The organism is Myroides pelagicus (assembly GCF_009711055.1).
In the GTDB taxonomy this organism is placed as follows: Bacteria; Bacteroidota; Bacteroidia; order Flavobacteriales; family Flavobacteriaceae; genus Flavobacterium; species Flavobacterium pelagicum.
Genome location: NZ_WMJY01000018.1, coordinates 1 through 57671, shown reverse-complemented (window position 1 = coordinate 57671; position 57671 = coordinate 1). Strand labels below are relative to the sequence as shown.

Here is a 57671-nt window from a genome sequence, read left to right as displayed (position 1 = left end):
AAGTAATACACTTTGCGCTACTGTTTCTGCATTTGCTCCAGGGTAGGAAGTAGATACTGTCACACTAGGTGGGGCAATTTCAGGAAAACGAGTGATAGGTAATAGTGTAAGTCCTACTAAACCAAGTAATACGAACATAATCGATATTACAGTAGCTAGTATAGGACGCTGTATAATAGCTTTTAACATAGTATCTTAATTTGTAAGGTGATTTTTAATCTCAAATATTATAGGGAGGGTTAATTAATAGGCTTTACATACATTCCTTCTGTAAGCTTGTCAAAACCAGTCTTTATTACGCGATCCCCAATCGCAAGTCCGTTAGGTACAATAAAGTTACCTCCGGAAACTCCGTCAACAGTGATTGATTGTAGTTTTACCTTGTCTTCACTATCTAAGATGTAAACGAATGTTTTGTCTTGAATAGAAGTTGTAACTTCTTGTGGTATCATAATGACACTAGGTTTCGTTTCTTTTACTTTTACGGTACCCGTATTACCTGATCGCATTACGTCTTTAGAATTGGGAAAAGAAGCACGAACAGATATAGAACCAGTAGTACGGTTAACTTGACCATTAATCATATCTACTTTTCCTTTTTCAGCGTATTCATGACCATCAGCAAGGATTAAGGTTACTTCAGGTAGCATTGTTCCATTGCTTTTGGCAGTAGTAGAGTCCGTGATTGTTTTGTTGTCTTTACTGAAATATAAGAAGTCGGATTCACTCATTCCGAAGTAGACATATACTTCACTAACATCTGAAAGGACTGTAAGAGGCTCTTTATCACTTTTAGAAACCAAGTTACCAATGCGTTTTGGCATTCTACCAATATATCCACTCACAGGTGCTTTAATAATAGTGTAGTTTAGGTTGATTTGAGCACTTGCCACTGCAGCACTTGCTTTAGCTAGTGATGCACGGGCTATTTCGTAGTTCGCCTTAGCTGTTTCTAATTGTACTTCCGCGATTACCTCATTGTCAATTAGTGGTTTTAGACGGTCAATTTCTAATTTGGCGTTTTTCAATTTAGCTTTTTCTACATTCTCTGTAGCGATCATATTGTTTAGTATTTCTTGGTAAGGCAATGCATCAACTTGAAATAGAGGTTGTCCTTCATGAACAAAAGAACCTTCATCTACGAATATCTTTTCAAGAATACCTTCAACTTGTGGTCGTATTTCTACATTTATTTTTCCTTCGATATTACCGATATAATCTTTTACTGTGATAGCAGTAGCTGTATCAACAGTAATAATAGGAAGTGCTAAGGCATTTTCCTTAGGGTCTAATTTCTTAGTAGAACCCATATTGCAGCTGTTAATTCCAATTAATGTTCCGATCATTATTAAAGCTGAAATGGCTATTAAAACTGTTTTTTTACTTGTTATCATCTTTGTTAAATTCATTTAATTGTTAAAAAGGTGAGGTTTAATCTGTGTTATACTATTCAATACTAGTGCCAAACTCTAATGGACGCAAAAAAATACTTGGTTTGGTTTTAGTAAGTTATTGATTTATAGTTTGTTGTTTTGGGTTGTTCACTTTTTTTGATCTCCTGAAGTATTAATACTCTTTAAAGGGCTAAGTGTAGCTTCTTGTGGATACGTTCCACACTATGGAAGTCTGATGTAGTTAGGAAGTGTGGTGTTTTTTTGAAGAATATTCCAGGTTTAAGAAAATATTATTATAAATAGCCAGAGTATGTTAACAAAAGTTTTTGGTAGTGCCGTATTTGGCATTGAGGCTACGACAGTAACTGTAGAAGTCCATATTGATAAAGGTATTAGCTATCACTTAGTAGGTTTGCCAGATAGTGCTATTGAGGAAAGTAGCTATCGAATAGTAGCTGCTTTGACAAATATAGGTTATAAATTGCCCGTCAAGCGAATTACTGTCAATCTAGCGCCTGCTAATATGAGAAAGAAAGGAAGAATCTGCTTTATGATTTGACCTTAGCACTTGGAAAATTGATTGTATCTGAACAGATAGTATCTACAATAGAAGTTGATAAGTGTATGATTATGAGGATGGTATCGCTAGATAGAACAATGTAAAGTATTATTGGGGGCATTACAACGCTCAAATGACTTCTCCTTTAATTAGAAAATTTTGTTCATTAGATGAACAGTCCTTAGGACTTTTAAAACAAGCTATGCAACGATTAAATCTATCTGCACGGGCTTATGATCGAATCTTAAAAGTTGCACGTACAATTGCTGATTTAGATAGTCAAGAAGCAATATTAGCGCATCATATCGGAGAAGCTATTCAATATAGAAGTCTAGATCGCGAAGGCTGGTTGGGATAATGAAATAACAAAAGGCTGAGACAATGAATGTCTCAGCCTTTTGTTATAGTTTATAACGACTATTTCTCTTCTGTTGGGAAGTATCCTATAACTTGTCTGTACAAAGTGAAATAGATTGAAAACAAGTAAGGTAAGAACAATAGTATTCCAATTATAAATAAGAATAAACTACTCATTAATAGGAAGTAATTTAAAACTATAGTAAGTATGATTGGAATAGGTTGTTTATTTACTACCATAATACTATTCTTTATAGCAGCTAGTGGCTTACTATCACCAAAAATGATTAGGGGGATAGTAAATATTGTCAGTGTGTGAATCAACCAGTTTAAGGCAAGTGCAACCATACCTAATTCCATTAACTGCAACGGAACTGAAATAATTGTAAATAGGCTTGAAATAATAATTACTGCTATAAATACATAAAGACCTTTAATACTGACAAAATATTTAAAAGCACTTAAAAAACGAGGGTATCTACCCATGGCCGCATCTGCATTCATCTTAAAAAAACCTGCAATTACTATACTACTCAATGCGGTCGCTATTACTGAAGCAAGTAAGTAGTAGTATAAGTATGGCGGTGTAGCCAATAGACCGACCCATTCGTTCATCAATGCTGTTAGTTGCTCTTGCATGACAACAGGATCTTCTTTATCTAGTTCAAAGTTGTTGGTAATTACAGTAGAAGCAATCAGCATCACAGCAAAGAAGATAAATAAACTAGACGATATTACGGGTAATACAGTACGTTTGTAATAGCTAAAAGCTTCACCCATAACATTGAAAGGAGCTATTAGATAACCGTTTTCTTTTATGTGTTTTAATTTGTCGTTTAAGTTATTCATTGAAAGTTTAGGCTACTGCCAATTTTATGTATGATTAATGTCGTTCAGACTATCTAATATAGTCGAAAGTATTTCCTTGTTTGATGTCTCCGGTATTATAACCTTTCATAAACCACTCTTTGCGTTGCTGAGAAGTTCCATGGGTAAAAGAATCAGGGTTTACTTGACCACTTACTCTCTTTTGGATTGCATCATCTCCAACAGCTTGAGCAGCACTCATGGCGATTTCTATATCTTTTGGTTCTAAGTGTTTTTGGTTGTATCTTGTCCAGAGACCTGCATAGAAGTCAGCTTGTAGCTCTAATCCAACAGAAAGCTTATTAGCTTCTTTTTTACTTATTCCTTGTTGAGCTTGATGTACTTTGGCATTTGTACCTAACAGGGTTTGTACGTGATGTCCAACTTCATGTGCTATGACATAGGCAATAGCGAAGTTTCCTCTTTCGGCACCAAACCGGTTGTGTAATTCTTCGAAAAATCGCAAGTCCATATAAACTGTTTCATCAGCAGGACAGTAGAAAGGACCTACGTCAGCTGTTGCAGATCCACATTTAGTGTTTACGTTGTCGTCAAATAACTCCATTTTTGGTTCGCGATATTGTAAGCCATTTTCACTAAATACTTTATGCCAAACATCTTCTGTGTCAGCAAACATTACGGCTACCATTTTACCCATAGCAATTTCTTCTTGCGAGAGTTGTCTGGTTTCTACTTGTTCTGTTTGTTGTCCTGTATTTAACTGCTCTATCACTGGAGCAATCTGCTTTCCTGTATCACCTCCAAAGATGTATAATAACATCGCAATGATACCAACTAGTCCTCCTCCTAGTGCTGTTTTTCCTGCTGCCGATTTGCCTCGGCTGTCTGTAACGTTTTTACTTTCTCTGCGGCCTTGCCATTTCATACCTTTATCGTTTATTTTTGAGCAAAAATAGTAAAAATACTAGTCTTACTAGAATAAATAAAGTTAAGTAATAGAATGAAAAATCTCCTTAACTTAGTTTTTGTCTAGAGTTAAGGAGATTGAGTTAAATATTAAAATAGTTATTCATTAGAATGTATAGGCTAGACTAAGCTTGAACGATAGTGGCACAGTAGCTCTCCATCCATAGTGTGTATAGCCCCACGCACCTGGGAAATACCCTACATAGTTGTAGCGATCTGTTATATTGTTTACAATAAGGTTAAAGGCATAGCCATTTTTCTTATACGAGATACCTCCATCTAAAGTAAAATAGTCATCTGGTAGGTATTTTTTTGCTTGTACAGGTGCTTGTGAACGATCTTTTTGGTATTGATACCCCAATGAGAATCCTAGTCCTTCCATTTTACCTGTTGGTATTCTATAGGTTAACCAAGCATTCGTACTGTGTTTTGCAGTACCAGGCAACAGCATTCCTTTCTTAGCAGGATTATTATCTTCTGTAATTTTCGCATCTGTATAAGCGTAGTTCATGGTAAGGTTTAACCCTTCGGTTAATTGCCCATTTAGATCAAATTCTACTCCTTTTGAACGTGCTTTTCCACTTTGTACCATAATATCGCTATTCATATCAGGATTAAGTGGAGTCAAGATATTTGTTTTATCAATTTGATAAAGAGCTAATGAAGTATAAAGTTTTTTGTTAAACCATGTTTTTTTGATTCCGAACTCTATATTTGTTCCTTTAGACGGATCAGCTGATTCGTTGTTTTCAAGGCGGCCTAATTGCTCTTGGAAACTTTGATCATATAAAGCATAGGCTGTCAATGAAGGTGAAAAGTTATAATTCACACTAAAACGCGGTGTATATGCTTGGTTTTTCTCAGCATCCCCATTGATCGCACGGGAAGTTTTTTCTGTTGAGGTATAACGAACACCTAATCCTAAGCGAAGTTTATCTTCTAACAAGATAATTTCATCCTGAACATATAAAGAAGTATAACTGTATTCGTTGATATTTCCAGCTGAGCGTTCGCGTAAAGAGCGAGAGCGATCGTATACTGGAATATCTGATTTTTTTAGGTTCCCATATACTGGATTATATATATTGAATAAATCTCCGACTTGTGCTACGGCTCCTGTCTCATCTCTCACTACAGACCAGTCTGCGATATGTTCTTTTTGCCCCATATCTAGTCCAAAAAGGATATTGCTTTTAACTCCTTTTGCTAGGTCAAATGTACCATTCATATATACTTGGCCTAGTTTAGATGTATTTAAGGCGTCGTTGATTGAAAGGTTTCTTTTTACATTACCAGCATCGTCAATAGAGTTATATATTGGGTATAAACTTTCGCCTTCCATCGTTGCAGTTACATAACCTAATTTAGTAGTCAGGTTCCAGTTTTCGTTTATGCGGTGATCTAAGTTAATGAATACATTGTGTTCTTTTATTGTTGTCGGGTCAATAATTGGATCACTAAAGGTAAACTTTCTAGGTAGGTCTTTGAATCCTTTTTTTGAATAAGCGTATTTTGCAAAACCTCCTTCGAACTCATTTGAATTAAAGATGTATTCAAAAGTTACATTTGTATTTTCGTTGATATTGTATTTTAGGGAAGGAGCAAAGGATAAGTAATTGTTTTTGTTGTATAACAGATAGGAGTCTGACTTTGTAGCCATACTATTTAAGCGGAAAAGAAGTTTGTCATCTTTAGATAACTTTGTGTCGATATCTACTTCTGCACGATAGAGGTTAAAACTACCTAATGTTACTTTTACTGTTTTTTTATTTGTTCCTTTTGGTTTCTTAGTTACAATATTATAGAACCCACCAGGTTGTGTATTACCCATCATGAAGCCTGCAGGACCTTTGACGAACTCTACTCTTTCGATGAATGTGTTGTCTTCTCTTAATGGACCAAATGCTCCAGAGATATCCATACCATTTCTTAAGTTACTTGCGGAGTATCCACGTACATAAATACCTGCACTAGCTTGTTCTTGATGAAGGACAGAGCGGACACCACTAACATTTTGTGCAATAGCATCACTAATGGTCATACTAATTTGATCGTCCATAAGACCTCTATCAATAACTTGTATACTTTGTGGAACCTTTAGTAAATTGGCTGCTGTACGAAGGGAAGAAGAAGAGCGTATATTCTTATTGGTATTGATTACGACTGCATCTAAAGTCTCGTTACTATCATCATAAATCATGAAGTCTTTAAGGACCTGTTCATTTGGGGTAATAATGATACTATCTTTGACAATTGCATTTTTGTATTGAATGGTAATCAGATATTTTCCTGCTTTTACATTATCAATATGATATTTTCCTTGTTCATCAGCAATTGATAGATACTGATTATTATTCAATTGTACACTTGCCCCAACAAGTCTTTCGTTGATATGACTAACAATAGTTCCTTTTACTCCACTTTTATCTTGAGCAAAACTAATCATTGATGTGAGTAGTAGCCCTCCAAATAGTGTTTTTTGCCAAACTTTAAATAAATATCGTGTTTTCATTATTTAATTAATTTAGATTGAATAAATTTGAATTCGCAGACAAAAGTATAAGCTACGTTACCTATAAGCTTAGCCAAATGGGATAAAAAAATAGCACTTTAGAATTCTATGAATAAAAAATGGAAGTAAGTAATCACATTAGTGACTTTTTTGAAATTGAAAGTAAGACTGATTCATCACAGAAGATAAATAAGAAAGAAATGACAACTGATGAAGGAGACTTTACGACACACTATATATATGATAGTGTGGATATGCTAATACGACAGTATTGTTTGAAGTATTCAAGTGATTATACATTGCATTATAATTTTGAAGAAACAGATTATATAGAGTTGAGTTTTTTCTTTGGAAAACATATAGTCAAAGATGTTTTGAACGGTAAACCGAATAAGTACTTACCTTTTCACAGTTATCTGCGATATATCGAATCGGGGTCTAAAGCTACAGTAAGCTTTGAAAAGGAGTGTGTCTATGAACATCTAGATATTTATCTTCCGTTAACTTTCTTTGATGAATGGAGTCAGCAAGATGAACGTATATCTGAATTTACTAAAGCGATACAACGCAATGAGACCTATACTATGTTTAAGAACGTAAAAATCTCACAAGAGGTGTTAGTGTTGCTCAATGCAATTAAGACTTGTTGTTATCAGGGAATCATTAAGGAGATTTATGTCAAAAGTAAAGTCTTAGAGATTTTATCTATTTTATTTGATCAACACACCAAAGGAAAAGAGGCTTGTGCAAAGGTTATGTACTCTGTCAAGTTGATAGAAGAAGATAAGCAGGTGTTGCAACAAGTGAAGGAGTATATCGATACTCATTATAAAGAGTTTCCAACTACAGAGGAGCTAGCTAAGCAGTTCTTTATCAATGAACATAAACTCAAGAGAGGATTTAAATATCTATATAATTACGGTTTGTTTGAGTATGGGCAACAAAAGCGAATGGCAGTAGCGATAGAGATGCTTGAAGAGGGGAGTCACTCTATCACTGAGATTGCATATGATTTAGGATACTCTACAGCTGTAGCTTTTTCAAAGGCATTTAAAAAGCACTTTGGTTACCCACCAAAGAAGTTTCAAGTGAACTAAAAAAAAGCAAAAAGGCATCACTATACAGTAATGCCTTTTGTATGATTAAAAGAAAGTTGTTACGCCATTGTTGTAAAGACGTTTTGTACGTCGTCGTCTTCCTCGATTTTTTCTAAAAGTTTATCAACGTCTGCTTGTTCTGCTTCTGAAAGTTCTTTCGTTACTTGTGGAATTCTATCAAAACCAGAAGACAAGATTTCAATTCCTCTACCCTCAAGTTCTTTTTGAATAGCTCCAAAGCTTTCGAAAGGAGCATAAATCATTACACCTTCTCCATCTTCATCTTCAAATATTTCATCAATACCGAAGTCGATTAGTTCCAATTCAAACTCTTCTAAGTCTCTGCTCTTGTCTGCTGGAATTCTAAAGTTACAAGTATGATCGAACATAAACTCAACAGATCCTTGTGTACCTAAAGTACCATTGCATTTGTTGAAGTAGCTTCTGATATTAGCCACTGTTCTATTGTTGTTGTCTGTTGCTGTTTCTATAAGGAAAGCAATACCGTGTGGGCCATACCCTTCGAAGATTACCTCTTTATAATTTTCAGTATCTTTATCCGTAGCACGTTTAATCGCACGTTCTACATTGTCTTTAGGCATATTTGCCGCCTTAGCATTTTGTATTACAGCGCGTAGACGTGAATTCGACTCGGGATTAGGTCCACCTTCTTTTACAGCCATTACAATGTCCTTACCGATTCTTGTAAACGTTTTTGCCATAGCAGACCAACGTTTTAGCTTACGTCCTTTTCTAAATTCAAACGCTCTTCCCATAATAATTGTTACTTAATTTTATATTTGCAAAAATATAGTATTATTCAAATATATCATAAAAAAAATGGGAGCTTATTTTTAAACTCCCATTTGTATTGTCTTATTTTTTGTAAAAAGGTGTTTTTATCACTTTTGCCTCAACATCGTTCTTTCTAATTCTGATATATATTTGGCTTCCTTCTGCTGCAAGAGCTACAGGAACAAATCCCATACCTATTCCTTTTCCTAATGAAGGTGATTGTGTACCTGAAGTTACTTTACCAATTACATTTCCTTCTGCATCAACGATTTCATAGTCGTGTCTTGGAATACCTTTACCGATAAGTTCAAAACCTACTAATCTATTTTTGATACCTGCTTCTTTCTCTGCTTTTAAGTTATCTGAGTTGATGAAGTCTTTAGTGAATTTAGTTACCCATCCTAAACCAGCTTCTAATGGAGAAGTTTCATCGTTTAGCTCGTTTCCATATAGGCAGTATCCCATCTCAAGACGTAAAGTATCACGAGCAGCTAATCCGATTGGTTTGATACCCCAGTTAGCTCCTGCTTCAAACACTTTATTCCATACTGTTTCTACATCTTCATTTTTTACGTAAACCTCAAATCCTCCTGAACCTGTATATCCAGTAGCAGAGATAACTACATCCTCAACACCAGCAAACGTATCGATAACAAAGTTGTAGAATTTAATATCTGCTAAGTTTACAGCTGTCAAGCTTTGCATAGCTTCAATAGCTTTAGGTCCTTGAATAGCTAAGATAGAGTACCCATCAGAAAGGTTTTCTAAAGTAGCATTCATATCGTTATGAGAACTAATCCAGTTCCAGTCTTTTTCTATATTAGAAGCATTAACGACCATCAAGTATTCGTTTTCATTTACTTTATAAGTGATGATATCATCGATAACTCCGCCTGTTGCGTTCGGAAAATAGCAGTATTGTGCTTTTCCATCTACTAAAGTAGAAGCATCGTTAGAAGTAACTTTTTGAATTAAACTTAAAGCATTAGGTCCTGATATTTTGAAGATCCCCATGTGAGATACATCAAATACACCTACACCATTTCTTACTGTTTCGTGTTCAGCATTTACACCTTCATATTGCACAGGCATTGAAAAACCTGCAAAAGGAACCATCTTAGCCCCTAAACCTTCATGTATGTGATTTAAAGTTACTTGTTTCATTGTGTTGTTATCTAATTAATATAATTTATAATGAGTGCTAATGTAAGTTATTTTTAGTTGATTTGAAAACCTTGTATCTTAAAGTTGTTCACTGTTAAAAAAAGAATTGCCCATTGGTGAAAATGGGCAATTTAATATTAAAAAAATGCAATTATCCATTGGATAAGTTGTGTAATTAGTTTAGTGATGATGGTAATCATAGTGTTTGGTGTTAGAGGTTGATTACAAATTAATTAATTTATTTAATGTTTGTTGTTTCTCTCTTTTAATAATCGGTAACACTACAAAGTAAGTAGTATATACCCATAGTCCTAAGATGAGTAATAATCCAGCACAAAGCCAATCAGATTGTTTGGCTACTCGACTCATAAAGCCAAGAAAAGCCTGAAATAAAATGATTGGAGTAGAAATAATCGAGAGCTGAACACGGTTGATGAGCCACTTTTTGTGCGTAGCTTTATTCTCTTTTTTAATGCGCAAAGCTAGTGATATCATAAAAGCAAATGATCCTATGATAACTGTCCATAGTGTAATCACATAAAGGCTTTCAAGATCGATATAAATAGATGCGTATCGTATGACTAATAGTAGAATGTAGAATATAGCAGCAGTTAGCATTATCTTTGGCCAATGAAAGAAATGGTATATTTCTTTTCCAACTAATTTAAAATAGTGGTTTTGTAGGTTTTGCTCTTTGATACTTACTAAATCTGAAAAGCCAAAAATACCAAACTTTTTAAAAGCGCGTTCAAGTGCAGTATCAAAGCTTAGAGTTTCGTCTTCGATCCATTGATTTTCAATATCATTAGCTAAGTGATCTACTAATTCTATTTCTACATCGTAATATTCGACATAGTGCTTCTTTACAAAAGCATGAAGGGCTTGTATTTGATCAGTAGATAGTGTTTTCATAGCAATAGTTTTAGAGGGGCTTATAAGACTTTGTTTTTCTAATTTCAGCGATGTAGTAAATTTGATAAAGCATCATTATAACAGGTAGAGGCAACAGTTTATAGGTGAAATTTCCTATGAACATTGTATAAAAAAATAAACTGATAGCAGCACAGCCGATAGTGTCTTTTTTTAATTGATTAACTCTATATCCTTTACTTCCAAAGTAACTAGTCAAAAGAAAGGCTCCTAATAAAATATTAGCTAAGCAAATAGAACCTCCAATTATGTTAGCTAAACTATACTTCTCTATAAGGTCTTTAAATAAATAAGGAAAACCTAAACCAATTGTCATAGCTAAAAGCACACTCATTATATCTCGCTTAAACCATTGTCTTGCTAAGTACGTTGGTATATCATTATATCTAATCCATGAATGTGGACGTAAGTGTTTATTCCATTTATCAAAAGTAACTTGAAAGGCAGTTCGGTATTCATATCCACTAGTCATCAATTCCTCTATCTCACAAGCTATGTGATCTATTACCTCATCACGTGTGTCTTGATATTTGATGTTGTACTGAGTAATTAAAAAATCTTCTATTTGTTTTACTTGATTGGTTGATAGTGTTTTCATAGCTTATCGTGTAGGTTGGTTTTGTTCTTATGTCAATTTTAGATTGACAATATTTTGCATGTTTCTAATGAAGCTTTCTAATTCTTCCATTTTGGTGGTAGTCTCCTTTATACCTGATTCAGTTAGTTTGTAGTACTTGCGCACGCGTCCATCTACGCGTTCTAGCTCTACGTCCAAAAAACCGTCAGCTTCTAGCTTGTGGAGGGCGGGATATAGGGCTCCTTCTGTTAGACTCATCTCACCCTCGGTAACTTCTTTTACTTTCTGAGTGATTTCATATCCGTACATTCTACCGTTTTGATCTAGAAGTTTCATGATGATGGCATTGAGACTTCCTTTATACAATTGTTGTTGCTTTTTCATACTTAAGATTCTTAGGTATTACAAATGTAAAAAAAAATGATATATAGAACACTTAGGTATGTAAAAATGTTTGAAAATTGTATAAAATTGATTAGTACATACTTTATTTAGTTGTTTATAGGGGGAAGTAGTTTTTTTTTGTTTATACTACGTGTGTTCCTGTAGTTGTTAAGGTTTCTATAGAGGCGATTGAATTGAGGTGCATTAGCAATGGTGGTACCATGTATTGATGCGGAAGGGTAAAGTCCAGTAAATTAAAAGAGCATAGAAAATAATAGTCAGTGAAATACTAAAATAACTTGATGCCGATTAATAGATAAAATCTTGTGAGAAGTAACGCATTGAGTAGAATCAGAAAGGTTTGAAAAATATTTGTATATTTGCTGTATATCAGTGTTTTAATTTATTTTAAAAAACTTATAAATTATACAAATCAAAGCAAAAATACAGTTCTGTATTGAAGTTAAAAAATATCATTCTTATCAGGGTTTAAATTTCGCATTTTATCCTAATATTTTATTTCGAAAGCTGTTAAAATTATCGTTTACCCCAGTGTTTACTAGACCTTGTTCGATACTTCTTCGAGTCGTGTTCGGTAAAACTCTCTATTTTTGGCACTTCTTCCGAAGAAGATTTGAACAAAGCTTGTCTAATCACTGTTGAAGTATTGTTTTTATAGGGATTATCTCTAGTTCGGTAGTTGTCGAACTGACTTTTTGGACTGATTTATAGGTGCGTTTTGCGATTTGTAAAAAATACCCATTTAAGCCTGAATTAAAGAAAGATAGCTATACAAATCAAATAATTACAAATGCCTTTTTAGGTTTGTAAAGTTACAATGGATTGATTAATATGCGATAGACTGGTACTCAGCTTTAAACTTACAGTGATTTATTTTAGCAAGCAATAGGGTGTATGTACTATTTAGTTGCTGTTCTATTTTTGCTATTGAATAGCTAATGTGTTGTGAAGATGTGGCTACGTATATTCCGTTGTTTTGGGTTAAGGTAACATAGGTTACAGTGTAGATTAGTGGGATGTTTTACTTTTGAGGTTATCAAACAACAAGAACTATGTTTACATTTTTAAAAAAGATATTTGGATCCAAAGAAGGGAACGATTTAGCTACTTATTTAAAGTCAGGAGCTGTATTAGTTGATGTGCGTACAATCGGCGAGTATAAGTCAGGTACAGCAAAAGGGGCTATTAATATTCCAGTAGATCAGTTGAGTAATAAGCTGAGTAAGTTGAATAAAGAGAGTAAGATAATTGTGTTTTGTCGAAGTGGAATGCGCAGTGGACAGGCAAAGCGCGTATTGAATCAAAATGGCTATCAGCAGGTAGTAAATGGAGGTAGTGTAGGCAATGTAATTAAGCATCAGAAGTAAGTAGTATGAAAGCATTTTGGGAAGAGCGATATGCTGAAGAAGACTATGCATACGGCAAAGTGCCTAATGCGTTTTTTAAGGAGGTACTCGATCGGGTTGCAGAATCTCCAGGGAGAATATTAATGGTAGCAGAAGGTGAAGGACGCAATGCTGTATATGCGGCTCAGTGTGGGTGGAAGGTAGAAGCATTTGATCAAAGTGAAGAAGCTAAAAGGAAGGCGATGCAATTAGCAAAAGCAAACCAAGTAACGCTTAACTATGCTGTTAGTACAATGGATGGTTTGCAATTGGAAAAGGAAATATTTGATGCGATTGCTTTGATTTATGCTCATTTTCCAAAGGAAAAAAGACAAGCGTATCATCGACAATTGAGTGCATTAATCAAAAATGGGGGACGAGTTATTTTGGAGGCTTTTGAGCAGGAGCACATTCACAAGCAAAAAGATAATCCAGAGGTCGGAGGACCTACTAATATTGATTTACTATATACTGTAGAACAGCTAAAAGTAGATTTTTTAGACTTTGATTTTATACAATTAGATGTACAAGAAGTTAATTTAGCAGAGGGGCAATACCATAGAGGAGTAGCTCGTGTCATCCGCCTTCACGGTATTAAGAAAGGTGAGTGAATGTTGGGTTGCTGTACTCTTTTGTAAATAAGTGGTTATTTCTTGTTTTTTCGTAGACTTTCTTCATCTTTGTAGGTATAATAATAGACACGTATGAAAAAGTTACCGTATTTAGTTATCTTATTTGGGGCTTTAGCCTTGGTAGGATGCAAACAAGAAAAGAAAGAAGAGACTACTCCATCTGTTGAGGTACAAGAGATAAAAGAGGATGCAACAGAAAAAGCTATTGGAGAGTATATTACTTCAAGTTTGCTTTCTGCAGAAGAGTTACCTCTTTTGACGGAGGCAGACCGTCAATTTCAGTTTTATGCTATTGATTTAAATAATGACGGGGCAAAGGAATTTTTTGTTCGTTTATCTGGCCCTTACTTTTGTGGGACAGGCGGATGTACTGTTTTATTACTCAATGCAGAGTATCAGCTGATCACGAAGTTTACTGTAATGCAAGGAGCTATTTTTGCAGAACCAACTTTAGAGAATACTTGGAGAGTATTAACTGTAAAGTCTGAGGGAGAATGGAAGTCTCTAGTCTATGCTAATGGTACATATCCAACGAATCCATCGGTACTCGAAAAAGCGCCTTATGATGCGCCTAGTGGACATGCAGTAGTTATCTTTGATGAGGATGAGAATCTAGAATCGCATAAATTTTAATCTAAATATAGAGAAGACTTGATATAAGTCTTAGCAAATACTAAAAGTCCGCAAGGAGCCCGATGCTCTTTGCGGACTTTTTTGCTGTATCTTTTATCTAGTCATTGTTAGCTAAGGTTGACTATATGCAATCCTGTACAAGTCAGGTAGATGATTATGACTTTCGCTATGCTACTGTTTATCGTCAATGATATTAAGTTGATATTGCATAAAAGGTTGTTTTTGTGTGTTAAACTCATTAGTAGCTTGATTAAAGGAGTAATTCTTCGGGTATTTTTTTAAAAAGTCGGCTTTTATAGTGTTTAATTCTTGCGAAAGGAGCACTTCTTTGAACCCCTCAGCCGATTGGCTACCGTTTAGATCTAGCCATTGGTCAAACAGCTTGACTTGTCCCTCTAGTTTTTGTTGGTATTCTGCATCAGTAATATCCTTTAATTTGGTTAATGTTATTTTTCGTTTTGGCAGTTCTGCATAAGGTGTTTTCTCAAGTAAGAACTCTATTTTCTCATCACTGTATTGTTTTATGAAATCTTTGAATTCTTGTTCTCTATAAAGTTTAAATAGCGTCTCTTGGAATTTACCAGCTTGGTAATTTGGGTCATTTAGCAAAGAGCGATTTTGTCTAGTTACGATTGGATTAGATAAAGTAATTCCTTCTGGCATGGGCTCTTCTATGTTGTAATCCCAATTGTAATCACTTTTAGAAAGGAACAATTGATTTGTAGCTTTGAATGGCACAAATAAAGTAGTGATCGTATCGTTTATTTTTAGACGAAGGGAGTCGCTTTGTGTTTTGAGTGCCCATTCTACGAATTTATCAGTAGCTCTTTCGTCATTTTGATTGATAAACTGATGAGCCATAAATACATAAGTACTTTGTGTAGGATTAATGATAGCTTGTCCTTTATTGGTTCGTCCACCATTGTGAAAAGTGAGTTCTTGTCCATTGTACTTTAGTTGGTGTTTACCATACTCTAAGTCAATGTCTATTTTGGTCATAGCGGGTATATCATACACGGTATCATCGATATAGATTGTGATGGGTGCGTCGGTAGGGTTGTCTATCCAATAGTGATTCGAACTAGTGTTACACGAAGCAAAAAGTGTACTGACAAATAGTAAACTGAAGATAATTAATTTTTTCATTTTTAGAATTTTAATAAAGGTACATTAAATAGTAGTAGATTTTACGAATAGTGGATAATCTACTAATTTGTTTGTAGTAGAGCGATATGGTAAAAAAGTGTAGGATAGTTGAATGTTGATTCAGTTATTGTTTTGTGTGAAAAAATAGAATATGTACTTTTGAGCGAATAAATAAATAGACTATTATGAAGTTAACAGCTGAACACTTTGTTCCTTCTGAATATGACGAACAGACACTAGAGAGAATTATTGAGATTAATGAATTTCCGGTAATCTTAAGTATATTCAATGCAGATGACAATTTAGAAGAAATATTGGTTGATGTCAATCAAACGATGGAACACTTAACGGAGTTAAACAAGAAAGGAATTCAGTTGATAACTGATAAATTGTTTAAGACTTATTCGAAAAAACACAGTATTTCCCAAGAGGAGTTTGCTGCAGACTTTAATTTAGTGTCGCTATATTTTACAGGAGATGGAGAAGCGGAGTTTACTTATGAAGGAAATGAGGAGATTTTTGGAGAGCAGATCGTGTGTATTTCTTTAGTAAATGGAAGATTCGAAAAAGATATAGCAGTAGAAGGATAATTGTTTATGTTTTTATAATTGAAGGGTTAGTAGGCGACTACTAACCTTTTTTGTTTTGATGGTGGCTATGGACTACTTGCTTTGAGGGTTAATTAATACATGGCGTATTTTTTTATCTTTGAAAGGAAGAGTAGATTTGTGGATAATCTCTTTTAGTACTAGAATATATGCAAATTCAAGATTTAATAAAGAAACAGCGTAAACAAGATATTACAAAGGCTAATAAGTTTCCTGTTCGCGAATTGGAGAAGGAATCAGCAGGGCGTTATATCGCTTTTGTTGATGATGAGACTTATAGTTTTGACGTAAGTGTAGTATTGCATGGAGATAAAATAGAAGCGATGACATGTGATTGTACTTCTTCTGAAGAAGTTTGTCTACATAAAATAGCGGTCGTTTTAGCCATAAATAACGAGATTGACGGAAGTAAAATAAAGGCAAAATCGACGAAGAATAAGAAACGCAAACTAAGTGAGAGTGAGGCTTTATTGCTACAGTTAGAACCAGAAGTTTTGATTAACTGGATGAAGGGAGTTTTCAAGAAGAATAAATCATTAGAAAAACAGTTCTTATTGACTTACGGCAAGCAAGAGATTACCTATACAGCTGAGCAAGTAAAGGAGACTACAGAGGAAGTGATAGCCTCTGTAGCGGGCAAGAGAAAGACATTAGAGGCAGTCAAGATTAAGCAAATACTAGATTTACTCACGATTGCTCTGGAGCCTGTAGAGAAGTTTATGATAGCTAACATCAATAAGCCGATTGCTTATAAGATTTTTGCTGCTTTTTTAGATACATTGTATGCCTTTGATCAGCGCGTGTCACATTATAGTAAGAAACTAGGAGTATATGTAGATGCCTATATTGAACGTTTTGCTTTGTCAATTAATAATATTAAAGATGACAAGGAATGGAGACATAATGTTGAGATTCATTTACATCGTTTATTTGAGCTACCTTATTTAACGAATAAGGAGTATGAGTATATGTTGGTTCAATATATCTATTTGACGGCAAACACAGATCGTATGAATCAATTTGTTGATTTGTTGAAGAATATTTTATTAGAGAAATCAACCAAGCGGTATCTGTTTAGAAATGACTTTACTCAATTTTTGTTGAGTATTTCAGCAAAGCATAATATCTATCAAGATGTGCGTGTGTTTTTTGAAAAGTAAAAAAGAGTTGTTTTTACAATTTTTAGGCTTTAGACCTTATCGTATTCGTTAAAGTTGTTAACTTAGAAAACTTTAAAAAACCAAAACTATGTTTAGTAGAGATACATACATTCAACGAAGAGCGACTTTAGTTAAAAATATAGAGACTAAGGGGCTATTGTTATTTTTAGGAAATATTGAAAACCCTGTAAATTTTGAGGATAATACTTACCGCTTTAGACAGGATAGTACTTTTCTGTATTATTTTGGTATCCAACAGCCTTATTTAGCAGCAGTAATTGATTTAGATGAGAATAAAACAATCATTTTTGGCGATGAAATGTCTATTGATGCTATTGTATGGATGGGGCGACAAGAAACGCTAAAAGAGAAATGTGATAAAGCAGGTGTAGTAGAAGTTCGATCAAAAGACGAATTAGGCAACTATGTAAAAGGCGTGCTCAATGCAAAAAGACAGATACACTATTTGCCTCCTTATCAGTCAAGTAATAAAATACAGCTAAGTAAGCTAGTACAATTACCTATTGACCAATTAAAGCCTTCTGTGGCTATGATTGAGGCTATTGTCAAACAACGAGAGATAAAAGAAGCACAGGAAATAGTAGAGATAGAAAAGGCATTAGAGGTAACGAATCAGATGCATTTGATGGCTATGCGAATGGCAAAGCCTGGCGTCAAAGAGTATGAGGTCGTTAGTGCTATTCAGCATATCGCAGGAAGTAATAACTGTGAGTTAGCGTACCCTTCCATTGTAACTATTAATGGGGGTATATTACACAATCACTACAAGATGAATACCTTGACTTCAGGGCGTTTGTTGTTAAATGATTCGGGTTGTGAAACTCCAATGGGGTATGCCTCTGATTTGACACGTACTTTTCCAGTAGATAAAACATTTACTCCAGAACAACGCGATTTGTACAACGTGGTTTTGAACTCCTTTGAAGGAGCAAAATCAGCTTTAAAAGAAGGAGTAAGATATAAAGACGTACACTTAATAGCCTGTGAACTATTAGCACAAGGACTTATAGATTTAGGATTTATGAAGGGAAATGCTCAAGATGCAGTGGCTAATCATGCACATACGATGTTCTTTCAATGTGGTCTAGGGCATATGATGGGATTAGATGTGCATGATATGGAAGATCTAGGAGAACAATATGTGGGGTATACTGTAGCAGATCCAAAGAATAAGACACAGTTTGGCATGAAGTCACTTCGCTTAGGTAAAGAATTGAAAGCAGGGCATGTAATCACGGTAGAACCAGGTATTTACTTTATCCCTGAGTTAATAGAAATGTGGGGAGCAGAGAAAAAATACGAAGAGTTTATTAATTATGAAAAGGTGAGACAGTTTGCTCATTTTGGAGGGATTCGCATTGAGGACGATATTCAAATTACTTCATCAGGTTATAAAGTATTAGGGCCTGACCTAATTAAGACAGTAGAAGAAATTGAAGATTATAAAAAGCAATTTTAGTTTGGACATATAGTATAAAGGGGTATGAATTCTTATTCATGTCCCTTATTTTTTTAGGACTGGTCATTAGTAGTTTTTCGTTTATATGGGGAATATTAGTCATAGCTTCATGTAAATAAAGATATATTTGCGTAAATAGAAGATAATGAAAAAAGAAATATTAAATACAATACGCACTTTAGGTGGAGATGTAAGTCGTGTAAATGGCAATAGTTTATTAGACGATATTCAGTCGATATCCTTTAATACTGTTCTTTATCCTAGATCAGAAGATACTCCTTGGGGAGCAGCAGGGGAAGAAGAGCCAATCTATGGTATCGAAGAATATATTGAAGCTAATCAAACTTTGTTAAACACAGATAGGGCAATTTTTTATCAAAAACTGATTGCTCACTATTATGAATTAACCGAAGAAGGAAGAGGACAAATGTTTTGGTCAGGACAGCTTTTTACACCTTACTTGGAAGGATCGGCAGATTACCAAGAGTGGAATGTAGATTTTAGTGATGGTACATCGGTTGATCTCAGTGTGATAGAAGAGGTAGTAGGTGTAAAACAGCCCACAATGGTACAAGTATTTTATAGTTATGGTTTTCCAGACCATTATTATATTTGTTTAGAAGACCCTAGTCCAGACAACCCAACCGTATTCGGAACTGATCACGAAGAGTTTTTTATGGAAATTAGCAATGAGGGAAGTTTAGAGGAGTTTATGCAGCAGTTTATTTCTCCAGAGGAATTAATTAGTGTTTTGGATAAAGTATTGAATAATAGTTAGATGAAAGTAGGTTTGAAAGATTTTAGAGGTTCTGACTATGATGAGGATATTTTAGAAATGGATTATTGTTTTGGTCAACAAGAGATTAATATTTGTATGTATTGTTCTGTTGAAGAAACAGAGGAAGTACTAAGAGAAGTGAATCAATTGTTGGTTCAGTTAGAACAGTACGACAGTCAAGCTAAAAAGCATATTGCAGAAGAGTTATATCTTGTGTATAGTCGAGGAATTGAGAGATTGTCCGAACAGCAGTTTTTGAGTGATTTAAATTTGTTGTCACTTTGTTTTACTGGTCATCAAAATGTTGAATTTAGTTATGAAGGAGGAGCGTATTTCGGTAGTCATATTCTCTCTATTGAACTGATTGAAGGAAAGTTTGATAGACATGTAGCAATGAATGGATAACAATATTTGTTGCCAAGTTACTGCTATAAGTGTTTTAAGAAAGAATAAGCTTTGCGTTTATCTAAATAATCAATTGTGTTTTCATGTGTGTAGGCTTCTCTTTCAAAGCTGATGCTTTTATAAGCTAATCGAGTATTTCTTGTCATCACCCAATGCCAAAGAAACTCACCTATATACCAAAAATAGAAAGGAAGGATTAAGAGCTCCAATTGTTGTCTAAGGTGAATACATTCGTGTTGTATTAGTGTAGTATTGTTTCTACTCTCTTTATTTTTTAGAATTATAAATGGGTATATAGTAATTCCGTCAAAATCATTAAAGAAGAAATATCGACAACTGATTATGCGGTAAGAAGAAATCATACTTTTTTTTTGTAAAGATATAAGTAACTAGAATAAGTAGTGAACTAAGTTATAGAATTTAGGGTCTATTGTGTATATTTTTAGCTCATGATAGTAATAAGCAGGGGAGAAAAAACGTTTGTATTAAAATCACTGAGATTCACCTTATATAAAATGTAATGCATTACTACCAAATTCACGAAAGGTTAAAACAACTCTTTCAACAAGACTCTGATGTTGTAAAAGACGACGTATTAGGAGTAGAGATTCACAAGTATCCTTTTTTTTCGAAACAAGCAGATGGTATTTTAATTGGATCAGAGCGGCTGTTTTGTTCAGCTCATCAAGAAGAGTTAGAGGAGTCCTTTGTGAAGTACACGGAAGATACTGATACGCTATTAGATGTTCCAGACTATAGTGTAAAAGAAAATTTAAATTATACGATAGCGGTTGTAAAACCAATGGATAAGCCTGTATGTGATGAGGTTATAGTAATGTATCACGGGTTGAATGAGAAGAAATGGGACAAGTATTTGCCGTGGGCTTATGCTTTGACTAAGCGGACAGGAAAGGCTGTTGTTTTGTTTCCTATTAGCTTTCATATGGATCGTACACCATGGCAGTGGTCTGATCGTAAATTGATGTTTGAAATAGCACAAAAGCGTGCAGCAGATTGGAAACAAAATTCGGATAGTAGCTATGTTAATGCAGCTATTAGTACACGTATGGAAGCACATCCACAACGAATGTTTTGGTCGGGTTTACAGACTTATTACGATTTTATAGATTGGGAAAGAGCTTTGCGCGCTGGAGCATTTGATGTGCTTTCGCCTAGAGCGACCATTGATTTGTTTGGTTATTCCATAGGATCATTTCTTTCTATTATATTAATGATGGCAAACCCTCTTGGAATATTATCACAAGCCAAGTTAGTTTGTTTTTGTGGAGGAATGACTATAGATCGTATGTTTCCAGTGTCTAAATATATTATGGATGGTAGGGCAACTATAATGATGCAAAAGATATTTGCTCAGTTATTGACTACGAATTTTGCTGCAGAATCTCGTCTTAACCACTATCAAGATCGTGTATTGCATCCTGGTGAAAGTTGGTTTAAAACAATGCTTCGCTACAACCACTTTCAAGGTGAGCGAGAGAGTCGTTTAAGAGAATTAGAGAAGCAAATATTGTCTATAAATCTAAAAACAGATGAGGTTGCACCACCAGTAGAAGCATTAAATATGCTGAAAGGACCTTATAGAGATATTGCGATAGATGTAAACATTTTTGACTTTCCTTTTAAGTATTCTCATATGGTTCCTTTTCCATTGACTAGTAAAAACGCAGAGGAAGTAGATGTGCAATTTAACTTAATAATGGATAAAATGGCTCAATTTTATCAAAAAAAGTAAAGGTTCTTAGCCCTTGTGTTTATTAGGTTTTTGTTAATTACATTAAAAAAAAATTGAAATAAATGGTTGTTTTTTGTTTTTTGTAATGAAAAAATACCTACATTTGAAATGTCAAAAAATAGGAAAACATGTATTCAAGTCAATTACATCATCATCATCATTCTACTTGTACTCTTACGAGCTGGTAATGATATGGTGTATTTGAATCAAAAATATCTAATTATCCCGTTTGAGTAAATCAGACGGGATTTTTTGTTTTAAGCCTATTGCTATTTGATACTTCCTATCGATTTACTCAGACTTTAATCTAAAATAATATGAGTAAATTAAAAATTGCAATTCAGAAAAGTGGGCGTTTAAGTGAAAAATCCCTAGAATTATTAAAAGAATGTGGCATTAAATTTCCTAATGGTGGAGGTAAATTAATAGCTGAAAGTAAGAATTTTCCAATCGAGGTATTGTTTTTACGCGATGACGATGTTACAAAGTATGTAGAACAACAAGTTGCGGATATCGGTATTATTGGTGAGAACGTGTATTTAGAAGCAAACTTACCAGTTAACGTTTTAGAGTATTTGGGCTTCGGTAGTTGCCGTTTGAGCTTGGCTGTTTCTAAAGGTGAAGATTACCGAGGAATTGAATATTTTGAAGGAAAAAAAATAGCTACTTCCTATCCTTTTATTTTAGAACAATACTTAAAAGAGAAGAACGTAAATGCCTCTATAGAATTTATTTCTGGAAGTGTTGAAATTGCTCCTAGTATTGGCCTAGCAAACGGTGTTTGTGATATTGTAAGCAGTGGCTCTACACTGATGTCTAATGGATTAAAAGAGGTAGAAAAAGTCTTAGATAGCCAAGCTATATTGATTAGTAGTCAAAGCTTAAACCAAGAGAAGCAAGCTCTACTAGATAAGCTATTGTTTCGTATTAAATCTGTGCTAAATGCAAAAGAACGCAAATATATTCTCTTAAATGCTCCTAACGATAAACTAGAACAAATCATAGCTATTCTTCCTGGAATGAAAAGTCCGACCATATTGCCACTAGCAGATCAAGGGTGGAGTAGTTTGCACTCTGTAATTCAAGAGGATCAGTTTTGGGATATTATAGATGAATTAAAAGGACTAGGAGCAGAAGGTATTTTAGTTGCTCCAATTGAAAAAATGATTTATTAAAAACAAAGGACTTATGAAAACAATATATCAACCACCTTTTCAAGAATGGGAGCAGTTAATTAAACGTCCAACTATTAAAACAGAAAGTTTGAATGAAAGTATCTCTATGATACTTAATCAAGTTAAGCTAAGAGGAGATGAGGCCATTCGAAGTTTTACTTCTCTTTTTGATGAAGTGCAATTAACTGACCTACAGGTCAATCAAGAAGAGTTGAAAGCATCATCTAAATTAGTTAGTCAAGAGATAAAACAAGCTATTGAAGTTGCCGCGAGTAATATAAAGAAATTTCACCAGTCTCAAGTTCATACGGAGGAAGTAATTGAAACCACTGATGGTGTAAACTGTTGGCGAAAAAGCGTAGGTATTGAAAGGGTAGGCTTGTATATTCCAGGAGGGACAGCACCATTATTTTCAACTTTATTGATGTTAGCCATTCCGGCCCAAATAGCCGGATGTAAGCAAATTGTGTTGTGTACTCCGTGTAATAAACAAGGAAAAGTAAATGAAGTAGTACTGTATGCAGCACAATATTTAGGAATAGATACTATTTTTAAAATAGGAGGAGCTCAAGCTATTGCAGCAATGGCTTATGGTACAGAGAGTGTACCTCAGGTATATAAAATATTTGGACCAGGAAATCAATATGTAACGAAAGCGAAGGAGCTTGTGCAAACACAAGGAGTAGCCATTGATATGCCTGCAGGACCAAGCGAAGTATTAATTATAGCAGATGAACAGTCTGATGCTGAATTTATTGCTGCGGATTTATTGTCACAAGCTGAGCACGGTATTGATAGTCAAGTAGTATTTGTGACTACAAGTACAAAAAAAATTGAAGAAGTTAATGAGGCTATAAATAAGCAACTGGAAGAATTGCCTAGAAAAGAACTTGCAAAGCAAACTTTAAATAATAGCCTGATGGTTGAATTTGCTACTTTGAAAGAGTGTATTGCTTTTAGTAATGCTTATGCTCCAGAACACTTAATCTTGAATATTGATCATGCAGAACAATATGTTGATTTAGTGGTGAACGCTGGCTCAGTGTTTTTAGGAGCATATTCTTGTGAGAGTGCAGGTGATTATGCTAGTGGTACTAACCACACATTGCCTACTAATGGATATGCGAAGAACTATAGTGGGGTATCGGTGGATAGTTTTGTTAAGAAAATTACTTTCCAACAATTGACTAAGCAAGGATTGCAGAATATCGGAAAAGCAATTGAAGTAATGGCTGAAGCAGAACAATTAATTGCGCATAAAAATGCAGTAAGTATTCGACTAAAAAAGCTAAGTAATGAGTAGAGTTAATTTAAATGTTAGTAAATTAGTAAGAGCTAATATCGCTAAGTTGTCGCCTTATACGAGTGCTAGAGATGAATATAAAGGAGATAAGGGGGTGTTTTTAGATGCAAATGAGAACCCTTTTGGTACGGTTAATCGTTATCCAGATCCTTATCAAAATCGATTGAAAGAAGTAATCAGTGAGATAAAAGGAGGTAGTGTAAAGGAATTGTTCTTAGGAAATGGGAGTGATGAAGCAATTGATTTAGCCTTTCGAATTTTTTGTGAACCCAATATGAATAAAGCTATTGTGTTTACTCCAACATACGGTATGTATGAAGTTTATGCTAATGTAAATGCTGTAGAATTAATAACGATTCCTTTGAATAGTGAATTTCAGATTGATACGAAAATTGTAGAACCTTATTTAAAAGATGAAGCTGTAAAGCTTATGTTTATTTGTTCGCCAAATAATCCTACAGGAAACTTAATTAATAGAGAAACCATTACACGAATACTTGAGCAATTTAAAGGGATAGTTATATTAGATGAAGCTTATATTGATTTTAGCAAAGAAGCATCTTGGCTTGCAGCATTAGCTCAATATCCTAATTTAATCATTTTGCAAACTTTGTCTAAAGGCTGGGGAATGGCAGGTCTACGTATTGGTTTAGCGTGGATGAGTGAAGAATTACTTTACTTTTTTAATAAAGTTAAGTCACCTTATAATCTGAGTAGTATTAATCAAGAGCAAGCAATTGAAATATTAAGGGATAGTGATGGATTTGATCAAAGAATTGCATTGCTTCTAAGTGAAAAAGAAAGAGTGAGAAATGCACTGATGAATTTGTCAATTACACAAGTGGTTTATCCTTCAGATGCTAACTATCTCTTAGTTAAGTTTAACAATGCTAATCAGTTGTATGAGGAATTGATTAATCGACAAATTATAGTCCGAAACCGAAGTAAAGTAGTTGATAATACACTGCGTATATCTATAGGTTTACCAGAAGAAAATAACCAATTATTAACAGCACTAAAAGCGATAACCAGTGAAAAAGAAAGTATTATTTATTGATAGAGATGGAACTATCATAAAAGAGCCTGAAGATTTTCAGATCGATAGTTTTGAAAAATTAGTGTTCCTTCCAAAGGTGATTTCTAGCTTGTCTAAGATTGCACGTGAATTAGATTATACACTAGTCTTAGTTAGTAACCAAGATGGTTTAGGTACCAACTCCTTTCCTGAAGAGACATTTTGGCCTGTACAGAACTTCATCTTGAGTACGTTAGCAGATGAAGGGGTTGTATTTACAGATATTTATGTAGATGATTCTTTTGAATATGAGAATAAACCAACACGTAAACCGGGCTTAGGAATGTTAGGAAAGTATGTCTACGGAGAATACGATTTGGTTAATTCATTTGTATTGGGTGACCGTCAGACAGATATACAACTAGCAGATAATTTAGGTAGTCAAGCTATTTATATCAATGAGGACAATGATGATCGAGCTGCGTTATCTACAATGGACTGGGAAGAGATTTATCAGTTTTTAAAACAACAACCTCGAATTGGTAAGGAGTATAGAAAGACAAATGAAACAACTATTGATATAGAAGTCAATTTAGATAATGCTAAAGTTTGTAAGATTAATACTGGTTTGGGCTTTTTTGATCACATGCTAGAACAAATCAACAGACACGGTAATATTGGGTTAAAGATAGAAGTGAAAGGTGATTTACAAGTAGATGAACACCACACGATAGAGGATACAGCTATTGCATTGGGAACCGCTTTTAAAAAAGCATTAGGAACAAAGAAAGGCATTGAACGTTATGGATTCTTGTTGCCAATGGATGAATGTATCGCTCAGGTAGCAATTGACTTCGGAGGTAGGTCTTGGTTAGTTTGGGATGCGGAGTTCAAAAGAGAAAGGGTTGGAGATATGCCTACCGAAATGTTTTATCATTTCTTTAAATCTTTTTGCGATGCAGCGAGTTGTAACTTAAACATTAAAGTAGAGGGGGATAATGAACACCACAAAATAGAGTCTATTTTCAAGGCATTTGCCAAGGCTATTAAAATGGCAGTGAATCAAACAACGAATTATAACATACCTAGTACAAAAGGAATCCTATGATAGCAATACTAAAATACAATGCAGGCAATGTACAATCTGTTGAGAATGCTATTCAACGATTGGGCTATAAGACTATTGTTACAGATGATGTAGCTATTCTAAAATCAGCAGATAAAGTGATCTTTCCTGGAGTGGGAGAAGCATCATCAGCTATGGAATACTTGGTTGAGCGGGGCTTAGATCAAGTGATAAAAGAGTTAAAAAAACCAGTATTAGGAATTTGCTTAGGAATGCAATTGATGTGTGCCTTTAGTGAAGAAGGAAATACCAAAGGTATTGGTGTTTTCTCAAATGTAGTGAGGAAGTTTCCTCCCTTAGAGATCGTTCCACATATGGGGTGGAATGACTTTAAGTTGTTAGAAGGGGATAGCATTTTTGAGGGGATAGCAGAAGCAGATAATTTCTATTATGTGCATAGTTATTACGCGACTTTGAATACTTGTACTATTGCTGTGAATGATTATATCCTGCCTTTTTCTGCAGCCTTACAAAAAGACAACTTTTACGCTGTACAGTTTCACCCAGAGAAATCAGGTAAAATAGGTGAGTTATTATTAAAAAATTTTTTAGAATTATGAGGATTATACCAGCAATTGATATAATAAATGGGAAGTGTGTACGCTTGTCTAAAGGGGATTATAGTACTTCAAAGGTATATAATACTAATCCTGTAGAAGTAGCTAAACAGTTTGAAGATGCAGGAATAAAATATTTACATGTAGTAGACCTAGATGGGGCTAAGTCTAAGAAAATAGTGAATGCCAAGACCTTAGAGCAAATAGCTACTCAGACTACTTTGCAAATAGATTTTGGAGGAGGAATAAAGAATACAGTTGATATTGCTACTGCATTTAATAGTGGAGCTAGACAAGTAACAGTGGGAAGTATTGCAGCGACAGAGCCTGATCTTTTTCTTGAGTGGTTAAGTTTATATGGTAATGATAAAGTGATCTTAGGAGCAGATTGTAAACAACGCAAGATTATGACTCAAGGCTGGTTAGACTCTACTGATACTGAGGTATTAGCATTTATCCAATCTTATGAGCAAAAAGGAGTGGAATATTCGATAGTAACAGATATAGAGAAAGATGGAATGCTTAACGGTCCTGCTATAGGACTGTATGAAGAGATAATATCTAATAGTAAAGTGAAACTTATTGCAAGTGGAGGGCTTACTACTGTAGAGGAGTTATATGCATTAAAAAAGATTGGCTGTGAGGGAGTGATTATCGGCAAGGCTATATACGAAGAAAAAATAACACTCAAAGAATTAAGCGAATTATGTTAAAGAATAGAATCATAGCTTGTATGGATATACAAGATGGAGAAGTCGTTAAGGGAGTCAACTTCGTTGATATTCAGCGAGCAGGTGATCCAATATCCTTAGCGCAGCGTTATGCTAATGAAGGAATAGATGAGTTAGTCTTTTTAGATATTACTGCGACAGTTGAAAATCGAAAGACTTTGATTAGTTTGGTTACAGAAATAGCAAGTCAAATTAATATACCATTTACAGTTGGCGGAGGAATTAGTACTCAAGAGCAAGCTGTAGATCTGGTACGAGCAGGAGCGGATAAAGTAAGTGTTAATTCTGCCGCGATTAAACGACCTGAACTTATTCGTGAAATAGCTGAGCTGTTAGGTAGTCAATGTGCTGTAGTAGCTATCGATACAAAGTATGAAGATGATGAGTGGTGGGTGTATAGTGCTGGAGGGAGAATCAAGACCTCGTTAAAGACGATTGACTGGGTAAAACAAGTTGAGCAATTGGGTGCTGGAGAGATACTGCTGACCTCTATGAATAATGATGGTACTAAAGATGGTTTTGCACTTGATATCACAGCAGAAGTGACTGATATTGTGAATATTCCTGTTATAGCTTCTGGGGGTGCTGGAAATATTAATCATTTTGTGGAAGTATTTTCTCAAACTAAAGCGACAGGTGCATTAGCTGCTAGTATTTTTCACTATGGAGAAGTAAATGTTTCACAGCTGAAACAGGATTTGATTAATAATAATATATGCGTAAGATGAAATTAGAAATAGACTTTCAAAAAGGAAATGGATTAGTACCTGTTATTGTGCAAGATAAAGACTCTTTGCAGGTGTTGATGCAGGGGTATATGAATGAAGAGGCTTATGAACAAACGGTAGCAGAAAGAAAGGTTACTTTCTTTAGTCGTACTAAGAATAGATTGTGGACTAAAGGGGAGACTTCGGGCAATTATTTATTAGTAAAGGAGATTAAGACGGATTGTGATAAGGATTGTCTTTTAATCACAGTACAGGCGATAGGAGCTACCTGTCATACTGGAAGTACTTCTTGTTTTGGTAAAATAAACGATAAAGGCTTTGTATATACCTTAGAACAAATTATCAGTGAACGCATAGATAACAATGTTGAGTCCTCATATACAAACCAACTTTATAAACGAGGTATTAATAAGGTGGCTCAAAAAGTTGGAGAAGAGGCTGTTGAAGTGGTGATTGAAGCAAAAGATGATAATGATGAATTGTTTAAAAATGAAGCTGCGGATTTGTTATATCACTACTTAATTCTTCTAAAGGCGAAAGGCTTTGTATTGAGCGATATAGAGTCTGTCTTAAAAGAGCGTCATGAAGAATAAAATATATAGTTTGTTTTAGGTATAGTATAAAAACAACAAAGCCTCCCATTAGGAGGCTTTGTTGTATATAGCTATTTGATTATTTAGCGTTGTTTTCTTCAATCCATTGACGTGCATTAACGAATGCTTCCATCCAAGGAGAAACTTCGTCTTTTCTTCCTTCTGGATAGTTAGCCCAGTGCCATTGAAACAATGAACGCTCAATGTGAGGCATCATCACTAAGTGTCGTCCTGTAGTATCACACATCATTGCTGTGTTAAAGTCAGAACCATTAGGGTTAGCTGGGTAAGCTTCATAAGCATATTTAGCTACGATATTGTATTTATCTTCTGTTTCAGGTAAGTTGAATTTACCTTCTCCATGAGAAATCCATACACCTAAAGTGCTTCCTGCTAATGTAGAAAGCATAATAGAGTTGTTTTCTTGGATTGTAACTGAAGTAAAGTTGCTCTCGTGTTTTTGAGAATCGTTGTGCAACATCTTACCGTGTACTTCGTGTTCTGGGTTGATTAACTCTAATTCCATAAATAACTGACATCCGTTACAGATACCTACAGATAGAGTGTCTTTACGAGCAAAGAAGTTTTTCAGCGCAGTATTTGCTTTTTCATTGTACATAAATGCACCAGCCCATCCTTTAGCAGATCCTAATACATCTGAGTTAGAGAATCCTCCTACAGCTCCAATAAATTGGATGTCTTCTAGCGTTTCTCTTCCTGAGATAAGGTCGGTCATGTGAACGTCTTTTACATCAAAACCAGCTAAGAACATTGCGTTAGCAACCTCTCTCTCTGAGTTACTACCTTTCTCTCGGATAATAGCAGCTTTAGGTCTTGGTTTAGAAGCGTCAACCACAGGTTTTTTACCGTCAAACTGAGCTGGAAAACTGAAGTTTAAAGGTTGCACTTTATAGTTGTTATAACGATCTGTTGCTTTGTTATTCTTTGTTTGTTTTTGGTCTAATAAGTAAGACGTCTTAGCCCAAGTATCTCTGATAGCAGGAACGCTAAATTCGAAGTGATCTGCTCCGTTAATGAATGACACTTTTTCATCTGTTGTTGCAGTACCAATCTTCACAGCTTCCACTCCTTTAGCAGCCAATGCTTGTTCTAAAGTTGCGTCGTCTTTAGCTTGAACGATAAGTGCAATGTTCTCGTTGAACAATGCTTTTACTGTATCTTTTTCGTTAAGAGGAGTTAAGTCGTATTTAGCACCTAAGTTCACATCTGCAAACGTCATTTCTAAAAGAGAAGTAACTAAACCACCACTTCCGATATCGTGTCCAGCAGCGATTTGTTCGTTAGCTACTAATTCTTGTACTGCATTGAATGCGTTTTTAAAATAAGTAGCATCAGTGATTGTTGGTACTTCTTGACCAATTTTGTTTAATATCTGTGCAAAAGAAGAACCTCCTAATTTGAAGTTGTCTTTAGACAAATTGATATAGTAAATAGAACCAGCGTTTTTCTTTAAAGTAGGTTCTACTATTTTAGTAATATCTGTACAGTTAGCTGCAGCAGAAATAATAACAGTACCAGGAGCGATTACTTCATCGTTAGGATACTTTTGCTTCATTGATAATGAATCTTTTCCTGTAGGGATATTGATTCCTAATTCGATAGCAAAGTCAGAACAAGCTTTTACAGCTTTGTATAAACGAGCATCTTCTCCAGCATTGTTACATGCCCACATCCAGTTAGCAGATAAAGAAACGTTTTTGATTCCATCTTTCAATGGAGCCCAAACGATATTTGATAAAGCCTCTGCGATAGCATTTCTACTTCCTGCAGCTGGATCTACGATAGCTACGATAGGAGCATGTCCTACAGTAGTAGCTATACCTTCTTTACCTTTGTAATCAAGTGCCATGGCACCTAAGTTGTTTAATGGTAATTGTAATGGACCAGTACATTGTTGCTTAGCCACACGACCACCAACACAACGGTCGACTTTATTTGTTAACCAATCTTTTGAAGCAACAGCTTCTAATTGTAATAATTGGTTTAAGTATTCTTCTACTTTTGTTACAGAGTAATCTAAGTCAGCATATACACGGTTGATTGTTTTATCATCCATGATCGTTTTTGGAGAACTTCCAAACATATCTTCAATAGCGAAGTCCATTGGTTTAGCACCGTTTGACTTAGACTCAATAGTGAAGCGGTGATCATTTGTAATCTCACCTACAGTATACATTGGAGCACGCTCTCTCTCTGCAATTTTCGCTAAAGTATCAATGTCTTTTTGTCCGATTACTAATCCCATTCTTTCTTGAGATTCGTTGCCGATGATTTCTTTAGCAGATAAGGTAGGGTCACCTACTGGTAAGTTGTCTAAGTTGATGTGTCCACCTGTTTCTTCTACTAATTCAGAGAGACAGTTTAAGTGTCCACCCGCCCCGTGATCGTGAATAGATACGATTGGGTTGTGTTCAGCTTCTACCATCGCACGTATAGCATTAGCAGCACGTTTTTGCATCTCTGGGTTAGAACGCTGAATAGCGTTTAGCTCGATACCAGAACCAAAAGCACCAGTGTTAGCAGAAGATACTGCAGCTCCACCCATACCGATTCTGTAGTTCTCACCACCTAAGATTACTACTTGGTCACCTTCTGTTGGTTTGTGTTTTAATGCTTGGTCAAGTTTACCATAACCGATACCACCAGCTTGCATGATTACTTTGTCAAACCCAAGTTTACGAGCGTCTTCTTCGTGCTCGAAAGTAAGGATAGAACCTGTAATCAACGGTTGTCCGAATTTGTTACCAAAGTCAGACGCACCATTAGAAGCTTTGATTAAGATATCAATAGGCGTTTGGTATAACCATGCTCTTTCGTCCATCGCTTGTTCCCAAGGACGGTTTTCTTCTAAACGAGAGTAAGACGTCATATAGATAGCAGTACCTGCTAATGGTAGTGAACCTTGTCCACCAGCCAAACGGTCACGTATTTCTCCTCCTGATCCGGTAGCTGCACCATTAAAAGGCTCTACAGTAGTAGGGAAGTTGTGTGTTTCTGCTTTTAATGAAATCACAGAGTCAAATTCAGTCTCTGCGTAGAAGTCTGGTTTGTCTGCTGATTTTGGAGCAAACTGTGTTACTTTAGGTCCTTTGACAAAAGCAACGTTATCTTTATAAGCTGAAACAATATCATTAGGATTTGTTTCAGATGTTTTTCTAATTAATTTGAATAGAGAAGTAGGTTGTTCTTCTCCATCGATGATGAATGTACCATTGAATATCTTGTGACGACAGTGTTCAGAATTAACCTGAGAGAATCCGAATACTTCAGAGTCAGTTAATTTACGCCCAAGTTTAGTAGATAATTCATTTAGGTAAGTAATCTCTTCGTCATTTAAGGCTAAACCTTCTTGTTGGTTGTATTTAGCAATATCTTCAATGTAGTTAATTGCTTCTGGAGCAATATTGATAGTAAAGATGTCTTGGTGTAGTGCTTCAAACTCTTGTGATAACATTGGGTCGAATGTATCACAGTCTTCTGCTTTTACAAATTCCTCAATGCGAATAATACCGTTGATACCCATGTTTTGAGTAATTTCTACAGCATTCGTACTCCACGGAGTAACCATCGTAGCACGTGGACCGACAAATTTAGCGTTGATTGTTTTCTCGTTGATGTGCTTGGCATTGCCAAATAACCAATTTAACTTTTGGATATCTTCATTAGATAAGTTGTTCTCTACTTGTACAGTGTAGAACTTTCTCGAAGGGTTTTCGAAGAAATGAATCATTACGTTAAGAATATTTAGTTGTTGTTGTAATGCACAAAAATAGTCTAAAAAATAAGATTTTAAAAATTATTATTCACCTATGATTTGACTTTCTAAAATCTTTGGAAATCGACTGGATTAGGCAGGTTTGTTTTTTGAAAAGAGTAAAGAATGAAAAGAGTAGATACTATAGTTAATTTAAAATAATCAACTTTTTTTCCAAAAGGGAAAAAGTATTTTGAATGTATTTGACTTGATCCAAAAGTGATTGAGTTGTGCTTGGGATATGGTCGGGATATTTTAGGATAAAAAGTCCCGACCATATCCCGATCATATCCCGACCACTTCCCGACCATGGCGAATGTCGTGAAAAAAAATCAAAAAATCGCGCTTGCCGCTGCACTATTTTCTATGAGATGAGAGAATATTGTACTGTAGAAGTGAATTTAAAAGTTTAAACATTGTTTTATGCTGTGCTATGCTTATTTTTGTTAAAAAAATAAAATGGCAAGACTTCCAATATTGATGTACCACAATGTAACACGTGAGAATGATAAAGTTGAGAGATTGACAATCCATCAAGATTTTCTTGAAGAACAATTTAAGTATTTGACAGAAAGGAAGTATCAAACTCATCACTTAAGTGAATTAGAAGGGAAAGAATCTTTATCGGGTAAGAATGTCGTGATTACGTTTGACGATGTGACAGTCAATCAAATGCTTTATGCTATTCCACTATTAGTGAAGTATCAATTGAAAGCAACATTTTTTATTCCATTTTTTTATATTGGTGGGACTGATGATTGGAATGAAGGTAAAGAAGCAATTATGTCAATACAACAACTGAAGGATTTACCTGATTTAATAGAGTTAGGTCATCATTCTTATAGACATAGAGCTTATGCTAATCTGTCCAATGAGGAGCTGAAGGAGGACTTTGACACTTGTTATTCGATTGCAGAGTCTAATGATCTGAAGGTTTTTCCAGCAGTAGCCTATCCTTATGGCAATTTTCCGAAAAAGGAGCCAGGAAAATCTTCTTTTTTCGACGAACTCAAGAAGAATAAGATTACCTATGGTCTTCGCATAGGTAATAAGGTAAATACATTTCCATTTAAGAACCCTTATGAAATACAACGTGTAGATGTACGTGGAAACGAGTCTATGTTTAAGTTTAAATTGAAGTTACGATTTGGTAAATTATTTTAAACATTGTTTATAGGTGTCTAAAATCAATTGGCTTACAGCATTAATCGAACAATTTTTTACGGTATAATTGTATGCGTTATTAACTAGTATGTTTGTTTTTTGGGGATTATTCAATACCTCTAGAGTGTATTCTGTTAGTTTTTCGACATCCCCAGCTTCGCATAAATATCCAGTACTTTCGTTTGTGATTGCATCTTCTGACCCACCGTTCTTCACAGCTACGACAGGCTTCTTAGCTATAAAAAAATCTAAAATAGTGGAACCAAAGCCTTCAAACCTAGAAGTAAAAAGTAAGATGTCTATTTCGGGGATAAGTTTCTTAGCGTTAGGGACAAAGCCTAAGAATTTAACATTGTTTTCGATATTTAGTTTTTTACTAAGTTGTTTTAATGAGGCTTCTAGAGGACCTTTACCTATAATTAGAAAAAGAATATCTTCTCGTTGAGTTAGAATTTTTTTAGCTGTTTTTAAAAATGTTTCATGATCCTTTTCATAAGTTAGTGCAGCTATGTATCCGATTATGACTTTAGAAGTATTAATTTGATATTCATCTTTTAATATAAACGTGTTTGTGTAATCAAAAGAGGTGTCTGTCATGCTTGGTATTACTAAAGTTTTGTTGTTTTTTGTTGTTTGATTAAAAACCCTTTGAACCGCTGTACTAATGCAAATAGTTTGATCAATATATTTATCGCTATATTTGATATTTCGACTAAACCATCCTTTTATGGGGAAAACAACTCTTCTATGTAAAATTAAAGGTTTTTTTACGCGAAATAATGCTTTAATGGCAATGGCTATATTTAGACCTTTAGACTCATGACAATGAATTAGTTCTATGTTTTTTCGTTTAATTAGTTTTTTTACATTAAGGATAGCAGAAAATTTATTAATTCCATTATTTTTCACGGGGAAACAAGGGATGTTGTTTGCAAGAGCAAAATGATGTAAGTCACTATCGGGTTTACATACTAATATAGAGTTTATACCCCTTTGTTGGTGATTTACGAGTAAATATGCTAGTTGTTGCTCACCACCCCTCCAGCCGTCTTGTAAATTTAGATGAAGAATAGTCATGTTAAAGTAGTTTTTTGTATAAGTTATTCCAATGTTCTGCTATTTCTCTATCATTAAATTTTTGGGCAAATGCTTTACCTCGTTCTGCCATTTGTAATCTCATTAATTTGTCATTTAATAGTTTACTAATAGCTAGGTTAATTTGTTCAGTATCTTGTTCATCAATATATATGCTATCAGGGCCACCAGCTTCAGGAAACACACCAGAGTTTGTCGTAATGACAGGAGTACCCGAATATAAGGCTTCTATAATAGGGATACCAAAACCCTCAAAGATAGAAGGATAAGCAAATATTGTAGCTAACTGGTAGATATGAGCTAATTCTTCTAATGACACCCCTTGAAGGAATATAACTTTATCTTCGATATGATTGGCTTTGATGTATTGTTCTATTGATATTGTATAATCAGTTTTACGACCGATAAGAACTAGTGTTGTGTCAATATCTTTAACTGCTTTGACAAGGTTAAAAGCGTTTTTTCTTTCTTCGATAGTACCAACATTTAACACAAACTCTTTTGGAAGTTTAAACTTCAGACGGGTCTGCTCTAATTTCTCAATTGTATATTGTTCTTTAAACGCTTGAGCACAACCTTGATAGATAACTTGTATCTTTTCGGGTTGTACGTTTAGGTATTGAACAATATCTGCTTTTGTTTGTTCACTGATAGCTACGATAGCATCTGCATGCTCGACTGCGTATTTAAATTTTTTAAAGTGTGCTTTTCTATCCCACTTGGAATATAAGTGTGGATAGCGTTCGAAGATGAGATCGTGAATAGTGACTACTTTTTTAATTTTAGTCGGTAGGCCTATAGGTATTTCTCCGGATAGACCGTGATAGATATCCAATTGCTTAGTTGTCGGGTTTTTTGCTATACCATAGGTTCTCCAAATAAAGTGAAGTTTTTTCATTAACCCTTTAGGCGTGATAACTTTAAAATTGTGATTATCTGAGAAAAAAGGTATAGCTTTTGGCTTAGGGTTATATAAGATATAATCGTTGTTTGGATAATACTTTTTTATAATACGAACTAGATCACGGCTGTAATTACCTAGGCCAGTATTGTTGTGAAATAATCGCTTAGCGTCAAAACCAATCTTCATATTTTATTTTTTCGTTGTAGTTCTATGATTTTTATATACTTTAAAAAAGTAGAATATGCAGCCATAGAACAGATTACAAAACCATTTAAACCATCTAAGAAGCCTTTTTTAATAAAATAGTTTTTAAAAAACTTCCAAAATGGGTTGATAACTATTTTGATTACAGGAATTTTTTTGTCTTTGTACTTGACAAAATTAGTAGCGGCTAATGTTGTATACCGATCATTTTTAGAATGATGTTCACTATAGCTATCATAAGCCCAATGTAGTAAGTCTCCTTTTAAATGTTTGGTCTGACTAACATCTTGAAACTTGATCGTCTCATGTAAATTTGTAGGACTATACCATCTACCTCTATTTTTATTGAACAAACGTGTTTTTGTCCCAGGATACCAATTTGAATGTCTGATCCATTGTCCACAATAGTTGTTTAAAATATTAAAACTATATCCTTCATATTTATCAATAGTTGGTTTAATATGAAGGATTTGTTGTTTTAATTCATCACTAAGAGCTTCGTCTGCATCTAATGAAAGGATGTAATCAAATAGTGCTTGATCATTAGCAAAGTTCTTTTGATCGGTATATCCTATGAAAGCATGTTCGATAACACGGGCATTGTATTTTTGGGCTATTTCTACTGTTTTGTCTGTGGAAAAAGAATCAATAACAACGATTTCATCGACTACTCCTTGTAAGGATTGTAAGCATTGCTCAATATACTGTTCTTCATTAAAAGCAATTATAACTCCTGAGATTTTATTCATAATAGATAGATCCTTATACAGCTACATTATATTCTCTAAGAGCATCGTTTAGAGATGTTTTAAGATCTGTAGATGGTTTTCTTTGACCGATGATTAAGGCACATGGCACTTGAAATTCACCAGCAGGGAATTTCTTAGTGTATGAACCAGGGATAACAACAGAGCGCTCAGGAACATATCCTTTTATTTCTTTAGGAGTATCTCCTGTTACATCAATAATTTTTGTAGAAGCAGTAAGTACTACATTAGCACCCAATACAGCTTCTTTACCAACGCGTACACCTTCTACTACGATACAACGCGATCCGATGAATGCATTGTCTTCGATAATTACAGGAGCAGCTTGTAGTGGTTCTAATACACCTCCAATACCTACCCCACCAGATAAGTGAACATTTTTACCGATTTGTGCACATGATCCTACAGTAGCCCATGTATCTACCATTGTTCCTTCATCTACATAAGCACCGATATTCACATAAGAAGGCATAAGGATAACACCTGATGAAATATATGCACCATGACGAGCCACAGCATTAGGTACTACTCTGATACCTTTTTCTGCATAGTTCTTTTTTAGCGGCATCTTATCGTGGTATTCAAATATACCTGCTTCTAAGGTTTCCATTTTTTGGATAGGGAAGTATAGCACCACTGCTTTCTTTACCCACTCGTTAACTTGCCATCCATCATTTAAAGGTTCTGCTACGCGTAGTTTTCCTGTGTCAATTAGTTCAATTACTTCACGAATAGTATTTTGTGTATCTTGATTTTGTAGTAATGATCGATCATTCCATGCCTGCTCGATTACTTGTTGTAAATTGTTCATAACGGAGTTTATCTAATTTTTTATTATTGATTTGATTCTAAAGCATCTCTTGCACAAGATTTCTAACTTAGAACTTTAGTAGAAAGAGAGAAATAGGATTGTGTTTAGAGAATATGTGAAGCAAATATAGTGATATTTTCTTAGGGGACTTGCGGTCTGAAAAGCATATTCTGCTGTGTATTTATGTTTGTTTTCTTGATAGGACTTCTTGTTGTTGTGACTTGTTTTTTTGAAAAGTGTATTCTATTGACGATAAAAATGTGTTTTGTTAAAGTAGTTATGAGCTTTAGAGTTAAAAGGTGTTTTTTTAATTTATTTGAATAAGAATTTAAGAACTCTATCGTTTTATGTAAAGTTGCTTGATTTATTCAAGGTTTTGTTATTCGAGGATTTTATTTATTGAAGATAATTTATAGCTACTTTTATTGAGGTTGCTAAAATTGTATTAAAGTTTGAATGATAATTTATTATTAGTTGTAAAAAGGAGTATATTTACTCAAGTAGTAAAGAAAAAAGTGTTATTATGAAAACAAGAGCAATGTTCGATTACACTCGCTTAGTTTTAGAAAACGTAAGTTTCGATCCTAAATTATTTTATAAAGAATTAAGTAAAGCGATCAATTATTTATTACCATACGATGTTGAACAGCTTTCTAAATGGGTAAATGGCTATGTAAAGAATAAGCCAGAATTACATGATTCATTAAATTTGTTAAATGCATAAATAAAAAAGCACTTCGAGAGAAGTGCTTTTATTTTTTTAGAATGATCGTGTAAGCATTTATTGGTAATTAAAATTAACTATAGATTAAGCTAACGTTACTTTTAGTTAGTTTAGTATGTACTATTGGTGTTAAAATTATAAATAATAGGTATCTTATTAAATAATTATTAATTCATCTAAAGGGGTTTTAGTATTATTTGTCTAATGATTACTTTTATCATAGAAAAAAACAGAAAAACTATAGAAATGAAATCGCTTAATATGTTTGAATTTGCTAGAACAATTTTAGAAAACGTAAGTTTTGATCCAGCATTGTTTTACAAAGAACTACAAAAAGCTATTAAACAATTACTCCCTTATGATGTAGATCAATTGGTTAGTTGGGTATCTTGTTACGTTAAAGAAAAGCCGGAGTTACAAGGATCTTTAATACTGATTGAAATATAATATTATAGAGGCATTCCTTTTTTTAGGAATGCTTTATTGGCTTAGTTTTTATCGGATATTAAATTTGCGACGATGTTGTGGGATTTTTAGTTTGTTTTTGCTGTTTATGTCAGTTTGACTTGGTGTATGTTGTTCTTTGTAGTAATAGCGTGGGTCACTGATATAAGGGAGCTTTGCCATTTTAGATATTTGAATGCTAGGTACTTCATATTCGATAGTAACAATGCCTAATAAGAGATAGCAACCATTTCCTAAAAAAGGATAGGAAGCCAAGCTGTCGGGGAAGTGTACGGTGTCAAAGTAGTCGCCATTAGTGTCAATCCAAGTACCAAAGTACATTCTTCCTCTACTTGTAGAAACAGGCTTGGTTGTGATAAGATAGGCGAGCATTCGCACAGTTTGTTTATTTTGATTAAGTAAGTCTTTTACAAAAACCTCGCCTCTGAATTTTGTTTTTAATAAATCAAATGGGCTACACGAAATACAATATCCTAGCAATTCTATTTCATCAAATGCGTCTTCATAGGCTGAACGGGACAATGTAGGAAATTGATATTCTTGTATAGGTTCTTGTATTAGGGTAGGAGTTTTGTATGGTTTGTGATGAACAAGTAGTAGTTGCGCTTGAATTAGTAATTCGTTTTTTTGCTTGCCAAGACATTGAAAAGCTCCTATAAATATTAGTTTCTGTAAGGAGTCTATACCAATTGTTATTCTATTGATAAAGTTAGCGATAGAAGTGTATTGTCCTTGTTTATTTCTTTCGGTTATAATCGTTGTTATTAATTCTTGTGATAAGCCTAACATAAACTTAAAGCCTAAATAGATGGTGTGATCCATAAGCGTAGAGTCAAGATTACTATTGTTTATACAAGGAGGGAGTACTGTTGCTCCAGCTCTTTTGGCTTCATGTATATAGATTTCAGTTTGGTAAAACCCACCTTGGTTATTAATTACTGCAGTAATGAACTCTAATGGGAAGTGTACTTTAAGGTAAAGACTTTGATAGCTTTCAATAGCGTATGAAGCTGAGTGAGCTTTACAGAAAGAGTAGCCTGCAAATGATTCGATCTGTCTATAGATTTCTTCACTAAGTGCTTTAGGGTGTCCTCTTTGTTGACAGTGAATAAAGAAACTATTTTTCACATTGTCTAGTACTGTTTTGGATCTAGTTTTACCACTCATTGCTCTGCGTAAAATATCGCCATCAGCGGCGGGTAAACCACCATAGTGTAGAGCAACCTTGATGACATCTTCTTGATAGACCATAATGCCATAAGTCTCGCTTAATTGTTCTTGAAAGACAGGGTGAAAGTAGTTGAATTGGTCGGGATTATTATGACGAAATATATACTCTTGCATCATCCCACTTTGTGCTACTCCAGGGCGTATAATAGATGAAGCAGCAACTAGTGTTTTGTAAGTGTTGCATTTCAGTTTACGCAATAACCCACGCATGGCAGGACTTTCTATATAAAAGCAACCAATGGTATTTCCATTTTTTAGAAAGTGATTGCAATTGGGTTCATCTTTAGATAGAGGAATGTGACGTATATCAACCGTTATCCCTTTGTTTTGATGAATAAGTTGGACTGCGTCATTGATATGACCTATTCCCCTTTGGCTTAAAATATCAAATTTATCATAACCAATCATTTCTGCTGTATGCATATCGAATTGTGCCACGCCATATCCTTTTGGTGGATAATCGAGTGTGGTAATTTGTGTGATTGGTTCCTCAGAGATCAGTATTCCGCAAGGGTGCATAGTGCGTTGATTAGGAAAACCTTCTAACACTTGACCGTATTGGTGAATAAGATGGGTAATATTATCTTTGTTTTGTTGTTCAATAGGTTTACGTGTTAGTTCATCAAGTTCTTGTTTAGGAAGTCCATATACTTTACCAATTTCTCTTATGATTGATCGATATTTAAAGGTAGATATTGCTCCACAAAATGCTACATAATCACTACCGTATTTATTGAAAATATAGTCAAGTATACAGTTGCGTTCTTTCCATGACCAATCGATATCAAAGTCAGGTGGTGATTTTCGGTTCTCATTTAAGAAACGTTCAAAATATAAATCTAATTCCAAAGGACAAACATTGGTTATTCCTAGACAATACCCCACTATGCTATTGGCTCCACTTCCTCTTCCAATATGCATAAATCCTTGAGAATTGCTGTATTGTATAATATCCCATGTGATGAGAAAATACCCTGAAAAATTAAGTTGTTCAATGACTGCTAGTTCTTTGTCTATGCGTTTAAGAACTTCGGTGTTGTCAGTTCCATAAATTGATAGCATGCCTTGATAGGCTAATTCTCGCAACAGTTTCATATCAGTTCGTTTGTCTGTTGTGTAGTGTCGCTTATTTCTTGGCTTAGTAAAGGTAAACGCATAACTACACTCAGCAAGTATATGCTGCGTATTTTCCAATATAATGGGGTAATTAGCAAAATAGTCTGACAAGGTAGATTCTGCGATAAAGGTGTCATTTGCACAAGCCATATCACTAGGACTTAGTTTTGACAGAATTGTATTTAGGTCAATAGCACGTAATATTTTGTGTAGCTCATATTCTTGAAGGGTACTATGGTTTATGGTTTGTAATACTACCATTTTCTGAGTTAGCATAGACCATTTACTTTGATATAGTAGATTGGTTTGTGTAGGATGAATACCAATAAATTCTTTTGCTTTTAATTGCTTAGGAGCATTGGCTAATGGATAAATGACTAGGCAATTCAGAAAATCAGGAGCTATAAGAGGGAGGGGTTCTTCGCTTTTGTTGTGACTTGTTCTGAATTCATTTATTTCAGTTATCCCTAGTTCATTTTTAGCCAATACAATATAGCGAAGCTCATTTTGTTCGCGAAGTTCCATACCAATAACAGGGATGATATTAGCTTGCCTGCATAGCTTGACAAAATCATAGATACCATATAGGGTATTGATATCTGTTAGAGCTAAGGATTTTACCTTGTACTGAGAAGCAAGTGCCACTAAGCGTTTTAGTGATAGTGTACCATAGCGCAAGCTATAAAAGGAATGACAGTTGAGATACATTAGGATAAGAGATGAGAACAATTATTTATTTGTATTTGATGCTTTTGTTTTGTGTTTTAAAGTTGCGGAAGCACATCTAGTTATGGTATGTATACCATATTTCTTTTTAATTTGATCAAGAACGTGATATAGAGTCATTAATTCTTGTGTGTCTTCAAATAGGTTTATTTGATAATTTCCATGTACTAATCCGCTAAATTGTATACCTATGAGTCGGATGCGCATCCGTCTTTGGTATAATTTGTCAAATAGCTCATAGATGATTTGATTTAGTATATGGTCAGCGGCACTATAGGGGATTCTTTGTTGTTTAGTTTCTGTGTCGAAGTTTGCATATCGTATCTTTACGGTAACAGTAGAGGTAAGCCATTGTTCGGATCGCAGCTGAAAAGCAAGCTTTTCAACCATTCCGAGTAATAGAGATTTAATAAATGAAATGTCAATAGTATCTTCTTCGAAGGTGTGTTCTGTAGATATGGATTTTCGCTCTCTATAGGGTTCTACAGGAGTAAGGTCTATTCCATTTGCTTTTTTCCAAAGATCAACACCAGTCTTTCCCAGTATCTGTTGTAAGATTTGGATTGGCATTTGAGATAGTGTTTGTATGTTGCGAATACCAATCCTTGACAAGGTGGTATAAGTAACTTGTCCAAGCATTGGGATTTTTTGTATTGATAGTGGGTTGAGGAAAGACTGTACATCAGCAGTAGGGATGTATAGAGTCCCAAGTGGCTTGGCTTCTCCAGTACCTATTTTTGATACAGTTTTGTTGATTGATAAAGCATAACTCAAAGGGAGTCCTGATTCTTTTTTAACTTTATTAATTAGTTCACTTGTCCACTTGTAAGTACCAAAAAAACGATCCATTCCAGTAAGGTCTAAATAGAATTCATCGATACTTGCTTTTTCGACGATAGGAGCTTCTGCAGTTATAATATCCGTTATTAAGTGAGACATTTTAGAATATAACTGCATATCGCCTTTAATAACTAATGCTTGCGGGCATAGCTTCGTAGCCATGTGTATAGGCATAGCTGATCGTACACCGAAATATCGTGCTTCATAAGAGCAACTTGAGACAACACCTCTATCTCCACCACCGATAATTATGGGAAGACCGTTTAGAGAAGAATTTACTAGGCGCTCACAAGAAACAAAAAATGTATCTAGGTCCAAATGTGCAATAGCTCTTTCCATGAGAATACAAATAAATTTATTTGACTAAATTACTATGTATGTTAGCAAAGTTTAGTATATTTGATGCTATAAATAGTAGCAAATGTCATTTTTATCAGATAATATTCGATACCTCAGAGCACAAAAGAGTATGTCACAACAGAAAGTGGCTGACGAATTGGTTATTACACGTGCTCGTTATTCTAAGTATGAAGAAGGTGCTTCTGAACCGCCTTTAGAAGTTTTGTTGCGTATTTCTCGTTTTTTTCACGTCAGTGTTGATTTGATGATTTCAGTTGATTTACGCAAAGTTCCTATGCAAGAACTACTTAAATTAGAAGACAACCGTATTTTATTGCCTATAATGGTTGATTCAACGACGGGTAATAATTTTATAGAAATTATTCCACATAAAGCTCGCGCAGGGTATTTGACAGGGTATGCGGATCCTGAGTTTATTCAAAATCTGGAGCAAATATCACTTCCTTTTTTAAGAGAAGGGAAGTATAGAGCATTTCCTATTGAAGGAGATTCTATGCCTCCACATCAGGAAGGCTCTTTTGTGATAGGGGGATATCTAGAGCGTTTAGAAGATGTAAAGGATGGTAGAACTTATATTGTAATTACTGCGAATGAGGGCGTCGTTTATAAGCGTTTGTATCGAAAGGATAAAGAAACTTTTGAACTACACTCAGACAATACATTTTATGACCCTTATTTAGTAAAAGCGTATGATATTCTTGAAATATGGGAATATGCTTGTAGTATTGCTACTGAAGAGTTTATGCCTGAAGACCTCCAAGAGCCTGATGCTAAGGCAATGTTTAAGGAAATAAAGTATATGCTAAATGATTTAGCCAAGAAAGTGAAATCATAAACTAACAGTAGAGAAGACTATAAAGCGCTTAACAGGAAATAGTTAAAGGTATTTAGGAAAGAGCCACTGTTTCTATTAATGATTTATAACTATCTTAGAATCAATAAAAAAATGACTGTTTTTTTAAAACAGTCATTTTTTTGCGTAATGTGATATTTTAGCATGCACAAAAGTATAAAACTCTTTACTTTTAGTGATTTATCTATTGATTTCGATAAGAATTTTTACTTGTTCTGGATTGCTTACTAGGGCTTCAAAACCTTGCTCAACTATTTCGTTTAAGGCAATTTTCTTTGTAACTAATTTTTCGACTTGCATACGTCCAGAGTCAATTAGATTGATTACTTCAGGGAATATATTTCGGTAAGCGATAACTCCTTTTACTGTAATTTCTCTTAATACTTGATCAAGGGCATCGTGTTGTACTGGTTTGCCGAATAGAGCAACTAATACTGCGGTACCTCCGTTTCGAATAGAAGCAATTCCTGTATTATATGAAGCTTGAACCCCAGCACAATCTAAAAAGATATTAACTCCTAATCCGCTTGTTAATGCTTTGATTTTTTCTGGTAAGTTATCTTCCATAGCATTGAATACGTGTGTAGCTCCAATTTCTCTAGCTTTTTCTAATCTTTTTTCAGCGACATCAGTTACAATTACTGTTGATGCTCCTGCTGCTAGGGCTGCCTGAGCACAAAGTAAACCTATCGGTCCTGCTCCTGATACTAATACTGTTTGACCTACTTTTAATCCACTTTGCATCACCGCATAGACTGCTACTGCAGCAGGCTCTACAAGAGCTCCTTGCTCGAATGACATCGTATCTGGAATTTTGTGTACCATGTAGTCTTCCACAACCACATAGTTCGCAAATCCTCCATCACCTGTTAATCCAATGAAACCTAAGTGTTCGCCTAAATTATATTCACCAGAAGCGACAAATGGACTATCAAAGTTTTTGTAAATAGGTTCTACTACTACACGATCTCCTTTTTTTAGATGAGTAACTCCTTCGCCAATTTCTTCTATTATTCCTGAAAATTCATGTCCTAGAGTAGTAACTCCTTGATGTCCATTTAAAGGATATGGGGCGTCAAAGGGAATTAATTGAGGTCCGTGTACATATTCGTGTAAATCTGATCCACAGATTCCAGCATATTGGACAGCTATTTTTACTTGTCCTTTCTGAGTTGTAGGAATATTAATTTCTTCTACTCTTATATCTTTCGCTGCGTACCAACGAGCTGCTTTCATTGTAGTCATGGTGTAATTTTTAAGGTTCTATATCAAAGATATTTTAAATAGTTCAAAATGTGAATTTTTAAAAGTTAAAATAGTTTGAAAGAATAGTTGGTTTTTGTGATTGTTAATGATAAGAATAGGGTGGACTGCTATTCTTTTTTAAAAGGAGATATATAGGCTTTGTGTTAATAATATATTTAAAATAGACGTTTTGTAGATAATAAGGTGTATATTTAATTTTTAATCTAACTTTTTTCAGTTATTGTTTGTAAATAAGATAAGAGGAATTAGTAACAGAGGATAATCAATAAATTCTATTAGTTTATGCGTATTGCTTTATGGGTCTTTATCAGTTTTGTATTAGTGGGAAGTTTAGCGACCTTTATACCGTCAATTATGTCTCTAGGAGCTCCTAAAGTTAAAGATCAGACGAGCAAAGGGAAGATAAAAGCAATGAGTACAAAAATCTTTTTATATGCAGCTTTAGTATATCCAATAGTTTTCATTTTATCGTTATTTGTCAAACAATTCATGGATGTAGATATGCTGTATTTTCTCAGTACTTATGCTGGCTTATTAGTATTGATTTTTTGTATCTGGTTTTTTAGTGAGTAGATTGATTTTTTTAAATAAATGGAGTAGTAGTCTTGAAGTGTTTAGGGCTACTCTTTTGTTTGAATCTGGTCTGTGATTACTTTTAGATAACTACTTATCTGTGTTTTGTGTAAAACTTTTATTAGTGAAATTTAAGTGTATGTCGGTTAAATGTAATAATAGAAGATTAGTTGATATTTCTCTAGCGAAATAAATGATATCATTAAAAAAGACGGTATGTTACGCTTTATACTTTTCGAAAAGTTACTACTTTTTCTATTAAGTTAGTATTATACTGAATAAGGGAATATTATTTTTTTTAAAACAAGTACCTTGTTTTAGTTCATAGAGATTTCAAAATAGTAGTATTTGTTGCCAAGCTTGTGCTATGCGTGCAGTATACGTGCAGAATACTAGCCCAGAAGTAGGTTCTTGGCAAGCAAAGTGCACCAATACTGCACGCATAGTGCAAGAAAGCATGGAAAAAAAATGTCTGAAAGCAGGTTATCAGCTGCAATAACCTGATTAGTAAAAAAACAACAATACTAACTCAAGTATTAGATAACCTGATTTATAAGAGGATTACGAATATCTGTTTGATGTAAGAAGGGGGGGGATTAATATTTCCTGAGGAAATAATCTAGGACTACTCTTTTTACTTGAATCTGGTCTGTGATTACTTTTAGATAACTATTTATCTTTGCTTTGTGTAATACTTTTAGAAGTGAAATTTATAAAAAAAAATGAAAAACACTGATCTTCACGTTATTTCTATACAAAGTCAAGTTTCTACAGGATATGTTGGTAATAATATTGCTGGTTTCGCTATTCAACTTCATGGATTAAATCATGTAATGCTTCCTACAGTACTATTGTCTAGTCATACGGATAAACCTGTTTATTATGGAGAAATTGTAGATGTATCTCTATTTCGAAAACTGTGTAAAGGTATTGAAGAAATTGGTGTAGGGGAGCAGAGCAAATATGTAATTAGTGGATATATTAAGGGGCAAGAAGTAATAGAAGCAACAGCAGATTTTATTGGTCAACTGAAGCAAAGGAGTTTATTACAGTTTATATACGATCCTGTTTTTGGTGATACACGAACAGAAGGTTTGTATATACCAAGAGAAGATGCCATGTATTCTATAGAGATGTTACTGCCGTTATGTGATATATTAACTCCTAATCATTTTGAATTAGAGTTTATTACAAATACAACGATCAGTAATGAAGAGCAGTTGAAAGAGGCGATAGGAAAACATCCTATTTTGTGCAATAAAACCATTGTATTAACTACTGCGGAGCTAAGTGAGAATGTAAATCACCAAGTGGAGGTTGTGTTGATATGTAATGGTAAATTGACACATTATTATGCAGCTAATGTAGCGATAGAGGTTGTAGGCACAGGAGATTTATTTACAGGAATATTATCTTCTCAGTTATCTATTGGAAAAGATATTGGAGAGGCTATCCAAAAGGCAATGCAACTTATATCTTCGATTCTTCAGTATGTAAAAGATAATCAGTTGACAGAAATGAATGCGGCAGCCATTATGTCATCTTATTCTTTGTTAACGGATTAGAAAAAGGGAGTTATCTTACTATTGAATTATTTGTATATTAATTTTGAATTGTCGATATTTAAATATTAGCCAATAAAGTTTAAAATATGAAAGCAATACAAGATTTGTATCCTGATAATCTAGCACATTGTTATGGTTGTGGAAAAAATAATTCTCAGGGACATCAGTTAAAGACGTATGTAGAAGGAGAAGAGACAGTCAGTAGGTTTACTCCTGACATGAAGTATACTGCTATCCCTGGAAGCGTGTATGGAGGGCTGATAGCTTCGCTATTAGATTGTCATGGTACAGCTTCAGCGGCAGCATTTGCATGTATTGCAGAAAAGATCGATTTGAATCAAGTTGACTTGCCTATCCGATGTGTAACAGCTAATCTTAATATTAATTTCAAAGCATTAACTCCACAGGGAGAAGAATTAGTAATTAGGGGGAAATTAAAAGCAATAGAGGGACGAAAGATAAGTGTAGATATGACCTTAACAGCTAAAGGTGTCGTTTGTGCGACAGGTGAAATACTTGCTATACGTTTGAAGGAATAATACAAAAGTCGGAGTTTTCTCAAATAGAAACTCCGACTTTTGTATATAAGGTTTAAGGGTTAGAAATCTTCATTAAGGCCAAAGATTGCTTTTCTGCTGTTGTATTTTCCTTTTGTAAAATCAGGCATTTCCTGAACCTGTCCATTCTCTGTAATTGATTTTTCGCTTAATGGAGTGATGGCGTACCAAGTAGCTAAGTCATATATATCGAATGGAAATTCAATATTCTGTTTGATACTTTCTACAAAGGCATTAATCATGAAGTAGTCCATTCCACCATGGCCAGCACCTTCAGCTTTAGCAGCGTTCTTCTTCCAGAGTGGGTGATCAAATTCAGTTAAGTAATCTTTTGAGTTAGCCCATTGATGAGAATGATTCATTTCTTTTTCGAAATAGATTAAACCTCTGTCAAAGCCTCCGGAACTAAACTCTTGCCAGATACCTTCTGTACCTTGTACTTTAAAACCTAAATTATAAGGACGTTGAAGAGAAGTGTCATGGGTCAATACAATTGTTTCTCCGTTTTCACATTTAAGTGTAGTCGTGACAATATCCCCTTGTTTGAATTGTACTTGAGCATTAGGGTGATCCTTACCTCCGTTGTCAATGATGTATTTGTTTAATCCACGAGCTTTTGATGCCATAGCAGTCAAGTGTGTAATGCGGTTACCTCTATTAATGTCAAACATTGCAGCTACAGGACCGATGCCGTGTGTGGGGTAGAGTTCTCCATTTCGATTGACGTAGTGATTGGTTCTCCACTTCGCTTCACTAAACCCTTTATCTCCAAATTCAACTCCACCGCCATAAGGTTGGACACCATCATTAAATAAAACATTGCGTAGGTCGTGTTGATAGCCACCAGTTGCGTGAATTAATTCACCAAACTTTCCTTTTTTGACCATGTTGAATACAGCCATAAGGTCTCTTCTGTAGCAGACGTTTTCTAGCATCATTAGTGGAACTTTGGTTTCTTCATAGATTTCTACATATTTCCAACATTCGTCTAAAGTCATAGCACCACATACTTCCATACCGACAATTTTACCTGCTTTCATAGCTTCCACTCCTTGTGTGAGGTGCCACTCCCATGGAGAAGAAATGATAACAGCATCGATATCCTTGCGTTCAAGTAATTGGCGGTAATCGTAATCGCCATTACTGTACACAACAGGTTGTTTTTTATTGTGTTTATCGACTATTTTTTGGGCTCTTTTTATCATTCGTTCATCTGGATCTGCCATTGCAATTACTTCTACATCATTGCGCTTTAATAGTTCGTCTAAATGAACTTGTCCTCGAAGCCCTACAGCTATCATTCCAATACGCACTTGTTTACTATTTTTATCAAAGGCGTATAGAGAGTTTGGTAAAATAAGAGCCCCTACTCCTGCAATAGTGGTGTTTTGCAGGAAGTTTCTACGATTAATATTCATTGATTTATTTGTTTTTTAAGTTAGGTTAGACTCAAAAATAATAGATTCAATTGAATAAAAAAAGGAAGTAATTGATATCAATTACTTCCTTTAATAGATGTGTTACTATAATAGGCAACTATTTTTCTACTTGCTGGTATGCTTTTAATGCTTCTTTTAAGATTTCTGCTGACTTAATTAAGTCATCTTTCTTTAGAACATAAGCCATACGAGCTTCGTTCATACCGACACCAGGTGTAGAGTAGAATCCAGCAGCAGGAGCAATCATTACAGTTTCACCATTTAGGTTATACTCTTCAAGTAACCACTTAGCAAAGTCATCTGCATTTTTTACAGGGAATTTGGCTACACAATAAAATGCTCCGTGAGGAACAGTTACTTGTACACCTTCGATTTGTTGTAGTGCATTAATGAATACATCTCTTCTTTCTTTGTATTCAGTAATTACTTCATCAAAGTAAGATTGAGGTGTGTCTAAAGCTGCTTCAGATGCGATTTGAGCAAATGTAGGAGGAGAAAGACGCGCTTGAGCGAACTTCATAGCAGCTTTCATTAAGTCTTTATTTTTAGACACGATACACCCGATACGAGCACCGCACATACTATAGCGTTTAGATACAGAGTCAATCATAATAGCGTTATTAGCTAGTTCGGGAATACTCATTACAGAAATGTGTTTGTATCCATCATAAGCAAATTCACGGTATACTTCATCAGCAATCAAAAACAAGTCGTGTTTTACAACTAACTCTGTAAGCTGTTTCATTTCTTGTTCGGAGTATAGGTACCCCGTTGGGTTACCTGGATTACAGATAAGAATAGCCTTTGTTTTAGGAGTGATTAATTTTTCAAACTCACTAATTGCAGGTAATGCAAATCCGTTGTCTATTGTAGACATTACAGGAACTATATTTACACCATTAGAAGTGCTGAATCCATTGTAGTTAGCGTAGAATGGCTCAGGAATAATAATTTCGTCATGTGGGTCTAATGTACTACCTAATGCAAATAGTAAGGCTTCAGAACCACCTGTAGTGATAATGATGTCATCAGCGTTAACATCTAAGCTGTGACCTTGGTAGTATTTTGCTAACTTGTTTCTATAGCTTTCAAAACCAGCAGAATGGCTGTATTCTAAAACCTCAATATTAGCGTCTTTTACAGCTTGCAACGCACCGTGAGGAGTTTTAATGTCTGGTTGACCAATATTTAAGTGATAAACATGATGACCTTTACTCTTTGCTTTTTCAGCAAATGGAACCAATTTGCGAATTGGTGACTCAGGCATACTAATCCCTTTTTGAGAAATTTTTGGCATAATTTATATATTTTAATCTTTAATAATTGATTAAATCTTGCGATGTATTAAAGCAGCAATAATCAATCGGGTAGTGTACTGCAAATGTATATTTTTTTAGGAATATTCCATCTGAAAAACATTCCTAAATAATAAGTTAAATATACTGAATTAGTGGGGTTTTTGGTTATTTTTGTTGAATTGTAAAACAACGTATTAACAACTCATGGACAAAAAAATACTTTCTTTTTTTTCTTCTACACGGTTAATGGCAGTTCTTTTTATTGTGTACGCGGTTGCGTTAGCATTGGGAACTTTTATTGAGGACCGTTACAACACCACAACAGCACGCATATTGATTTACAACACCAAATGGTTTGAATTCATTATGTTTTTCTTCTTAGTTAACTTTATTGGTAATATTAAAAAGTATCGTCTTTTTACAAAAGAAAAATGGGCAACACTTTTGCTTCACGCTTCTTTTATATTGATTTTATTAGGTGCTTTTGTTACGCGATATATTAGTTTTGAAGGTATGATGCCAATCCGTGAAGGAGAGACAGCAGATCAGATTTTATCTGATAAAACCTTTTTAACTGTGATGGCAGATGGGGAATATGAAGGAGAAATTCGACGTAGAACTTATGAGAAGCCATTATTGTTCTCACAAGTGACAGATAATCACTTTAAACTAAAAAAAGAATTTAATGATATTCCTTTTGAAATAGAGTATAAAGAATTCATTATGGGGGCTACTGAAGCTATTCAGGAAGATCCAAACGGAATAAACTTATTGAAATTAGTTGAGTCTGGTGATGGTGAGCGTCACGAACATTATCTGAAAGAGGGAGAGGTTGCAAGTATACACAACGTATTATTTGCTTATAACAAACCAACTGAAGGGGCTATTAATATAATCGAGGAGGATGGAGAGTTCTTTATGGAGTCACCATTTGGAGGAGATTATACTGTTATGGCTACGCAGACAAAAGGAGATGTGAATGCTTACGAACGTCAGCCACTTAACTTTAGATCCCTTTATGTAATGGCAGGTACTCAGTTTGTATTGCCAGATATGCCAATCAAAGGTAAAATTATTTTAGCATCTGACGGGGATTTCAAAAGTAGAGTGAATACAGATGCTTTGACGGTAACTGTACGTACGCAAGGAAAAGAGGAGGTGCTTACATTGATGGGGAAAGCAGGACGTATTGGTGAACCACAATCAATTAAGATTGGAGACTTAGAGTTTACTTTAATGTATGGTAGTAAAGGTTATACGACACCATTCCAAGTGAAGTTAAACGACTTTATCGCTGAGAAATATCCAGGAACAGAGCGCAGTTATTCGTCTTTTGAAAGTCAAGTTACTGTAATTGATGGAGCAGAGTCATTTGACGCTAGAATTTATATGAATAATATTCTAGATTATAGAGGGTATCGCTTTTTCCAAGCAGAATTTGATAGAGATGAAAAAGGAACTATTTTATCTGTGAACCACGACTTTTGGGGTACATGGATTACATATATCGGGTACTTCTTATTGTATGTAGCGATGTTAGCTATTTTGTTTGATAAGAATACACGTTTTTACGATTTACGAATGAAATTAGATAAAGTTAGAGCGAAGAAGGCATCTATGTTAACGATCTTGATGTTGTTATTATCATCAATTAGTTTTGCTCAAGACGGACATAACCACAGTGCGAATCCATCAAACAAGCCACCACAGGCTATGATAGATTCATTAATTCAAGCGACTGCTGTAAACCCTGAACACGCTGCTAAGTTTGGTACATTGGTGATTCAGGATTACGGAGGACGTATGAAACCGATTAATACTTTCGCTTCTGAATTGGTGCGTAAAGTGTATAAAAAAGAAAAATATAAAGGGCTGACTCCTGATCAGGTATTCTTATCAATGACTCAGTTTACGGTGGCTCAACAAATGCAAGGCGCTCCTAATTTTTGGTACTATGCAGATATCATTACGCTTCCTAGAGGGAATGATGAATTAACAAATGTATTAGGTTTAGAAAAAGGGACAAAGCATGCTTGTTTGTTAGATTTCTTTGATGATGCAGGAAATTATAAATTAGCAAAACAAGTTGACGATGCTAACCACGCTACAATTAAGAATAAGTTTCAAACTGATTATTTGGATTTAGATGGTAAATTAGCTTTATTAAATGCTGCTTTTACCACTGGTATTTTAACTGTATTTCCTGTTCCTGGACATGAAAATGATAAATGGATTTCTCCATTGGAGCTAAACGAATCTGATATTAAAGGAATGGATTCGTTATTTACTAAAAGTATTTTACCACGTATGTATGTACCTGCTTTGTTTGGTGCAAAAGAAACAGGAGATTATACAAAAGCTAATGAGTATTTAGATCACTTAAAAACTTATCAATCTCAGTATGGTAAACAAGTAATACCATCAGAGAAGAAGATTGAGTTTGAGATCATGTATAATAAATATGATATCTTCAAAACATTGTATAGTTACTATATGTTAGGGGCTATTGTGATGTTTATGTTTATTATAGCTAATATTATTCGTCCATCTAAAATAAGTAGATGGGTAGCTAAAGCAGGTGGTTGGTTTACATTATTGTTATTCTCAATTCACACGATTGGTTTAGGCGTACGTTGGTATGTATCAGGACACGCTCCTTGGAGTGATGCTTATGAGTCAGTAATTTACGTAGCATGGGCAACAGCTTTATTTGGATTGTATTTCGGTAGAAAATCGGAGTTAACAGTTGCATCTACGGCTTTCGTTACAGGTATGGTCTTATGGGGTGCTCACTTGAACTATATGGATCCGGCGATTGCTAATTTACAACCAGTATTAAATTCATATTGGTTAATTATCCACGTAGCAGTTATTGTAGCTAGTTATGGACCGTTTACCTTAGGTATGATGTTGGGTATTGTGACTTTGATATTGATGATTCTAACAAATAGCAAGAATAAGAAGAAAATGGACTTGAATATTAAAGAGCTTACTTATATTAATGAGATGGCGCTTACTGTAGGTCTAGTTTTACTTACTATTGGTAACTTCTTAGGAGGTCAATGGGCTAATGAGAGCTGGGGACGTTATTGGGGATGGGATCCGAAAGAGACATGGGCCTTAATCAGTATTATGGTTTATGCATTCGTTATCCATGCTCGATTAGTACCGTCTATGCGTGGTACATGGATTTATAACGTATTTAGTGTATTGGCATACTATTCAATTATGATGACTTATTTTGGTGTAAACTTTTATTTAAGTGGATTACATTCATATGCATCAGGTGATAAGGTAATCACTCCGACAATTGTTTGGTGGTCTGTAGGTTTTGTATTTGTTTTGAGTACATTGTCTTACATTCAGTACAAACGACATTTAAAGAAATAATCGTTCGTTATAAACAAACGATTTACTTATAATATAAAAGCTTCAAGAGTTTCTCTTGGAGCTTTTTGCTTTTTATACTGAATACTCTTTGTTGTCAATTACTACCTATGTGGTAACATTCATAGAGAAGGTATTAGAAGGAAGAGATAAACTAGTACTTTAGATAGTAATAATATATCAGTGGTCTTATCTTGTAGAAAAGCAATATTTAAAGTGAAGAATGTATTTTGTAACGATAGCTGAGTTATAGTCATACAAAAAGCGCTCTATTACAGCTGTAATAGAGCGCTTTTTGTATGTTATTTTTACTACATAAAATAAGTAGCAACTACCCCAAGTATAATGGCTATAAGTTTATTGATATTGAATTTGTGATCTTCATTGCTTTCAAAAATAATTGTAGAGGAAATATGGAATAATATCCCAACAACAACTGCAGAAATTTCTGCATAGTATTCTGTCAAGAAGTCTATCTTACCAGATAGTAATGTCCCTAACGGAGTCATGGCTGCAAATATGAACATAAAGAATACAATAAGTTTCTTGCTCATCTTTCCGTTGATGAAAAAAGCAGTAAGGATAATAGCAATAGGTAAGTGGTGTATGGCAATTCCCCAAGCTAATTCTGTATGTTGACTAACAGGCATTCCTTCAAACAACGCATGAATACAAAGACTTATAAATAATAGCCAAGGTATTTTATCTAGTTTTTCATGGCCGTGTACATGGCCATGCTCTGCTCCTTTAGAAAAGTACTCCAAAATAATCTGGAATATAATCCCGATCATAATGAAAAAGCCAATTGCTAACTCACCTCCATGTGTATGTCCATGAGCGTGCTCCCCATGGTCATGTGTATGAGCATCCATTGTTAAAGCATATACATCTGGAAGTAAATGTGTAACGGTAAGAGTTAGTAAAAACGAACCACTAAACGCCATTAGCAATTTTAGTTGCTTTTTGTTTTTAGGTTGTACTAATACTGCAATTAAATACCCAATAACGACAGCGAAAAAAGGAACAATATAAACCATAGGCTACTTAAATATCATGATTAGTCGATCTGATTCTTTCTTATAAAACTTTCTTAATTTGTAATCTCCAAAAACATCTAGGAGATAAATATCATTATCATTCATCATTTTTTCAAAGTCTTCTAGACGAAGAGCTTTTACTTTTTCAGTGTAATCGTGTTGTTGCCCATCTGCTTGGAACTGTATATTCTTAACTATAAAACCATTCTCATATTTTCGTTTTATATTGAATGTAATTCCGTCTACATTTTTTGTTTCTTCAGCAACAAGGTTATCAATTACCTTGTCTACATTCATAAAGTCAACAACTGCTAGCCCATATTCATTAAGACTGTTGTGGATAGCTTTTAAGGCTTTTGCATTATCTGCTTCATCTGCAAAGTAACCAAAACTTGTAAACAGGTTTAATATGGCATCATATTTCTCTGTTAGCTCTTCACGCATATCGTGTACTTCAAAATGAAGCGTGTCATTTTCGTATTTCTTAGCAGTATTAATGCTGTTTTCAGATAGGTCAACTCCTGTTACATTATAGCCTAATTGATTCAAATAGATAGAGTGACGGCCTTTGCCACAAGCTAAGTCTAATACTTTAGCATTTTCTGATAAGTTTAAATAATGTGAAAGATTATCAATTAACAATTGAGCTTCTTCATAATCTCTATCTTTATATAAAGTGTGGTAATATTCAGTGTCGAACCATGAAGCGTACCAAGCCTTACTCTCTTTAGACATAGTTTTAGTTTAATAATTTTTATTAGCCTACAAATTTACTTTATTTTTGTGGATTAATTAGAGTAAACAATTTATTCCTAAATATAAATTCGAGATGGGAAATTTTAAAATGATCGCGAAAACTTTCTTCGGTTTTGAAGAAACTTTAGCAAAAGAACTGCAGTTATTGGGAGCAATGAATGTACAGCAAGGTGTCAGAATGGTAAGCTTTGTAGGTGATAAAGGATTTATGTATAAAGCGAATTTAGCTTTGCGTACAGCTTTAAAGGTCTTAAAACCAATAAAACAATTTGCAGTATACAATGAGGCGAATTTATATAAAGGTATTCAAAGTATTGATTGGAGTGAGTATTTGGGCGTAAATCAATCATTTGTCATAGATGCAACGGTATTTTCTGATCACTTTAATAATTCTTTATTTGTCTCTTTAAAGTCTAAAGATGCTATCGTTGACCAGTTTAGAAATAAGCATGGAAAGCGTCCTAATATTGATAAGGATTTTCCAGATTTACGTATTAATATTCATATTCAAAAAGATATGTGTAGTGTTTCGTTAGATTCTTCAGGGGCATCATTACATCATAGAGGATACAGAACGGCAACAAATATTGCACCAATTAATGAAGTTTTAGCGGCAGGTATGTTATTAATGTCAGGTTGGGAAGGACGCACTGATTTTATTGATCCGATGTGTGGTTCAGGTACTTTATTGACAGAAGCTGCTATGATTGCTTGTAATATTCCAGCTAATATTAATAGAAAAGAATTTGCTTTTGAACGTTGGAATGATTGGGATGCTGATTTATATGATAAGATTGAAGAGTCATTGTTAAAAAAAGTAAAGGAATTTCACTATACCATTAAAGGTTTTGACAAGGCTCCTTCGGCTGTAATGAAAGCTAGGGATAATGTTAGAAATGCTAACTTAGAGGATTATATCGATATTCAAGAGGCTAATTTCTTTGATACTAAGAAAGAGACAGAAGGACCTTTGCACATGGTATTTAATCCGCCTTATGGTGAACGTTTAGATATTAATCTAGAGCGTTTTTATAGAGAAATTGGTGATACTTTAAAGCAAGGGTATCCAGGTACTGAGGCTTGGTTTATTACTGGTAATGTTGAGGCTCTAAAATATGTTGGGTTAAGACCGTCTAGAAAGATAAAACTATTCAATGGTAAGCTGGAATCTCGCTTTGTAAAATACGAGTTATATGAAGGTAGTAAAAAAGGGAAGTATATAACTAAATAAATCTGATATGGGGGTAGGTACAAAAACAATGCTATTGCAATTCGTTAGTTTTGCTATATTATTTCTATTAGCAAGAGTAGGATTAGCTTATTTTACAAGCTTAGATGGAATATGGTTGCCAATTGTGAGTGCTGTCGTAGCAACTGTATTGGCTCCGCAATTCAAGGTGTTTAAGACAGATGAAGGGGATAAGATATGTATGCGTTGGATATTCTTGAAGAATGTGAAAATATTAAATTAAACCAAAATGCCGAATAGATTACTATTCGGCATTTTGTTTATTTATTTGGTTGATAAGTTGTCATTCGAATGTTGAATTTACCATCAACAAAGATTACATCTCCTGATGCAGCTGATTGTGGAATACTGAATTCTACGAATGTTTTATCTACATGGTAGATAGTAGCTTTTACCGTTTCATAAGATGGATCGGGTAGGGGAATAGATCGCGTCGTTTTCTCACCTGTTTCTATAGCCTTACTAAAGAGTATTTGGTATTGGTCTATCTTTTCTGGTTCCAAGTTTTTTCCTGTAGCAATGACTGTAGCTCCAGGTGCTTTGTCATTGATGTTTAATGCATTAAATTCAATCTTAGATTGTTCTGTTGGCCCATTGTTGTCATCGGATGAGCAACTTGTTAAAGTTAATCCTCCTAGTAAAAATAATACTATTAATTTTTTCATATTTTATAAGAATTAGTTCGTGAATTCAAGTTATAAATGCAACATTAGTCATT

At 34.5% G+C, this 57671-nt stretch carries 53 protein-coding genes and 2 pseudogenes (1 of these 55 running past the window's edge); 30 read left to right on the top strand and 25 right to left on the bottom strand.

All coding sequences use genetic code 11. The annotated features are described in order from the left end of the window. Together GJV77_RS09150 and GJV77_RS09145 are read right to left on the bottom strand one after the other, a co-directional pair. Positions 1–189 carry the 5' end (the start) of an efflux RND transporter permease subunit gene (locus tag GJV77_RS09150; RefSeq protein ID WP_155036065.1) on the bottom strand. The gene continues 2961 nt to the left of window position 1, outside the view, so the window shows 189 of its 3150 coding nt (coding positions 1–189); the start codon lies at positions 187–189; its stop codon lies beyond the left edge, outside the window. 50 nt (positions 190–239) lie between these two features. Next, positions 240–1394: an efflux RND transporter periplasmic adaptor subunit gene (locus GJV77_RS09145; protein ID WP_155036064.1), complete on the bottom strand. Its 1155-nt coding sequence runs from the start codon at positions 1392–1394 to the stop codon at positions 240–242. Between the two features lie 310 nt (positions 1395–1704). Between GJV77_RS09145 and GJV77_RS14915 the strand changes: the two are divergent. Next, positions 1705–2054 (top strand): annotated as a pseudogene (locus GJV77_RS14915) (magnesium chelatase domain-containing protein); the annotation flags it as partial. Positions 2055–2071: 17 nt separating this feature from the next. Further along, positions 2072–2311 (top strand): annotated as a pseudogene (locus tag GJV77_RS14910) (magnesium chelatase subunit ChlI family protein); the annotation flags it as partial. 59 nt (positions 2312–2370) lie between these two features. Here the strand turns inward: GJV77_RS14910 and GJV77_RS09135 are convergent. The 3 genes from GJV77_RS09135 to GJV77_RS09125 form a co-directional block, all read right to left on the bottom strand. Next, positions 2371–3159, bottom strand: a complete 789-nt coding sequence (locus GJV77_RS09135; RefSeq protein WP_155036063.1) for a hypothetical protein — start codon at positions 3157–3159, stop codon at positions 2371–2373. A gap of 49 nt (positions 3160–3208) precedes the next feature. Continuing rightward, positions 3209–4063 carry a KPN_02809 family neutral zinc metallopeptidase gene (gene ypfJ, locus GJV77_RS09130; RefSeq protein WP_155036062.1) on the bottom strand — a complete coding sequence of 285 codons (855 nt, stop codon included), beginning with the start codon at positions 4061–4063 and terminating at the stop codon, positions 3209–3211. Between the two features lie 147 nt (positions 4064–4210). After that, on the bottom strand, positions 4211–6616 hold the full coding sequence (locus GJV77_RS09125) for a TonB-dependent siderophore receptor (RefSeq protein WP_155036061.1): 2406 nt from the start codon (positions 6614–6616) through the stop codon (positions 4211–4213). 119 nt (positions 6617–6735) lie between these two features. Between GJV77_RS09125 and GJV77_RS09120 the strand changes: the two genes are divergently transcribed. Beyond that, positions 6736–7713 carry a helix-turn-helix domain-containing protein gene (locus GJV77_RS09120; RefSeq protein ID WP_155036060.1) on the top strand — a complete coding sequence of 326 codons (978 nt, stop codon included), beginning with the start codon at positions 6736–6738 and terminating at the stop codon, positions 7711–7713. Positions 7714–7772: 59 nt separating this feature from the next. Here the strand turns inward: GJV77_RS09120 and GJV77_RS09115 are convergent, their stop codons facing one another. The 5 genes from GJV77_RS09115 to GJV77_RS09095 all read right to left on the bottom strand — a co-directional run bounded on the left by GJV77_RS09115 (position 7773) and on the right by GJV77_RS09095 (position 11563). Then, positions 7773–8489 (bottom strand): YebC/PmpR family DNA-binding transcriptional regulator, encoded by a 717-nt coding sequence (locus GJV77_RS09115; RefSeq protein WP_155036059.1) that lies wholly within the window; start codon positions 8487–8489, stop codon positions 7773–7775. A gap of 100 nt (positions 8490–8589) precedes the next feature. Next, entirely contained in the window at positions 8590–9672 is a 1083-nt protein-coding gene (gene gcvT, locus GJV77_RS09110) for a glycine cleavage system aminomethyltransferase GcvT (RefSeq protein ID WP_155036058.1), read from the bottom strand. A 222-nt stretch (positions 9673–9894) separates the two neighbouring features. Beyond that, positions 9895–10584, bottom strand: a complete 690-nt coding sequence (locus GJV77_RS09105; RefSeq protein WP_155036057.1) for a hypothetical protein — start codon at positions 10582–10584, stop codon at positions 9895–9897. A 10-nt stretch (positions 10585–10594) separates the two neighbouring features. Then, the gene (locus GJV77_RS09100; protein ID WP_155036056.1) at positions 10595–11200 is read right to left on the bottom strand and encodes a hypothetical protein; all 606 of its coding nucleotides are present in this window, start codon (positions 11198–11200) and stop codon (positions 10595–10597) included. Between the two features lie 27 nt (positions 11201–11227). Further along, the gene (locus GJV77_RS09095; RefSeq protein ID WP_155036055.1) at positions 11228–11563 is read right to left on the bottom strand and encodes a PadR family transcriptional regulator; all 336 of its coding nucleotides are present in this window, start codon (positions 11561–11563) and stop codon (positions 11228–11230) included. Positions 11564–12636: 1073 nt separating this feature from the next. On the opposite strand from GJV77_RS09095, the gene GJV77_RS09090 reads away from it, so the two are divergent. From GJV77_RS09090 to GJV77_RS09080, 3 genes are all read left to right on the top strand, one after another. Continuing rightward, positions 12637–12951 (top strand): rhodanese-like domain-containing protein, encoded by a 315-nt coding sequence (locus tag GJV77_RS09090; protein WP_155036054.1) that lies wholly within the window; start codon positions 12637–12639, stop codon positions 12949–12951. A gap of 5 nt (positions 12952–12956) precedes the next feature. Continuing rightward, positions 12957–13580, top strand: coding sequence for a class I SAM-dependent methyltransferase (locus GJV77_RS09085; RefSeq protein ID WP_155036053.1), 624 nt, complete (start codon positions 12957–12959; stop codon positions 13578–13580). A 93-nt stretch (positions 13581–13673) separates the two neighbouring features. Continuing rightward, entirely contained in the window at positions 13674–14234 is a 561-nt protein-coding gene (locus tag GJV77_RS09080; RefSeq protein WP_155036052.1) for a hypothetical protein, read from the top strand. Between the two features lie 171 nt (positions 14235–14405). Here GJV77_RS09080 and GJV77_RS09075 read toward each other — a convergent pair whose 3' ends face one another. Then, positions 14406–15380, bottom strand: a complete 975-nt coding sequence (locus GJV77_RS09075) for a hypothetical protein (protein WP_155036051.1) — start codon at positions 15378–15380, stop codon at positions 14406–14408. A gap of 185 nt (positions 15381–15565) precedes the next feature. Here GJV77_RS09075 and GJV77_RS09070 point away from each other — a divergent pair, with 185 nt between their 5' ends. From GJV77_RS09070 to GJV77_RS09050, 5 genes are all read left to right on the top strand, one after another. Then, positions 15566–15970, top strand: coding sequence for a hypothetical protein (locus GJV77_RS09070; RefSeq protein WP_155036050.1), 405 nt, complete (start codon positions 15566–15568; stop codon positions 15968–15970). 167 nt (positions 15971–16137) lie between these two features. Then, the gene (locus GJV77_RS09065) at positions 16138–17148 is read left to right on the top strand and encodes a hypothetical protein (protein WP_155036049.1); all 1011 of its coding nucleotides are present in this window, start codon (positions 16138–16140) and stop codon (positions 17146–17148) included. Positions 17149–17236: 88 nt separating this feature from the next. After that, positions 17237–18628: an aminopeptidase P family protein gene (locus GJV77_RS09060; protein WP_155036048.1), complete on the top strand. Its 1392-nt coding sequence runs from the start codon at positions 17237–17239 to the stop codon at positions 18626–18628. Positions 18629–18773: 145 nt separating this feature from the next. After that, positions 18774–19406, top strand: a complete 633-nt coding sequence (locus GJV77_RS09055) for a hypothetical protein (RefSeq protein ID WP_155036047.1) — start codon at positions 18774–18776, stop codon at positions 19404–19406. After that, a complete protein-coding gene (locus GJV77_RS09050; RefSeq protein ID WP_155036046.1) occupies positions 19407–19811 on the top strand; it encodes a DUF2262 domain-containing protein in 405 nt (134 codons plus the stop codon). Positions 19812–19834: 23 nt separating this feature from the next. On the opposite strand, the gene GJV77_RS09045 is transcribed toward GJV77_RS09050, so the two are convergent. Continuing rightward, positions 19835–20173: a hypothetical protein gene (locus GJV77_RS09045; protein WP_155036045.1), complete on the bottom strand. Its 339-nt coding sequence runs from the start codon at positions 20171–20173 to the stop codon at positions 19835–19837. 158 nt (positions 20174–20331) lie between these two features. On the opposite strand from GJV77_RS09045, the gene GJV77_RS09040 reads away from it, so the two are divergent. The 9 genes from GJV77_RS09040 to hisIE all read left to right on the top strand — a co-directional run bounded on the left by GJV77_RS09040 (position 20332) and on the right by hisIE (position 28792). Next, positions 20332–21564, top strand: a complete 1233-nt coding sequence (locus tag GJV77_RS09040) for a DUF6051 family protein (RefSeq protein ID WP_155036044.1) — start codon at positions 20332–20334, stop codon at positions 21562–21564. 317 nt (positions 21565–21881) lie between these two features. Then, positions 21882–22739, top strand: coding sequence for an ATP phosphoribosyltransferase (gene hisG / locus GJV77_RS09035; protein ID WP_155036043.1), 858 nt, complete (start codon positions 21882–21884; stop codon positions 22737–22739). 13 nt (positions 22740–22752) lie between these two features. Further along, positions 22753–24042 carry a histidinol dehydrogenase gene (gene hisD / locus GJV77_RS09030; protein WP_155036042.1) on the top strand — a complete coding sequence of 430 codons (1290 nt, stop codon included), beginning with the start codon at positions 22753–22755 and terminating at the stop codon, positions 24040–24042. Continuing rightward, positions 24035–25099, top strand: coding sequence for a histidinol-phosphate transaminase (gene hisC, locus GJV77_RS09025; protein ID WP_155036041.1), 1065 nt, complete (start codon positions 24035–24037; stop codon positions 25097–25099). The genes hisD and hisC overlap by 8 nt, the downstream gene beginning before the upstream one ends. Beyond that, entirely contained in the window at positions 25074–26165 is a 1092-nt protein-coding gene (gene hisB, locus GJV77_RS09020; protein WP_162521597.1) for a bifunctional histidinol-phosphatase/imidazoleglycerol-phosphate dehydratase HisB, read from the top strand. The genes hisC and hisB overlap by 26 nt, the downstream gene beginning before the upstream one ends. Further along, positions 26162–26743, top strand: coding sequence for an imidazole glycerol phosphate synthase subunit HisH (gene hisH / locus GJV77_RS09015; RefSeq protein WP_155036040.1), 582 nt, complete (start codon positions 26162–26164; stop codon positions 26741–26743). Before hisB ends, hisH begins: the two co-directional genes overlap by 4 nt. Continuing rightward, positions 26740–27453 (top strand): 1-(5-phosphoribosyl)-5-[(5-phosphoribosylamino)methylideneamino]imidazole-4-carboxamide isomerase, encoded by a 714-nt coding sequence (gene hisA / locus GJV77_RS09010; protein ID WP_155036039.1) that lies wholly within the window; start codon positions 26740–26742, stop codon positions 27451–27453. Before hisH ends, hisA begins: the two co-directional genes overlap by 4 nt. Further along, positions 27447–28199, top strand: a complete 753-nt coding sequence (gene hisF / locus GJV77_RS09005) for an imidazole glycerol phosphate synthase subunit HisF (protein WP_155036038.1) — start codon at positions 27447–27449, stop codon at positions 28197–28199. Before hisA ends, hisF begins: the two co-directional genes overlap by 7 nt. Continuing rightward, a complete protein-coding gene (hisIE, locus tag GJV77_RS09000) occupies positions 28196–28792 on the top strand; it encodes a bifunctional phosphoribosyl-AMP cyclohydrolase/phosphoribosyl-ATP diphosphatase HisIE (RefSeq protein ID WP_155036037.1) in 597 nt (198 codons plus the stop codon). Before hisF ends, hisIE begins: the two co-directional genes overlap by 4 nt. A 79-nt stretch (positions 28793–28871) precedes the next feature. Here hisIE and purL read toward each other — a convergent pair whose 3' ends face one another. Next, positions 28872–32543, bottom strand: coding sequence for a phosphoribosylformylglycinamidine synthase (gene purL, locus GJV77_RS08995; protein WP_155036036.1), 3672 nt, complete (start codon positions 32541–32543; stop codon positions 28872–28874). 483 nt (positions 32544–33026) lie between these two features. Between purL and GJV77_RS08990 the strand changes: the two genes are divergently transcribed. Beyond that, positions 33027–33731, top strand: coding sequence for a polysaccharide deacetylase family protein (locus GJV77_RS08990; protein ID WP_155036035.1), 705 nt, complete (start codon positions 33027–33029; stop codon positions 33729–33731). On the opposite strand, the gene GJV77_RS08985 is transcribed toward GJV77_RS08990, so the two are convergent. The 4 genes from GJV77_RS08985 to GJV77_RS08970 are packed head-to-tail and all read right to left on the bottom strand — an operon-like array spanning position 33723 to position 37512. Then, the gene (locus GJV77_RS08985; protein ID WP_155036034.1) at positions 33723–34808 is read right to left on the bottom strand and encodes a glycosyltransferase; all 1086 of its coding nucleotides are present in this window, start codon (positions 34806–34808) and stop codon (positions 33723–33725) included. The genes GJV77_RS08990 and GJV77_RS08985 overlap by 9 nt on opposite strands. Position 34809: 1 nt before the next feature. Further along, positions 34810–35916, bottom strand: coding sequence for a glycosyltransferase family 4 protein (locus tag GJV77_RS08980; protein ID WP_155036033.1), 1107 nt, complete (start codon positions 35914–35916; stop codon positions 34810–34812). Next, positions 35913–36683, bottom strand: a complete 771-nt coding sequence (locus GJV77_RS08975; protein ID WP_155036032.1) for a glycosyltransferase family 2 protein — start codon at positions 36681–36683, stop codon at positions 35913–35915. The genes GJV77_RS08980 and GJV77_RS08975 overlap by 4 nt, the downstream gene beginning before the upstream one ends. A gap of 13 nt (positions 36684–36696) precedes the next feature. After that, positions 36697–37512, bottom strand: a complete 816-nt coding sequence (locus tag GJV77_RS08970) for a 2,3,4,5-tetrahydropyridine-2,6-dicarboxylate N-succinyltransferase (RefSeq protein WP_155036031.1) — start codon at positions 37510–37512, stop codon at positions 36697–36699. A gap of 523 nt (positions 37513–38035) precedes the next feature. On the opposite strand from GJV77_RS08970, the gene GJV77_RS08965 reads away from it, so the two are divergent. Together GJV77_RS08965 and GJV77_RS08960 are read left to right on the top strand one after the other, a co-directional pair. After that, positions 38036–38236, top strand: coding sequence for a hypothetical protein (locus tag GJV77_RS08965; protein WP_155036030.1), 201 nt, complete (start codon positions 38036–38038; stop codon positions 38234–38236). Positions 38237–38482: 246 nt separating this feature from the next. Further along, complete coding sequence (locus tag GJV77_RS08960) at positions 38483–38683, top strand: hypothetical protein (RefSeq protein WP_155036029.1); 201 nt, start codon at positions 38483–38485, stop codon at positions 38681–38683. Positions 38684–38731: 48 nt separating this feature from the next. Here the strand turns inward: GJV77_RS08960 and GJV77_RS08955 are convergent, their stop codons facing one another. Both GJV77_RS08955 and dinB read right to left on the bottom strand, forming a co-directional pair. Next, entirely contained in the window at positions 38732–41755 is a 3024-nt protein-coding gene (locus GJV77_RS08955) for a DNA polymerase III subunit alpha (protein ID WP_155036028.1), read from the bottom strand. Between the two features lie 21 nt (positions 41756–41776). Then, on the bottom strand, positions 41777–42952 hold the full coding sequence (dinB, locus tag GJV77_RS08950) for a DNA polymerase IV (RefSeq protein WP_155036027.1): 1176 nt from the start codon (positions 42950–42952) through the stop codon (positions 41777–41779). An 82-nt stretch (positions 42953–43034) separates the two neighbouring features. Between dinB and GJV77_RS08945 the strand changes: the two genes are divergently transcribed. After that, on the top strand, positions 43035–43808 hold the full coding sequence (locus GJV77_RS08945; RefSeq protein ID WP_155036026.1) for an XRE family transcriptional regulator: 774 nt from the start codon (positions 43035–43037) through the stop codon (positions 43806–43808). Positions 43809–44006: 198 nt separating this feature from the next. Here GJV77_RS08945 and GJV77_RS08940 read toward each other — a convergent pair whose 3' ends face one another. Then, the gene (locus tag GJV77_RS08940; protein WP_155036025.1) at positions 44007–45071 is read right to left on the bottom strand and encodes a 2,3-butanediol dehydrogenase; all 1065 of its coding nucleotides are present in this window, start codon (positions 45069–45071) and stop codon (positions 44007–44009) included. A gap of 303 nt (positions 45072–45374) precedes the next feature. Here GJV77_RS08940 and GJV77_RS08935 point away from each other — a divergent pair, with 303 nt between their 5' ends. From GJV77_RS08935 to GJV77_RS08925, 3 genes are all read left to right on the top strand, one after another. Further along, complete coding sequence (locus tag GJV77_RS08935; protein WP_155036024.1) at positions 45375–45665, top strand: hypothetical protein; 291 nt, start codon at positions 45375–45377, stop codon at positions 45663–45665. 722 nt (positions 45666–46387) lie between these two features. Beyond that, positions 46388–47230, top strand: a complete 843-nt coding sequence (locus tag GJV77_RS08930; RefSeq protein WP_155036023.1) for a PfkB family carbohydrate kinase — start codon at positions 46388–46390, stop codon at positions 47228–47230. An 86-nt stretch (positions 47231–47316) separates the two neighbouring features. Beyond that, complete coding sequence (locus GJV77_RS08925; RefSeq protein WP_155036022.1) at positions 47317–47769, top strand: PaaI family thioesterase; 453 nt, start codon at positions 47317–47319, stop codon at positions 47767–47769. A gap of 59 nt (positions 47770–47828) precedes the next feature. Here GJV77_RS08925 and GJV77_RS08920 read toward each other — a convergent pair whose 3' ends face one another. After that, the gene (locus GJV77_RS08920; RefSeq protein WP_162521599.1) at positions 47829–49199 is read right to left on the bottom strand and encodes a Gfo/Idh/MocA family protein; all 1371 of its coding nucleotides are present in this window, start codon (positions 49197–49199) and stop codon (positions 47829–47831) included. 124 nt (positions 49200–49323) lie between these two features. Continuing rightward, on the bottom strand, positions 49324–50523 hold the full coding sequence (locus GJV77_RS08915; protein ID WP_155036020.1) for a pyridoxal phosphate-dependent aminotransferase: 1200 nt from the start codon (positions 50521–50523) through the stop codon (positions 49324–49326). A 205-nt stretch (positions 50524–50728) separates the two neighbouring features. Here GJV77_RS08915 and ccsA point away from each other — a divergent pair, with 205 nt between their 5' ends. Further along, positions 50729–53914, top strand: coding sequence for a cytochrome c biogenesis protein CcsA (gene ccsA, locus GJV77_RS08910; protein WP_155036019.1), 3186 nt, complete (start codon positions 50729–50731; stop codon positions 53912–53914). A gap of 308 nt (positions 53915–54222) precedes the next feature. Here ccsA and GJV77_RS08905 read toward each other — a convergent pair whose 3' ends face one another. Both GJV77_RS08905 and GJV77_RS08900 read right to left on the bottom strand, forming a co-directional pair. Next, entirely contained in the window at positions 54223–54948 is a 726-nt protein-coding gene (locus tag GJV77_RS08905; RefSeq protein ID WP_155036018.1) for a ZIP family transporter, read from the bottom strand. Between the two features lie 3 nt (positions 54949–54951). Further along, entirely contained in the window at positions 54952–55683 is a 732-nt protein-coding gene (locus GJV77_RS08900; RefSeq protein WP_155036017.1) for a class I SAM-dependent DNA methyltransferase, read from the bottom strand. Between the two features lie 109 nt (positions 55684–55792). Between GJV77_RS08900 and GJV77_RS08895 the strand changes: the two genes are divergently transcribed. Both GJV77_RS08895 and GJV77_RS08890 read left to right on the top strand, forming a co-directional pair. After that, positions 55793–56935 carry a THUMP domain-containing class I SAM-dependent RNA methyltransferase gene (locus tag GJV77_RS08895; RefSeq protein WP_162521598.1) on the top strand — a complete coding sequence of 381 codons (1143 nt, stop codon included), beginning with the start codon at positions 55793–55795 and terminating at the stop codon, positions 56933–56935. Between the two features lie 7 nt (positions 56936–56942). Continuing rightward, positions 56943–57176 carry a hypothetical protein gene (locus GJV77_RS08890; protein ID WP_155036015.1) on the top strand — a complete coding sequence of 78 codons (234 nt, stop codon included), beginning with the start codon at positions 56943–56945 and terminating at the stop codon, positions 57174–57176. 37 nt (positions 57177–57213) lie between these two features. Here the strand turns inward: GJV77_RS08890 and GJV77_RS08885 are convergent, their stop codons facing one another. Then, entirely contained in the window at positions 57214–57618 is a 405-nt protein-coding gene (locus GJV77_RS08885; protein ID WP_155036014.1) for a hypothetical protein, read from the bottom strand. Positions 57619–57671: the final 53 nt, after the last annotated feature.

Coding starts and splice junctions, on each gene's coding strand:
- GJV77_RS09145 (WP_155036064.1), bottom strand. CDS start 1,394: ATGATAACAAGTAAAAAAACAGTTTTAATAGCCATTTCAGCTTTAATA.
- GJV77_RS09135 (WP_155036063.1), bottom strand. CDS start 3,159: ATGAATAACTTAAACGACAAATTAAAACACATAAAAGAAAACGGTTAT.
- ypfJ (WP_155036062.1), bottom strand. CDS start 4,063: ATGAAATGGCAAGGCCGCAGAGAAAGTAAAAACGTTACAGACAGCCGA.
- GJV77_RS09125 (WP_155036061.1), bottom strand. CDS start 6,616: ATGAAAACACGATATTTATTTAAAGTTTGGCAAAAAACACTATTTGGA.
- GJV77_RS09120 (WP_155036060.1), top strand. CDS start 6,736: ATGGAAGTAAGTAATCACATTAGTGACTTTTTTGAAATTGAAAGTAAG.
- GJV77_RS09115 (WP_155036059.1), bottom strand. CDS start 8,489: ATGGGAAGAGCGTTTGAATTTAGAAAAGGACGTAAGCTAAAACGTTGG.
- gcvT (WP_155036058.1), bottom strand. CDS start 9,672: ATGAAACAAGTAACTTTAAATCACATACATGAAGGTTTAGGGGCTAAG.
- GJV77_RS09105 (WP_155036057.1), bottom strand. CDS start 10,584: ATGAAAACACTATCTACTGATCAAATACAAGCCCTTCATGCTTTTGTA.
- GJV77_RS09100 (WP_155036056.1), bottom strand. CDS start 11,200: ATGAAAACACTATCAACCAATCAAGTAAAACAAATAGAAGATTTTTTA.
- GJV77_RS09095 (WP_155036055.1), bottom strand. CDS start 11,563: ATGAAAAAGCAACAACAATTGTATAAAGGAAGTCTCAATGCCATCATC.
- GJV77_RS09090 (WP_155036054.1), top strand. CDS start 12,637: ATGTTTACATTTTTAAAAAAGATATTTGGATCCAAAGAAGGGAACGAT.
- GJV77_RS09085 (WP_155036053.1), top strand. CDS start 12,957: ATGAAAGCATTTTGGGAAGAGCGATATGCTGAAGAAGACTATGCATAC.
- GJV77_RS09080 (WP_155036052.1), top strand. CDS start 13,674: ATGAAAAAGTTACCGTATTTAGTTATCTTATTTGGGGCTTTAGCCTTG.
- GJV77_RS09075 (WP_155036051.1), bottom strand. CDS start 15,380: ATGAAAAAATTAATTATCTTCAGTTTACTATTTGTCAGTACACTTTTT.
- GJV77_RS09070 (WP_155036050.1), top strand. CDS start 15,566: ATGAAGTTAACAGCTGAACACTTTGTTCCTTCTGAATATGACGAACAG.
- GJV77_RS09065 (WP_155036049.1), top strand. CDS start 16,138: ATGCAAATTCAAGATTTAATAAAGAAACAGCGTAAACAAGATATTACA.
- GJV77_RS09060 (WP_155036048.1), top strand. CDS start 17,237: ATGTTTAGTAGAGATACATACATTCAACGAAGAGCGACTTTAGTTAAA.
- GJV77_RS09055 (WP_155036047.1), top strand. CDS start 18,774: ATGAAAAAAGAAATATTAAATACAATACGCACTTTAGGTGGAGATGTA.
- GJV77_RS09050 (WP_155036046.1), top strand. CDS start 19,407: ATGAAAGTAGGTTTGAAAGATTTTAGAGGTTCTGACTATGATGAGGAT.
- GJV77_RS09045 (WP_155036045.1), bottom strand. CDS start 20,173: ATGATTTCTTCTTACCGCATAATCAGTTGTCGATATTTCTTCTTTAAT.
- GJV77_RS09040 (WP_155036044.1), top strand. CDS start 20,332: ATGCATTACTACCAAATTCACGAAAGGTTAAAACAACTCTTTCAACAA.
- hisG (WP_155036043.1), top strand. CDS start 21,882: ATGAGTAAATTAAAAATTGCAATTCAGAAAAGTGGGCGTTTAAGTGAA.
- hisD (WP_155036042.1), top strand. CDS start 22,753: ATGAAAACAATATATCAACCACCTTTTCAAGAATGGGAGCAGTTAATT.
- hisC (WP_155036041.1), top strand. CDS start 24,035: ATGAGTAGAGTTAATTTAAATGTTAGTAAATTAGTAAGAGCTAATATC.
- hisH (WP_155036040.1), top strand. CDS start 26,162: ATGATAGCAATACTAAAATACAATGCAGGCAATGTACAATCTGTTGAG.
- hisA (WP_155036039.1), top strand. CDS start 26,740: ATGAGGATTATACCAGCAATTGATATAATAAATGGGAAGTGTGTACGC.
- hisF (WP_155036038.1), top strand. CDS start 27,447: ATGTTAAAGAATAGAATCATAGCTTGTATGGATATACAAGATGGAGAA.
- hisIE (WP_155036037.1), top strand. CDS start 28,196: ATGAAATTAGAAATAGACTTTCAAAAAGGAAATGGATTAGTACCTGTT.
- purL (WP_155036036.1), bottom strand. CDS start 32,543: ATGATTCATTTCTTCGAAAACCCTTCGAGAAAGTTCTACACTGTACAA.
- GJV77_RS08990 (WP_155036035.1), top strand. CDS start 33,027: ATGGCAAGACTTCCAATATTGATGTACCACAATGTAACACGTGAGAAT.
- GJV77_RS08985 (WP_155036034.1), bottom strand. CDS start 34,808: ATGACTATTCTTCATCTAAATTTACAAGACGGCTGGAGGGGTGGTGAG.
- GJV77_RS08980 (WP_155036033.1), bottom strand. CDS start 35,916: ATGAAGATTGGTTTTGACGCTAAGCGATTATTTCACAACAATACTGGC.
- GJV77_RS08975 (WP_155036032.1), bottom strand. CDS start 36,683: ATGAATAAAATCTCAGGAGTTATAATTGCTTTTAATGAAGAACAGTAT.
- GJV77_RS08970 (WP_155036031.1), bottom strand. CDS start 37,512: ATGAACAATTTACAACAAGTAATCGAGCAGGCATGGAATGATCGATCA.
- GJV77_RS08965 (WP_155036030.1), top strand. CDS start 38,036: ATGAAAACAAGAGCAATGTTCGATTACACTCGCTTAGTTTTAGAAAAC.
- GJV77_RS08960 (WP_155036029.1), top strand. CDS start 38,483: ATGAAATCGCTTAATATGTTTGAATTTGCTAGAACAATTTTAGAAAAC.
- GJV77_RS08955 (WP_155036028.1), bottom strand. CDS start 41,755: ATGTATCTCAACTGTCATTCCTTTTATAGCTTGCGCTATGGTACACTA.
- dinB (WP_155036027.1), bottom strand. CDS start 42,952: ATGGAAAGAGCTATTGCACATTTGGACCTAGATACATTTTTTGTTTCT.
- GJV77_RS08945 (WP_155036026.1), top strand. CDS start 43,035: ATGTCATTTTTATCAGATAATATTCGATACCTCAGAGCACAAAAGAGT.
- GJV77_RS08940 (WP_155036025.1), bottom strand. CDS start 45,071: ATGACTACAATGAAAGCAGCTCGTTGGTACGCAGCGAAAGATATAAGA.
- GJV77_RS08935 (WP_155036024.1), top strand. CDS start 45,375: ATGCGTATTGCTTTATGGGTCTTTATCAGTTTTGTATTAGTGGGAAGT.
- GJV77_RS08930 (WP_155036023.1), top strand. CDS start 46,388: ATGAAAAACACTGATCTTCACGTTATTTCTATACAAAGTCAAGTTTCT.
- GJV77_RS08925 (WP_155036022.1), top strand. CDS start 47,317: ATGAAAGCAATACAAGATTTGTATCCTGATAATCTAGCACATTGTTAT.
- GJV77_RS08915 (WP_155036020.1), bottom strand. CDS start 50,523: ATGCCAAAAATTTCTCAAAAAGGGATTAGTATGCCTGAGTCACCAATT.
- ccsA (WP_155036019.1), top strand. CDS start 50,729: ATGGACAAAAAAATACTTTCTTTTTTTTCTTCTACACGGTTAATGGCA.
- GJV77_RS08905 (WP_155036018.1), bottom strand. CDS start 54,948: ATGGTTTATATTGTTCCTTTTTTCGCTGTCGTTATTGGGTATTTAATT.
- GJV77_RS08900 (WP_155036017.1), bottom strand. CDS start 55,683: ATGTCTAAAGAGAGTAAGGCTTGGTACGCTTCATGGTTCGACACTGAA.
- GJV77_RS08895 (WP_162521598.1), top strand. CDS start 55,793: ATGATCGCGAAAACTTTCTTCGGTTTTGAAGAAACTTTAGCAAAAGAA.
- GJV77_RS08890 (WP_155036015.1), top strand. CDS start 56,943: ATGGGGGTAGGTACAAAAACAATGCTATTGCAATTCGTTAGTTTTGCT.
- GJV77_RS08885 (WP_155036014.1), bottom strand. CDS start 57,618: ATGAAAAAATTAATAGTATTATTTTTACTAGGAGGATTAACTTTAACA.